This window comes from Pseudarthrobacter sp., assembly GCF_036675385.1.
Lineage (GTDB): Bacteria > Actinomycetota > Actinomycetes > Actinomycetales > Micrococcaceae > Arthrobacter.
The window spans coordinates 57,672-105,019 of record NZ_JAKFFD010000164.1 but is presented as its reverse complement, the minus strand read 5'-3'; the positions used below and the strand labels follow the sequence as shown (position 1 = coordinate 105,019).

42 protein-coding genes, 7 tRNA genes and 1 riboswitch (1 of these 50 only partly in view) are annotated in these 47,348 nt (G+C 66.3%); of the genes, 20 read left to right on the top strand and 29 right to left on the bottom strand.

The annotated features are described in order from the left end of the window. Nucleotides 1-1,409: 1,409 nt before the first annotated feature. Nucleotides 1,410-1,491, bottom strand: a tRNA-Leu gene (locus V6M49_RS14170). A 203-nt stretch (nucleotides 1,492-1,694) separates the two neighbouring features. Here V6M49_RS14170 and V6M49_RS14165 point away from each other — a divergent pair. After that, entirely contained in the window at nucleotides 1,695-2,300 is a 606-nt protein-coding gene (locus V6M49_RS14165; RefSeq protein WP_056345656.1) for an ANTAR domain-containing response regulator, read from the top strand. Between the two features lie 103 nt (nucleotides 2,301-2,403). Here the strand turns inward: V6M49_RS14165 and pyk are convergent, their stop codons facing one another. From pyk to hisI, 11 genes are all read right to left on the bottom strand, one after another. Next, nucleotides 2,404-3,885 carry a pyruvate kinase gene (gene pyk, locus V6M49_RS14160; RefSeq protein ID WP_104062009.1) on the bottom strand — a complete coding sequence of 494 codons (1,482 nt, stop codon included), beginning with the start codon at nucleotides 3,883-3,885 and terminating at the stop codon, nucleotides 2,404-2,406. A gap of 71 nt (nucleotides 3,886-3,956) precedes the next feature. Next, entirely contained in the window at nucleotides 3,957-5,414 is a 1,458-nt protein-coding gene (locus V6M49_RS14155) for a glutamate synthase subunit beta (protein ID WP_332761535.1), read from the bottom strand. Next, nucleotides 5,407-10,020 (bottom strand): glutamate synthase large subunit, encoded by a 4,614-nt coding sequence (gltB, locus tag V6M49_RS14150; protein ID WP_141140188.1) that lies wholly within the window; start codon nucleotides 10,018-10,020, stop codon nucleotides 5,407-5,409. The genes V6M49_RS14155 and gltB overlap by 8 nt, the downstream gene beginning before the upstream one ends. A 263-nt stretch (nucleotides 10,021-10,283) precedes the next feature. Then, complete coding sequence (lgt, locus tag V6M49_RS14145) at nucleotides 10,284-11,438, bottom strand: prolipoprotein diacylglyceryl transferase (RefSeq protein ID WP_332761532.1); 1,155 nt, start codon at nucleotides 11,436-11,438, stop codon at nucleotides 10,284-10,286. Nucleotides 11,439-11,443: 5 nt separating this feature from the next. Continuing rightward, nucleotides 11,444-12,250 carry a tryptophan synthase subunit alpha gene (trpA, locus tag V6M49_RS14140; protein ID WP_056345641.1) on the bottom strand — a complete coding sequence of 269 codons (807 nt, stop codon included), beginning with the start codon at nucleotides 12,248-12,250 and terminating at the stop codon, nucleotides 11,444-11,446. Further along, nucleotides 12,250-13,653: a tryptophan synthase subunit beta gene (gene trpB, locus V6M49_RS14135; RefSeq protein WP_332761529.1), complete on the bottom strand. Its 1,404-nt coding sequence runs from the start codon at nucleotides 13,651-13,653 to the stop codon at nucleotides 12,250-12,252. The genes trpA and trpB overlap by 1 nt, the downstream gene beginning before the upstream one ends. Before the next feature lie 72 nt (nucleotides 13,654-13,725). Further along, nucleotides 13,726-14,547: an indole-3-glycerol phosphate synthase TrpC gene (trpC, locus tag V6M49_RS14130; protein WP_332761527.1), complete on the bottom strand. Its 822-nt coding sequence runs from the start codon at nucleotides 14,545-14,547 to the stop codon at nucleotides 13,726-13,728. Continuing rightward, a complete protein-coding gene (locus V6M49_RS14125) occupies nucleotides 14,547-14,834 on the bottom strand; it encodes an HGxxPAAW family protein (protein WP_104062004.1) in 288 nt (95 codons plus the stop codon). Before V6M49_RS14125 ends, trpC begins: the two co-directional genes overlap by 1 nt. 118 nt (nucleotides 14,835-14,952) lie before the next feature. Further along, nucleotides 14,953-15,555 carry a Trp biosynthesis-associated membrane protein gene (locus V6M49_RS14120; RefSeq protein WP_332761525.1) on the bottom strand — a complete coding sequence of 201 codons (603 nt, stop codon included), beginning with the start codon at nucleotides 15,553-15,555 and terminating at the stop codon, nucleotides 14,953-14,955. After that, nucleotides 15,552-17,153: an anthranilate synthase component I gene (locus tag V6M49_RS14115; protein WP_332761523.1), complete on the bottom strand. Its 1,602-nt coding sequence runs from the start codon at nucleotides 17,151-17,153 to the stop codon at nucleotides 15,552-15,554. The genes V6M49_RS14120 and V6M49_RS14115 overlap by 4 nt, the downstream gene beginning before the upstream one ends. Before the next feature lie 124 nt (nucleotides 17,154-17,277). Then, nucleotides 17,278-17,685, bottom strand: coding sequence for a phosphoribosyl-AMP cyclohydrolase (gene hisI, locus V6M49_RS14110; RefSeq protein ID WP_104062001.1), 408 nt, complete (start codon nucleotides 17,683-17,685; stop codon nucleotides 17,278-17,280). Nucleotides 17,686-17,820: 135 nt separating this feature from the next. Between hisI and V6M49_RS14105 the strand changes: the two genes are divergently transcribed. Continuing rightward, the gene (locus V6M49_RS14105) at nucleotides 17,821-18,465 is read left to right on the top strand and encodes a TIGR03085 family metal-binding protein (RefSeq protein WP_058932697.1); all 645 of its coding nucleotides are present in this window, start codon (nucleotides 17,821-17,823) and stop codon (nucleotides 18,463-18,465) included. Nucleotides 18,466-18,547: 82 nt separating this feature from the next. On the opposite strand, the gene hisF is transcribed toward V6M49_RS14105, so the two are convergent. The 14 genes from hisF to V6M49_RS14035 all read right to left on the bottom strand — a co-directional run bounded on the left by hisF (nucleotide 18,548) and on the right by V6M49_RS14035 (nucleotide 29,773). Continuing rightward, a complete protein-coding gene (hisF, locus tag V6M49_RS14100; protein WP_332761520.1) occupies nucleotides 18,548-19,324 on the bottom strand; it encodes an imidazole glycerol phosphate synthase subunit HisF in 777 nt (258 codons plus the stop codon). Nucleotides 19,325-19,382: 58 nt separating this feature from the next. Then, nucleotides 19,383-20,243 carry an ATP phosphoribosyltransferase gene (gene hisG / locus V6M49_RS14095; protein ID WP_332761519.1) on the bottom strand — a complete coding sequence of 287 codons (861 nt, stop codon included), beginning with the start codon at nucleotides 20,241-20,243 and terminating at the stop codon, nucleotides 19,383-19,385. Nucleotides 20,244-20,336: 93 nt separating this feature from the next. Next, on the bottom strand, nucleotides 20,337-20,600 hold the full coding sequence (locus V6M49_RS14090) for a phosphoribosyl-ATP diphosphatase (protein ID WP_056345618.1): 264 nt from the start codon (nucleotides 20,598-20,600) through the stop codon (nucleotides 20,337-20,339). Between the two features lie 104 nt (nucleotides 20,601-20,704). Beyond that, nucleotides 20,705-21,190 carry a 6,7-dimethyl-8-ribityllumazine synthase gene (gene ribH / locus V6M49_RS14085; protein ID WP_332761516.1) on the bottom strand — a complete coding sequence of 162 codons (486 nt, stop codon included), beginning with the start codon at nucleotides 21,188-21,190 and terminating at the stop codon, nucleotides 20,705-20,707. 17 nt (nucleotides 21,191-21,207) lie between these two features. Next, nucleotides 21,208-21,939 (bottom strand): GTP cyclohydrolase II, encoded by a 732-nt coding sequence (ribA, locus tag V6M49_RS14080; protein ID WP_332761514.1) that lies wholly within the window; start codon nucleotides 21,937-21,939, stop codon nucleotides 21,208-21,210. A 10-nt stretch (nucleotides 21,940-21,949) separates the two neighbouring features. Continuing rightward, complete coding sequence (gene ribB, locus V6M49_RS14075; RefSeq protein WP_332761513.1) at nucleotides 21,950-22,666, bottom strand: 3,4-dihydroxy-2-butanone-4-phosphate synthase; 717 nt, start codon at nucleotides 22,664-22,666, stop codon at nucleotides 21,950-21,952. Next, nucleotides 22,663-23,298 carry a riboflavin synthase gene (locus tag V6M49_RS14070; RefSeq protein WP_141140177.1) on the bottom strand — a complete coding sequence of 212 codons (636 nt, stop codon included), beginning with the start codon at nucleotides 23,296-23,298 and terminating at the stop codon, nucleotides 22,663-22,665. Before V6M49_RS14070 ends, ribB begins: the two co-directional genes overlap by 4 nt. Further along, nucleotides 23,298-24,416, bottom strand: coding sequence for a bifunctional diaminohydroxyphosphoribosylaminopyrimidine deaminase/5-amino-6-(5-phosphoribosylamino)uracil reductase RibD (gene ribD / locus V6M49_RS14065; RefSeq protein ID WP_332761511.1), 1,119 nt, complete (start codon nucleotides 24,414-24,416; stop codon nucleotides 23,298-23,300). The genes V6M49_RS14070 and ribD overlap by 1 nt, the downstream gene beginning before the upstream one ends. A gap of 174 nt (nucleotides 24,417-24,590) precedes the next feature. Further along, a riboswitch (FMN riboswitch) is annotated at nucleotides 24,591-24,743 on the bottom strand. A 40-nt stretch (nucleotides 24,744-24,783) separates the two neighbouring features. After that, nucleotides 24,784-25,464 carry a ribulose-phosphate 3-epimerase gene (gene rpe, locus V6M49_RS14060; RefSeq protein ID WP_141142032.1) on the bottom strand — a complete coding sequence of 227 codons (681 nt, stop codon included), beginning with the start codon at nucleotides 25,462-25,464 and terminating at the stop codon, nucleotides 24,784-24,786. An 18-nt stretch (nucleotides 25,465-25,482) separates the two neighbouring features. Further along, complete coding sequence (locus V6M49_RS14055) at nucleotides 25,483-27,075, bottom strand: RsmB/NOP family class I SAM-dependent RNA methyltransferase (RefSeq protein WP_332761509.1); 1,593 nt, start codon at nucleotides 27,073-27,075, stop codon at nucleotides 25,483-25,485. Beyond that, nucleotides 27,072-27,992 carry a methionyl-tRNA formyltransferase gene (fmt, locus tag V6M49_RS14050; RefSeq protein ID WP_332761508.1) on the bottom strand — a complete coding sequence of 307 codons (921 nt, stop codon included), beginning with the start codon at nucleotides 27,990-27,992 and terminating at the stop codon, nucleotides 27,072-27,074. The genes V6M49_RS14055 and fmt overlap by 4 nt, the downstream gene beginning before the upstream one ends. Further along, nucleotides 27,989-28,612, bottom strand: coding sequence for a peptide deformylase (def, locus tag V6M49_RS14045; protein WP_332761506.1), 624 nt, complete (start codon nucleotides 28,610-28,612; stop codon nucleotides 27,989-27,991). The genes fmt and def overlap by 4 nt, the downstream gene beginning before the upstream one ends. A 136-nt stretch (nucleotides 28,613-28,748) precedes the next feature. After that, on the bottom strand, nucleotides 28,749-29,609 hold the full coding sequence (locus tag V6M49_RS14040) for a cytochrome (protein ID WP_104061990.1): 861 nt from the start codon (nucleotides 29,607-29,609) through the stop codon (nucleotides 28,749-28,751). 92 nt (nucleotides 29,610-29,701) lie between these two features. Then, nucleotides 29,702-29,773, bottom strand: a tRNA-Val gene (locus V6M49_RS14035). 228 nt (nucleotides 29,774-30,001) lie between these two features. Here V6M49_RS14035 and V6M49_RS14030 point away from each other — a divergent pair. The 6 genes from V6M49_RS14030 (at nucleotide 30,002) to V6M49_RS14005 (ending at nucleotide 30,962) form a co-directional block, all read left to right on the top strand. Further along, a tRNA-Gly gene (locus tag V6M49_RS14030) sits at nucleotides 30,002-30,074 on the top strand. 47 nt (nucleotides 30,075-30,121) lie between these two features. After that, nucleotides 30,122-30,192, top strand: a tRNA-Cys gene (locus V6M49_RS14025). A gap of 39 nt (nucleotides 30,193-30,231) precedes the next feature. After that, nucleotides 30,232-30,306: transfer RNA gene (locus V6M49_RS14020), tRNA-Val, on the top strand. 56 nt (nucleotides 30,307-30,362) lie between these two features. Then, nucleotides 30,363-30,435, top strand: a tRNA-Gly gene (locus tag V6M49_RS14015). A 44-nt stretch (nucleotides 30,436-30,479) separates the two neighbouring features. Continuing rightward, nucleotides 30,480-30,551 (top strand) — tRNA-Val (locus V6M49_RS14010). A gap of 153 nt (nucleotides 30,552-30,704) precedes the next feature. After that, nucleotides 30,705-30,962, top strand: a complete 258-nt coding sequence (locus V6M49_RS14005) for an antitoxin (RefSeq protein ID WP_248761516.1) — start codon at nucleotides 30,705-30,707, stop codon at nucleotides 30,960-30,962. A 113-nt stretch (nucleotides 30,963-31,075) separates the two neighbouring features. Here V6M49_RS14005 and zapE read toward each other — a convergent pair whose 3' ends face one another. After that, nucleotides 31,076-32,113, bottom strand: coding sequence for a cell division protein ZapE (gene zapE / locus V6M49_RS14000; RefSeq protein WP_141140171.1), 1,038 nt, complete (start codon nucleotides 32,111-32,113; stop codon nucleotides 31,076-31,078). Nucleotides 32,114-32,327: 214 nt separating this feature from the next. On the opposite strand from zapE, the gene V6M49_RS13995 reads away from it, so the two are divergent. From V6M49_RS13995 to ybaK, 3 genes are read left to right on the top strand one after another with little or no spacing between them, the layout of a single operon-like run. Next, the gene (locus tag V6M49_RS13995) at nucleotides 32,328-33,239 is read left to right on the top strand and encodes a sulfurtransferase (protein ID WP_141140170.1); all 912 of its coding nucleotides are present in this window, start codon (nucleotides 32,328-32,330) and stop codon (nucleotides 33,237-33,239) included. A 10-nt stretch (nucleotides 33,240-33,249) separates the two neighbouring features. Beyond that, a complete protein-coding gene (locus V6M49_RS13990; RefSeq protein WP_141140169.1) occupies nucleotides 33,250-33,711 on the top strand; it encodes a SufE family protein in 462 nt (153 codons plus the stop codon). A 39-nt stretch (nucleotides 33,712-33,750) separates the two neighbouring features. Next, a complete protein-coding gene (ybaK, locus tag V6M49_RS13985; RefSeq protein ID WP_332761501.1) occupies nucleotides 33,751-34,248 on the top strand; it encodes a Cys-tRNA(Pro) deacylase in 498 nt (165 codons plus the stop codon). Here ybaK and V6M49_RS13980 read toward each other — a convergent pair. Further along, nucleotides 34,245-35,447 (bottom strand): alpha/beta hydrolase family protein, encoded by a 1,203-nt coding sequence (locus V6M49_RS13980; RefSeq protein ID WP_141142031.1) that lies wholly within the window; start codon nucleotides 35,445-35,447, stop codon nucleotides 34,245-34,247. The two genes, ybaK and V6M49_RS13980, sit on opposite strands and share 4 nt — an antisense overlap. A gap of 219 nt (nucleotides 35,448-35,666) precedes the next feature. Here V6M49_RS13980 and V6M49_RS13975 point away from each other — a divergent pair, with 219 nt between their 5' ends. The 9 genes from V6M49_RS13975 to V6M49_RS13935 all read left to right on the top strand — a co-directional run bounded on the left by V6M49_RS13975 (nucleotide 35,667) and on the right by V6M49_RS13935 (nucleotide 45,869). Then, a complete protein-coding gene (locus tag V6M49_RS13975) occupies nucleotides 35,667-36,158 on the top strand; it encodes a hypothetical protein (protein WP_104061985.1) in 492 nt (163 codons plus the stop codon). Nucleotides 36,159-36,172: 14 nt separating this feature from the next. Beyond that, nucleotides 36,173-36,682, top strand: coding sequence for a peptide-methionine (R)-S-oxide reductase MsrB (gene msrB / locus V6M49_RS13970; RefSeq protein WP_332761499.1), 510 nt, complete (start codon nucleotides 36,173-36,175; stop codon nucleotides 36,680-36,682). Between the two features lie 154 nt (nucleotides 36,683-36,836). Then, entirely contained in the window at nucleotides 36,837-38,204 is a 1,368-nt protein-coding gene (locus tag V6M49_RS13965) for a DUF6421 family protein (RefSeq protein ID WP_332761497.1), read from the top strand. Next, on the top strand, nucleotides 38,201-38,977 hold the full coding sequence (locus V6M49_RS13960; RefSeq protein WP_332761495.1) for an SDR family oxidoreductase: 777 nt from the start codon (nucleotides 38,201-38,203) through the stop codon (nucleotides 38,975-38,977). Before V6M49_RS13965 ends, V6M49_RS13960 begins: the two co-directional genes overlap by 4 nt. Before the next feature lie 59 nt (nucleotides 38,978-39,036). Continuing rightward, nucleotides 39,037-40,152, top strand: coding sequence for a threonine aldolase family protein (locus tag V6M49_RS13955; protein ID WP_141142029.1), 1,116 nt, complete (start codon nucleotides 39,037-39,039; stop codon nucleotides 40,150-40,152). Between the two features lie 61 nt (nucleotides 40,153-40,213). Further along, complete coding sequence (locus V6M49_RS13950) at nucleotides 40,214-40,864, top strand: DUF3000 domain-containing protein (protein ID WP_058929308.1); 651 nt, start codon at nucleotides 40,214-40,216, stop codon at nucleotides 40,862-40,864. 31 nt (nucleotides 40,865-40,895) lie between these two features. Continuing rightward, entirely contained in the window at nucleotides 40,896-42,224 is a 1,329-nt protein-coding gene (locus V6M49_RS13945) for an HRDC domain-containing protein (RefSeq protein ID WP_332761494.1), read from the top strand. A gap of 118 nt (nucleotides 42,225-42,342) precedes the next feature. After that, nucleotides 42,343-43,641 carry a thiolase family protein gene (locus V6M49_RS13940; RefSeq protein ID WP_332761493.1) on the top strand — a complete coding sequence of 433 codons (1,299 nt, stop codon included), beginning with the start codon at nucleotides 42,343-42,345 and terminating at the stop codon, nucleotides 43,639-43,641. After that, the gene (locus tag V6M49_RS13935) at nucleotides 43,638-45,869 is read left to right on the top strand and encodes a 3-hydroxyacyl-CoA dehydrogenase NAD-binding domain-containing protein (protein WP_332761492.1); all 2,232 of its coding nucleotides are present in this window, start codon (nucleotides 43,638-43,640) and stop codon (nucleotides 45,867-45,869) included. Before V6M49_RS13940 ends, V6M49_RS13935 begins: the two co-directional genes overlap by 4 nt. On the opposite strand, the gene V6M49_RS13930 is transcribed toward V6M49_RS13935, so the two are convergent. Next, nucleotides 45,855-47,348, bottom strand: the 3' portion of a protein-coding gene (locus V6M49_RS13930; RefSeq protein WP_332761491.1) for an ABC transporter ATP-binding protein. Its footprint extends 36 nt past the window's final position; the window shows 1,494 of its 1,530 coding nt (coding positions 37-1,530); the start codon falls outside the window, past its right edge; the stop codon is at nucleotides 45,855-45,857. The genes V6M49_RS13935 and V6M49_RS13930 overlap by 15 nt on opposite strands.

The window sequence follows — 47,348 nt, the reverse complement described above, 5'->3', positions numbered from 1 at the left end:
CGTCGGCGGGGCCACCGGCTTCCAAATCTGAGGAGCCGACCTCTTGTCCGGAGAATCTAGCCCCACGGGCGGGGATTTCGTCAGCTTGGGTACACCCCAAGCTGACGTCAGGCTTTCACTCCGTGCCGTCAGAATAGGGTCAAGAAGGCCTTTCTACACTCCCTTGGCGAAGTGTCTTAGACCCCACCTGACAGACGATCGCCCGCGACCGGCCGTTGCTGGCAGGCCTACCGCATAGTCCAGGCACATCGGGTGCCATCGGGCCGCATAGGGCCGTGTCAAGGTCCGGTGCTTTGCTCGACCCTCTGGACACACGGCTGCGCTGTCCCTCCGGCTTGCACGTCCCCACGCCTCATTAGTGCTTGGCGTTCCAAAACTGTCACGATCCAGTCCGGCCGGCTGCCCGGCTGGTCTTAACGATGGGACTCCCCCGGTCCGGCGAATCCGCCGCTGCACCGGGCTGGTGACCGGATCACACCGTGGCATGACTACCACTGCAGTCCACGCTGGGACGTGCATGGAAGTAGGGCCGAGCGCGTGTCCACAACTCTCTGGAAATTTGTGCACACGCCGTGGCGGAAACGCCCCTGACCTGTGACGACACAGCAACAGTCGGTGGGTCTCAGTCCCACACACCGGCATCCGTTGAGGGTTCCGGGGGATTGTTTCGGCTGCGCTCCAACGCGCCCGTGTGCCCGGGCCGCTGGCTTCAGGAACCACCATCCGGCAGAGCATCCCACGCATCGGAGCGGGCGGTCATGTCGGCACCATGTGTGGTTCCCATGAAGAAGTAGCAGCGCAAACACCACCCGGAAGGCGCATGGCATGCACGACCTTCCAGCTGATGCACACAGGCCTCTTCAGCCGGAGTGAGTGCCCCAGACAGCACGATTGTCCCGACCCCGGCACTCTCCCCCGCACCCGGGATCACTGCAGGTCATGTCCCCAGGGATGGCCGGACGCATGAACTGCTATCAGCCATAAAGTCTGCGGAAAGGGATCACGATGCCACCCGAACAACCGCCCACCACCCGAGAGTCTGCACAGTGTGCACGCATCTTTGGCCGGACAAACACGCGATGATGCCCTCGGCGTGGGGACGAAGGAACCAGCCAAAGGTGGGGAAATCCTGGAAGAGACTTGGCCTTGGTCATGTCGTTAACACAACCCGTAGCCATGAATGAGTGATGGCCAACCACGGCCACCAGAACAACCCTGAAAGGAGTACAGATAGCCCCAGATCCCAAGCAGGCGGAGGGCACACCAGCCAGGAACCTGAGCCCGCCACCCACACAACTTCACAGGTCACCGCGGCGCCAGGCACAGACCGCGGCCAGAGTCAGAGGGACCCGCGGAGGGTCAATGTCAACACATTAAAAGCAAAACCCCCTCTGACGAGGGGGAATGCGTGCCCGAGGTGGGACTCGAACCCACACACCTTTCGATACCGCATTTTGAGTGCGGCGCGTCTGCCAATTCCGCCACTCGGGCGCGGAATACGCTGTGCAAACCGGTACGCCCACAGCTGATTGTGAGCAACGCGATCGCTTCACGTACGCGGAATTACTCTACATGCAGATAGGCTGAATTCCAGAATCGCGCCGCTGACGCCGCAATAGACCATGCAGATCAAACTACGGCCGCGGGCGCACCTAAGATGGTGATGTTCCGCCGTACCTTTCCAAGGAGATCCCGTGACTGAACAAACGGAGTCAAAACCCACGTCCCAGCCGGCGCGCCGCGTCATTGTGGCCGAGGATGAAACCCTCATCCGACTCGACATCATCGAGATCCTGCGCGGCGAAGGCTATGACGTGGTGGGCGAAGCAGACAACGGCGAGAAGGCCGTGCAGCTCGCCGAGGAACTCAAGCCGGACCTCGTCCTGATGGACGTCAAGATGCCGATTATGGATGGCATCACCGCAGCCGAGAAGATCGTCAAGGCCCGCATCGCCCCCGTGGTCCTGTTGACGGCTTTCAGCCAGAAGGAACTTGTGGAGCGCGCCCGCGATGCCGGCGCCATGGCCTACGTGGTCAAGCCCTTCACCCCGGCCGACCTCATCCCGGCCCTGGAAATTGCGCTCTCCCGCCACGAGGAAATCAAGGCCCTCGAAAGCGAAGTGTCGGACCTGCAGGAGCAGTTCGCCACCCGCAAGCTCGTCGAGCGCGCCAAGAGCCTGCTGACCACCAAGATGGGCCTGACGGAGCCGGAGGCTTTCCGCTGGATCCAGAAGACCTCCATGGACCGCCGCCTCAGCATGCGCGAGGTCGCCGAGACCATCATCAACCAGGTCAACTAGCACAACAGGCGACACCGGGATTTCGGCAAGCTCAATCACCGGACGCCCGGAGACAAAAGAAAAGGACCCCTGCCAACCGGCAGGGGTCCTTCTTCTTAAGTTGCTATGTCGTCGGCCAGGGACCGAGCTTTTCCCTGGGTGCACCAGCTTCGCCGCCCAGGCTACCGGCGTCGCCGAGGTCTCCGACCCGGTGAACCTTCAGCATGTTCGTGGAACCGGCCTTTCCGGGAGGCGAACCGGCGGCTATGACCACCAGGTCGCCGTCGTCCACCACTTTCAATTCGAGCAGGCTGCGGTCAACCTGGGCGGTCATCTCGTCGGTATGGCCCACCATGGGAACCAGCACCGGCTGGATGCCCCAGGTCAGCGCCAGCTGGTTCCACACGTGCTCCAACGGAGTGAACGCGAATACCGGCCTGATGGGGCGCAGACGCGACAGGCGGCGCGCGGAGTCGCCGGACTGGGTGAAAGTACAGATGTACTTTGCATCCAGCTGGTCGGCGATTTCGACGGCGGCGCGGGTGATGGCGCCGCCACGGGTCTTGGGCTTGGTGCCCAGCGGCGGAACGCGTTCCAGGCCGTGGACCTCAGTGGATTCAATGATCCTTGCCATGACCTTGACGGTCTCGATCGGGTACTTGCCCACGCTGGTCTCGCCGGAGAGCATAACGGCGTCTGCACCGTCGAGAACGGCGTTGGCGCAGTCGGAGGCCTCCGCACGGGTGGGGCGCGGGTTATCGATCATGGATTCGAGGACCTGCGTGGCCACGATGACCGGCTTCGCCCAGCGGCGTGCCAGTTCGATGGCGCGCTTCTGCACGATCGGCACTTCCTCCAGCGGAAGTTCCACACCGAGGTCGCCACGGGCCACCATGATGGCGTCGAAGGCGTCGATGATTTCGTGCAGCTGGTCCACTGCCTGCGGCTTTTCGATCTTGGCGATGACCGGCACACGGCGGCCTTCTTCGTCCATGATCTCGTGCACGCGGGTGATATCGGAGGCGTCACGCACGAACGAGAGTGCAACCATGTCGACGCCGCGGCGCATGGCCCAGCGGAGATCGTCCTCGTCCTTTTCGCTCAGCGCCGGCACGTTGACCGCAACGCCGGGAAGGTTGATGCCCTTGTTGTTGGACACCATCCCGCCGACCGTAACCTCGGTAACGACCTTGACGTCGTCGACCTCGATCGCCCGCAGGGCCACCTTGCCGTCGTCGATCAGCAGGGCATCGCCCACGTTGACGTCCTCGGTGAGGCTCTTCAGCGTGGTGGAGCAGATGTCCTTGGTGCCCGGAACGTCCGCGGTGGTGATCGTGAAGATGTCACCCTCGGCCAGTGCGTGGGGGCCGTCCACAAAGCGGCCAAGACGGATCTTGGGGCCCTGCAGGTCAGCCATGATCGCCACAGGCTTGCTCAGCTGGGCTGCTGCCTTGCGGACATTCTCGTACGTGTTGTCGTGCACGGAGTAGTCACCGTGACTCATGTTCATCCGGGCAACATCCACACCGGCTTCCAACACCGCGAGGGTGTTCTCAAAGCTGGCAATTGCCGGGCCAAAAGTGGCCACAATCTTAGCGCGTCTCATATACCTACCCTAGTAGTGTCCTGCATTGGTTAAGTTGTTGTGGAGGTGAATCTGCGGCGAACTGACTGTTGTCAGAGAACCGCGATGGCCCGGTCCGTCGGAGCCACCGGCGCAGGCAGGATGGTGCTGCCCATGAGGAACTTGTCCACGGCGGCGGCACACGCCCGGCCTTCAGCGATGGCCCACACAATGAGCGACTGCCCGCGGCCGGCGTCACCGGCCACAAAGATGCCCTCCGTGTTGGTCATGTAGTAGCCGTCGCGGGTCACGTTGCCGCGCCCGTCGAATTCGGCGCTGACCTGCTCGGTGATGCCCGCAGGCTCGGCTCCGGTGAAGCCCAGCGACAGGAAGACCAGGTCCGCCGGGATGATCCGTTCGGTGCCGGCCTTCGGGAGGCGCTTGCCGTCCACGAATTCCGTTTCGGCAACCTTGACGCCGGTGAGCTTGCCGTTCTCGCCGACAAACTCCACGGTGGAGGCAAGGTACGTACGCTCGCCGCCTTCCTCGTGGGCGCTGGCCATTTCGAACAGGGTGGGGAACGTGGGCCACGGCTGGTGCCCGGCACGTTCCGCCGGCGGCTGTTTGCCGATGGCCAGGGTGGTCACGGATGCGGCTCCATGGCGGTGTGCAGTACCGAGGCAGTCAGCACCGGTATCGCCGCCGCCCAGGATCACCACGTGCTTGCCCTTGGCGTGGATCTGGTTCTCCACCGTCTCCCCCGCGACAACGCGGTTGGCCGGCACGAGGTAATCCATGGCAAAGTGCACGCCTTCGAAGTCACGGCCCGGGATGGGCAGGTCACGCGGCACGGTGGCGCCGGTGGCAACCACGACGGCGTCATACCGGCGGCGCAGCTGCTCCCACGTTACGTCGGTGCCCACAGCGACGCCGGTGCGGAAGCGGGTGCCTTCCGCCTTCATCTGCTCGATGCGGCGGTCAACCTGCTCCTTCTCCATCTTGAAGTCGGGGATGCCGTAGCGGAGGAGCCCGCCGATCTTGTCGTCACGCTCGTACACCGCGACGGTGTGGCCCACCCGGGTCAGCTGCTGCGCCACGGCCAGGCCGGCCGGGCCGGAGCCGACGACGGCAACGGTCTTGCCGGTCAGGCGCGTCGGAGGCAGCGGGTTGACCCAGCCGCTGTCCCAAGCTTCGTCGATGATGGAGACTTCAACCTGCTTGATGGTGACCGCGGGCTGGTTGATCCCCAGCACACAGGACGCCTCGCACGGCGCCGGGCAAAGCCGGCCGGTCCACTCGGGGAAGTTATTGGTGGCGTGCAGCCGCTCAATCGCTTCCTCGCCCTTGTCCCGCCAAGTGAGATCGTTCCACTCGGGGATGAGGTTGCCCAGCGGGCAGCCCTGGTGGCAGAACGGCACGCCGCAGTCCATGCAGCGGCCGGCCTGGGCCTTCAGGACACCCTTTTCCTGGGCCTCATAGACTTCCTTCCAGTCCATGATGCGGACGGGAACGGGACGGCGCGGCTGGGTTTCACGCTGGCGTACTTTAAGAAATCCGCGTGGGTCAGCCACCGGTTACCTCCAGGATTCGAGCCCATACTTCTTCGCCATCGGGGTCGAGGCCCTCTTCGATGGCGTCCAGTCGGGTTTGCAGGACTGCCGCGTAATCGCGCGGCAGCACTTTGGTAATGCGGGCAGCGGTGTCGTCGAAGTTCTCCAGCAGCCGGGCTGCATGCAGAGATTCCGTTTCCTCGACATGCTTCACCAGCAGGCCGTGGACAATGTCCCGGTCTTCGGCGTCGAGTTCAACGAGCTGGAGTTCGCCGGACTGCAGGGCGTCCTTGTTGACCTGCGTGGTCTGCAGGTCCAGCACATAGGCGGTGCCGCCGGACATGCCGGCGCCGAAGTTGCGTCCGGTGCGGCCGATGATCAGCGTCTGCCCCCCGGTCATGTACTCGCAGCCGTGGTCTCCGATGCCTTCAACAACTGCGGTGGCCCCGGAGTTGCGGACCATGAAGCGTTCGCCCACCTGGCCGCGCAGGAACATCTCGCCGCTGGTGGCGCCGTAGCCGATCACGTTGCCGGCAATGACGTTGCTTTCGGCCTTGAACACGTTGGTGCGGTCCGGCCGGACGATGATCCGCCCGCCGGAAAGGCCCTTGCCCACGTAGTCGTTCGAGTCACCGAAGAGGCGCAGCGTGATGCCGGCGGGCAGGAAGGCGCCCAGCGACTGTCCCGCGGTACCGGTCAGCGTGATGTCGATGGTGTCCGGCGCCAGCACGTCCGTGCTGAACGTCTTGGTCACCGTGTGGCCCAGCATGGTGCCCACCGAGCGGTCCGTGTTGATCACGTCCACCGCGATCTTCACCGGGCTGCGGTCAGTCAGCGCCTCCGTGGCCATGGTGATCAGCCGCTGGTCGAAGTGCTTGTCCAGCTCGTGGTTCTGCGAGGTCATGTTGCGCAGCGGAGCGTCGTCGTCGAACTCGAGCCCGTGCAGGATCGGGTCCAGGTCCAGGCCGTCGGCCTTCCAGTGGTTGATCGCTTCGCGGGCATCCAGCACCTCGGCGTGGCCGATCGCCTCTTCGATGCTCCGGAAGCCGAGTTCCGCGAGGATCTCGCGGACTTCCTCGGCCAAGAATTCGAAGAAGTTGACCACAAATTCGGGCTTGCCGGTGAAGCGGGCCCGCAGCTCGGGGTTCTGCGTTGCGACGCCCACGGGACAGGTATCCAGGTGGCAGACGCGCATCATGATGCAGCCTTCCACCACCAGCGGGGCGGTGGCGAAACCGAACTCCTCGCCGCCGAGCAGCGCGGCAATAACAACATCGCGGCCGGTCTTGAGCTGGCCGTCCACCTGGACCACCACACGGTCGCGCAGGCCGTTGAGCATCAGCGTCTGCTGCGTCTCAGCGAGCCCGAGCTCCCACGGCACACCCGCGTGCTTGAGCGAGTTAAGCGGGGACGCGCCGGTTCCGCCGTCGTGGCCGGAGACCAGTACGACGTCGGCCTTCGCTTTGGTGACACCCGACGCCACAGTGCCGATCCCCACTTCGGAGACGAGCTTGACGTGTACCCGGGCCGAGGGGTTGGCGCGCTTCGCATCGTAGATGAGCTGCGCGAGGTCCTCGATGGAGTAGATGTCGTGGTGCGGGGGCGGCGAAATCAGGCCGACGCCGGGCGTCGAGTGGCGCGTCCGGGCAACCCAGGGGTACACCTTCTGCGCCATCAGCTGGCCGCCTTCGCCGGGCTTGGCACCCTGCGCCATCTTGATCTGGATGTCATCCGCGTTGGTCAGGTACAGGCTGGTGACGCCGAACCGGCCCGACGCGATCTGCTTGACGGCAGAGCGGCGCTTCGGGTCCAGCAGGCGGTCCACGTCCTCGCCGCCTTCACCGGTGTTGGACTTGCCGCCCAACTGGTTCATGGCGATGGCGAGCGTCTCGTGGGCTTCCTTGGAGATGGAACCGTAGCTCATGGCGCCGGTGGAGAAGCGCTTCACAACGCTGGAGACGGGCTCCACTTCCTCCAACGGAACAGCAGGACGGTCGTTCTTGAACTTGAGCAGCCCGCGCAGGGTCATCAGGTTCTCGGACTGGTCATCCACGCCCTTGGTGTAGGCCTTGAAAATGTCATAGCGGCGCTCACGCGTGGCGTGCTGGAGGCGGAAGACGGTCTCCGGGTTGAACAGGTGCGGCTCGCCGTCGCGGCGCCACTGGTATTCGCCGCCGCCCAGGAGCGGGCGGTGCGGCAGTTCGATGCCGCCTTCGGGGTAGGCCATCTGGTGCCGCGCCGAAACTTCGGCGGCGATAACGTCCAGGCCCACGCCGCCCAGCTGGGAATGCGTGCCGGCGAAGAACTCGTCCACCAGTTCCTGTCCGAGGCCCAGGGCCTCGAACGTCTGCGCACCGGTGTAGGACGCAACAGTGGAGATGCCCATCTTGGACATGATCTTCAGGACGCCCTTACCAAGGCCCTTGATCAGGTTGTAGACGCCGTCCTGCGGGGTGACCCCCACAACGTCACCGGCGGTGATGAGCTGCTCCACGGATTCCATGGCCAGGTACGGGTTCACGGCGGAGGCCCCGTAGCCGATCAGGACAGCCACGTGGTGCGTCTCGCGGACGTCGCCGGCCTCGACCACCAGGGCGGTCTTGGTGCGGTTGGCGCTGCGCAGCAGGTGGTGGTGCACGGCGCTGACCAGGAGCAGCGACGGAATCGGGGCCCACTGCGCGTTCGAGTCACGGTCGGACAGCACAACGTACTGCACGCCGCGGTTGATCGCGCCGGACACCTGCTCGCAGATCTCGGTGAGCCGGGCACGCAGGGCGTTCTCGCCGCCTTCGGGGCGGTAGAGGCCGCGGACCTTCATGGCCACGCGGTCGCCGTCGGGCGTTTCGATGTTGGCGATCTTGGCGAGCTGGTCGTTGTTGATCACGGGGAACGGCAACATGACCTGCGGCTGGCGGACCTGCTTGGTGTCCAGCAGGTTGCCGTTCGGGCCGATGGCGCACGTCAGCGACGTGACCAGCTCTTCACGGATGGCATCCAGCGGCGGGTTGGTGACCTGCGCGAAGGACTGCACAAAGTAGTCGAACAGCAGCCGGGGACGCTTGGACAGCACTGCGATCGGGGTGTCCGAACCCATGGCACCCAGCGGCTCGGCGCCGGTGCGGGCCATCGGGCCGAGCAGGATCTTGAGCTCCTCGGTGGTGTACCCGAAGGTCCGCTGGCGGATGTTCACGGACGCGGCGGTGTGGACCACGTGCTCGCGCTCGGGGAGGTCCTTGAGGTCAATCAGGTTGTCCTTGACCCACTCGGCCCAAGGGTTCGCGGCAGCGACCTCGGCCTTGACCTCTTCGTCGTCGATGATGCGGCCGGCCTCGGTGTCCACCAGGAACATCTTGCCCGGGGAAACCCGGCCCTTCTTGACCACCTTGGAGGGTTCGACGTCGATAACGCCCACCTCGGAGGCGAAGATGATCAGCCCGTCTTCGGTGATCCAGTAGCGTCCGGGGCGCAGGCCGTTGCGGTCCAGGGTGGCGCCGACGAGGTTGCCGTCGGTGAAGGAGACGGCCGCGGGGCCGTCCCACGGTTCCATGAGCAGGGAATGGTATTCGTAGAACGCCCGCCGTGCCGGATCCATGGTGGCGTGGTTTTCCCAGGCCTCGGGGATCATCATCATGATCGAGTGCGTGATGGGGCGGCCGGAGAGCCACAGCAGCTCGGCGACTTCGTCGAAGGACGCGGAGTCTGACGCACCGGGCGTGCAGATGGGGTACAGCTCTTCCGGGGAGTCACCCAGCAGCGGGTTGGCGAGCTGGGACTGGCGGGCGCGCATCCAGTTCCGGTTGCCCTTGACGGTATTGATTTCACCGTTGTGGGCGATGGTGCGGAACGGCTGGGCCAGCGGCCAGGACGGGAACGTGTTGGTGGAGAAGCGCGAGTGGACGATCGCCAGCTTGGTCTTGAAACGCTTGTCCGAGAGATCGGGGTAGAACGGCTCCAGCTGGGCCGTGGTGAGCATGCCCTTGTAGACGATGGTGCGCGAGGACAGCGACGGGAAGTACACGCCGAACTTGTTCTGGGCACGCTTGCGGATCCGCCAGGCGCGTGAGTCGAGCTCGTTGCGGTCCAGTTCCTCGCCGGTTGCCGAGGCAAGGAAGGGCTGTGAGAAGTAGGGCATGCAGGCGCGGGCCATGGCGCCCACAAGGTCTGCGACGATGGGCACTTCGCGCCAGCCGAGCACGGTCAGGCCTTCATCGGCGGCAAGGCCTTCAATGCCGGCCTTGGCGGCGTCCGCTTCGCGCTGCTCGGCAGGGAGGAAGGCGGTACCGGCTATGAACTGGCCCGGTGCGGGGAGTTCGAATTCTGTGACGGCGCGGAAGAACTCGTCCGGGATCTGCATGAGCAGGCCGGCACCGTCACCTGTTCCCTCGTCGGCACCCACCGCTCCACGGTGCTCCAGGTTGCGGAGCGCGGTCAGCGCGGCGTCGACAATGTCGTAGCCGGGCTCGCCGCGGAGCGTTGCGATGATCGCCAGCCCGCAGGCGTCTTTTTCGTTCTCTGGGTTGTATAGACCCCGGGCCTCGGGCAGCGCGGCAAAGCGCTTGAACGGCGACATGGCAGCCTCAGGCTGGTCCGGTTCGGACCAGCTGGGAGTGTGAAGAGTTTGGCTCATGGGAGACGTCCTTCCTCCTGATCGTGCGTATGGGAGGGACACCGTTGGCCCCACTCGTCAGCGCCTCTGTGATGGGCACAACAAAGTGTTATTTACAGGAAATTGTAGGCCAGACCGGCCTGCTGAATGAACAGTTACGCAGACCCCCGACCCGGGCTTGACCGGCCAGCTGCTGTCTGCTGATCGGATGGGCCCTGTTGCCACGACGCTGTGGTGTGTGGGCGCTCCGAGTGTTGACTCTGCTACCCTGCCGTGCTGGCGTCCTACTTGTTCGTGCCAGCCTCCGGCGCGGATTCCGTTGCCTTGTGGCGGGAACTTCCGGCTACCGGCGACTCCGGTACAGGCTTGTCGCTGTCCCGGACTGCCGGTTCCTCTTCCGTTGGGGTGGAAGGGATCCGGGCACCATTTTGGTTATGTGGGAGATTATCACGCGATTCACTATCCGAGACAGAAGTGTCCGCATCTCGGACCGGCGCCTCTTCCTCCCCCGCAGCGTCCACGTCCTCGACTGCTGCCGGCTCGCGGCCCGCCAGGAAGGGAGTGTCCGGTTCCGGGCGGCCCTTCAATCCCAGGAGGACGAACACGATGAGTGCTGCCACAAAGACAAAGATGCTGGTCCAGACGTTGAGCCTGGTGGTGATCCCGAACAGGTTGATCTGTTCGGCGTCGTCGATCCGCATTGCTTCGATCCAGACCCGGCCCAGCGTGTAATACATGGCGTAGAGCCAGAAGAGCCGGGCGCGGCGGAAGTGGAATCGGCGGTCCAGGGCCAGCAGGATGAGCACGCCGGCGATGTTCCAGAGCGACTCATACAGGAACGTGGGGTGGAAGAGCGTATCCACCGGCATGCCGGCCGGGAAGTTGGGGTTGTCCGCATCAATCTGCAGGCCCCACGGCAGGGTGGTGGGCCCGCCGAAGAGCTCCTGGTTGAAGTAGTTGCCCCAGCGGCCAACGGCCTGCGCCAGCAGCAGTCCGGGCGCCGCGGCGTCCAGGAAGGCGGTGAGTTTCACACCGGATCGGCGGCAGCCGATCCAGGCGCCCAGGACGCCCAGAACCACGGCACCCCAGATGCCCAGTCCGCCACGCTGGATCTGCGGGATGAGCCACAGGTCCCCGGTCCCGTCGAAGCCGGGCCCGAAGTAGGCGTCCGGGGACGAAACCACGTGGTAGAGCCGGCCGCCGATGATGCCGAAGGGAATCGCCCAGATGACGATGTCCCAGACGCTGCCTTCGGGCGCGCCGCGGCGGGCCCACCTGACGGACGTGAGCCAAAGGCCCACGACGATCCCGGCGAGGATGCACAGGGCATAGGCATGGATCCGCAGAGTCCCCCACGGCAGCGGGATGTCGAAGCCGGACCAGTCCGGGCTGGGGATGCTGGCCGGCACCAGGGCGGCGGCCTGAAGGAGGATCTGCATGGTGGTTAGGCTTCTTCCCTGACGAGTCCGGCGCTCAGGTCCCGGGTGAGGTCGGCGACGGCGGGGACTCCCCCGTCACGGATGGCGGCAACAAGCGCGGTGCCAACGATGACACCGTCTGCGTATGCTGCGATCTCACGGACGTGGCTGGCGTTGGAGACACCGAGTCCCACGCACACGCGTTCGGCGCCGGCGGCGTGCGTGTCGGCCACGAGCTTCTCCGCGCTGCTGCTGACGGCCTGGCGGGTCCCCGTCACGCCCATGATGGAGACGGCATACACAAAGCCGCGGCTTGCCTTGACCGTCATGGCCAGGCGCTCCGGGGTGGAGGACGGCGCCACGAGGAACACGCGGTCCAGTCCGTACTTGTCCGAGGCGGCGAACCATTCCGATGCTTCGTCCGGGATGAGGTCAGGCGTGATGAGCCCTGCTCCCCCGGCCTCGGCCAGCCGGCGCGAGAACTCGTCCACACCCATCCGGACCACGGGGTTCCAGTAGGTCATCACCAGCACGGCCACATCGGTGGCTGCCGTGATGCCGGCGACAACGTCAAAGACGCTCTCGACCCGGAATCCGTTGGCGATCGCCTCGGTGGTGGCTGCCTGGATGACCGGGCCGTCCATAACCGGATCCGAGTAGGGAATGCCGATTTCGATCAGGTCGGCACCGTTCTTCGCCATGGCAATGCCGGCGTCGATGGTGGCCTGGACGTCCGGGTACCCGGCAGGCAGGTAGCACACGAGCGCTGAGCGCCCGGCGTCCCGCGCACGGTCGATGGCGGCGGCGGACTTGCTGGCCGTCTGTTCAGTCATCAGTTCTGGTCCTCGTTGTTGTCCGCGGCCTTGGTGGCAGGGGCAGCTGTGGCGGGAACGGCTTCAGTTTCTGCTCTGTCGGCAGGGCCCTTGGGCTTGCGCGTGGACAGGTTGGTGCCCTTGACCTTGCCCTCCTCGTCAAGCATGTCAAACCATTCCGCGGCGGTCTCAACGTCCTTGTCGCCACGGCCGGAAAGGTTCACGATGATCACCGTTTCGGACGGGTCAGCGGTGCCTTCGGTGAGGCGCTTCCCAACCTTGATGGCACCCGCGAGGGCGTGTGAGGACTCGATGGCGGGGATGATGCCTTCTGTCCGGCACAGCAGCTTGAACGCGTCCATTGCTTCGCTGTCGGTGATGGGTTCGTAGCTGACGCGTCCGATGTCGGCCAGGTAGGCGTGCTCCGGGCCCACGCCCGGGTAGTCCAGGCCTGCGGAAATCGAGTGCGACTCGATGGTCTGCCCGTCATCGTCCTGCATGAGGTAGGAACGTGCGCCGTGCAGGACGCCCGGCTTGCCGAGGGTGATGGTGGCTGCGTGCCGGCCGGTTTCCACGCCCTCGCCGCCGGCTTCAAAGCCGTAGATCTTCACGGACGGATCATCCAGGAATCCGTGGAAGATGCCGATCGCGTTCGAACCGCCGCCGATGCAGGCGCAGACGGCGTCGGGCAGTTTGCCGGTCTGCTCCAGGATCTGGGCGCGGGCTTCCTCGCCGATGACCTCGTGGAAGAAGCGGACCATGGCCGGGAACGGGTGCGCCCCGGCAGCGGTGCCCAACAGGTAGTGCGTGTTGTCGACGTTGCTGACCCAGTCCCGGAGGGCGTCGTTGATGGCGTCCTTGAGGGTCTGGGAACCATTCACCACGGGCACCACGGTGGCGCCGAGCAGCTGCATCCGGGCGACATTCAGTGCCTGCCGGCGGCAGTCTTCGGCGCCCATGTAGACAACGCATTCCAGGCCGAGGAGCGCGGCGGCGGTGGCGCTGGCAACGCCGTGCTGCCCGGCGCCCGTCTCGGCGATCACGCGGGTTTTGCCCATGCGCTTGGCCAGCAGGGCCTGGCCCAGGACGTTGTTGATCTTGTGGGATCCAGTGTGGTTGAGGTCCTCGCGCTTGAGGAAAATCCGGGCGCCGCCGGCGTGCTCGGAGAACCGCTTGGCTTCGGTCAGCAGCGACGGACGGCCGGAGTAGTTCTTGTTCAGATCGGAGAGCTGGGCCAGGAATTCGGGATCTGCCTTGGCCTTTTCAAAGGTGTCTTCGAGCTCGTCAAGGGCGGCGATCAGCGATTCCGGCATCCAACGCCCGCCGTAGCCGCCGAAGTATGGCCCCGGGGCGTGCTTCAGCGAGCCGCCCTGCAGGAAAGCGTCCGCAGCGTTGTTGTCAGCGTTGTCTGAGGATTCAGCCATCAGTCCCGTCCTGTTCAAGTTGGTCGTTCGGAAGTGTTGTGCCGCCGGCGCCAGGCCCGGCGGGTGCCCGGACTAGGCCCGGGCGGCGATGGCGGCAGCGCCGGCCGCCGTGAATTCGGCGATCCGGTCACGCGGCGTTGCGTCGCTGACCAGGGCCTCGCCCACCAGGATGGCGTTGGCGCCGTTGGCGGCGTAATGCGTCACGTCGTCCACGCCGCGCACACCGGATTCGGCGATGACCAGGGCTCGGGCCGGAATCAGTCCGGCGAGGGAGGCGAAAACTGAACGGTCGACGTCGAGCGTCTTCAGGTTGCGCACGTTAACGCCGATGATGCGCGCCTCAGCCGCCACTGCACGTTCGATTTCCTCTTCCGTGTGCGTCTCCACAAGCACGTTCATGCCGAGTTCGCGGCTGAGCGCGCTGAACTCCCGGAGTTGGCTGTCGGAGAGCGACGCCACGATGAGCAGGATCAGGTCCGCGCCGTGGGCGCGGGCCTCCCATATCTGGTACTCGTCGAGCGTGAAATCCTTGCGGAGCAGCGGAACGTCCACGCGGGCACGGACGGCGTCCAGGTCCGCGAGGGAGCCGTTGAAGCGCCGCTGTTCGGTGAGGACGCTGATCACGGCTGCGCCGCCGTCGGCATACTGCTCTGCCAGCGCTGCCGGATCCACGATGCTGGCGAGGTCGCCCTTGGACGGGCTGCGCCGCTTGATTTCCGCGATGACCTTCAGCTGGTCCCGCTGCACCGCGGTGCCGCCGAGGGCCGACCAGGCGTCCCGCGCGGGTGCCGCGGCCGCCGCCAGGTCCTTCAGTTCCGCCAGCGAAACGAGACGCTTCCTGGCCTCCATATCCTCCCAGACACCGGCATTGATGTCGTCGAGAACAGTCGCCATCAGTGGCCGGAGCTCTTCAGCTTGCTGCCTTCGACGCCGTAGCCCGCCTTGCGCATGACGTAGCCAAGGATCAGGCCGAGGACCATCACGGCTGCGCCGGCGATGAAGATGGGGGTGTTGGCGATGACAAAGGCGATGGACGCGATGAGGGCGCCGACCAGCATAACGATCACGCAGGTCCAGGCCGCGGGGCTGTTGCCGTGGCCAAGTTCCTGGCTGTGGTCAACGACGCCGGGGGCAACGGTCCGGGTGCCTGATTTCGATACGGAAGCGGGTGCTTTGCTCATGTGAATCTCCTCGGGATGAATACTGCTTACATTCTGCCATTTTTTGGCCGTGACCTGCCCATCGGCAGACCGGGCCCAGGTTTTAGCGGGCTGCTCGGGTTTGGCTTCGAGTGGGGGTTCAGGTGGGATCGTCGCCGCGCGAGAGCCGGTCCCAGCTGTCGATCTCGTCCACAGGACCGGTGGCGGCCGCCGTACTGCCGGCGGGCCCCGCGTACGTGGCTGCGTCATATTTGGTCCGCGACTTCCAGAACCGGCCAGCGGGGATGATGAGCAACGCGGCCAGCGCCAGCAAGGCACCGGCGACGACGGCGAGGACCGGGAAGACGGTAACAGCCACTTCCGCGTTCCCGCCGGTGACCCCGGTGGCAGCGGCGATGGAGCCCTGCGCGGCCCCCAGCGGGTCAGCCAGCACCGTGGCGGCCGCGGCAATGATGCCGACGGAGGCCAACATGATGAGGACTGTGATGACCCACCGCGCGAACTTTCCTGCGATGGACGCTGCCAGTCCGCCCGCCAGGGCCACGACGGCCAGGGCCGTCACCGCGGTGGCGGCCTTGCTGCCCTGGACCGGAAGGGTGTTCTGGTCCCCCGCCGCCTGGCCCACCTGGTTGGCGTCCAGGGTGACGGTGATCCAGGTCTGGGTGGTGGTCCCGAAGACCGCCAGCGCAAGGACAGCGATCAGCAGTACGAGCGTGGACTTCCTGGCCCAGGCCGCCGTCATTCGGCGGCCTGGCTTTCCCCGGCGGTGCCCGCGTCGCTGATGTGAGAAGTGCCGGGGAGCGATTCCGCCGCGATGTTGTGCAGCGATCCGGCCGTGTGAACGGCCCGGAGCGGAGCGGCCGCCTTGTTCACGGTCTCCAAGGCTTCTGTGGGGTTCACCGAGTCCGCCACGATGCCTCCCCCGGCCTGGACGTAGGCGCGGCCTTCACGGAGAAGGGCCGAGCGGATGGCAATGGCCATGTCCATGTCGCCGGCAAAGTCGAGGTAACCCACCACGCCGCCGTAGATGCCGCGACGGTGGGGTTCAAGCTCGTCCAGCAGGCGCAGGGCCCGGGGCTTCGGGGCACCGGACAGGGTGCCCGCGGGGAAGGTCGCCTTCAGGACGTCGTAGGCGCTGGCGTCCGGGGACAGCTTGCCCACTACGGTGGAGACCAGGTGCATGATGTGGCTGAACCGCTCCACCTCCATGAACTGCGTGACGTCCACGGTTCCCGCCACGCAGACCTTGGACAGATCGTTGCGGGAGAGGTCCACGAGCATCAGGTGTTCGGCGCGTTCCTTCTGGTCGGCCAGCAGCTCCTCGGCGAGGGCTTTGTCTCCCTCCACCGTTTTGCCGCGGGGCCGTGAACCGGCGATGGGGTGGGTGATGACTTCCTCACCGGTCACCGTCACCAGGGCCTCGGGTGAGGACCCGACGATCGAGTACTCCCGGCCGTCGGCGTCCTCGAGGCTGAAGATGTACATGTACGGGCTGGGGTTGGTGTTGCGCAGGACGCGGTACACGTCAAGGGGCGAGGCGCCGCACTCCATCTCGAAGCGGCGTGAAATCACCACCTGGAAAACTTCGCCATCCACAATGGCTTCCTTGCCGCGATCCAGCGCGGCCAGGTAGGAGGGTTCGTCCCACCGTTCCTCGACGCTGGAGGCGAAGTCCAGGGCGGCGGGTTCCAGCACGGAAACCGGCTGGGCCACGGGTGTGCTGATCGTGGTCAGGAGGGCCTTGACCCGGGCCACGGCATCTTCCCAGGCCTCGTCCACGCGGTCGGAGCTGCCATCGAAGTTGATGGCGTTGGCGATCAGCAGCACGGTGCCGTCATGGTTGTCGTGCACGGCCATGTCCGTCACCAGGTTCAGCGCCATCTCAGGCAGGTGGAGGTCATCCTCCGGCGGGCTGGTCAGCCGTTCCCAGTGGCGGACCGTCTCCCAGCCCAGGAAGCCGACGAGGCCGGAGGTGAACGGCGGCAGTCCGTCAAACCTGCGGGTCCGCAGTGCTTCGATGGTGTCGCGGATGGCATCCACGGGATTGCCGTCCAGGGGCACTCCGGCAGGGGGCTGGCCCAGCCAGTGCGCCTGGCCGTCCTTCGTGGTCAGGGTTGCCCGGGACTTCGCGCCGATGAAGGAATACCGCGACCACGTGCCGCCCACCGCCGCAGACTCCATCAGGAACGTGCCGGGCTGGCCCTGGGCCAGCTTCCGGTAGAGGCCGATAGGGGTCTCCGCGTCCGCCAGCACTTTGAGCGTGACGGGGATGACCCGGCTGCTGCCGGCGAGTTCGCGGAACTCCTCGAGGCCCGGGCTGATGATTCCAAGGTCCTGCATGGCTATGCTTCGCCGCCTGTTCTTGTGTGTCGCCTCGTGAATGTCGCCGGGTGTGGAACGGCGCCAGTCTTATGCTGCCAAAAGTGTGTGTCTGCGGGCAGGTCTTCCGCCCAAGGGCCGTGGGTCAGAGTGCCTCGCCGGTCTGGACATCCAGGTCCCTGCCGTCGAAGCAGGTCCGGGTGCCGGTGTGGCACGCCGCGCCGACCTGGTCCACGCGGATCAGGAGTGCATCGCCGTCGCAGTCCAAGGCAACCGACTTGACCCACTGGACGTGGCCGGAGGTGTCCCCCTTGCGCCAGTATTCCTGGCGGGAACGGGAGTAGAAGGTGACCCGGCCGCTGGTCATGGTGCGGTGCAGGGCTTCGTCGTCCATCCAGCCCAGCATCAGCACTTCGTGGGTGTCGAACTGCTGGACCACCGCGGCAACCAGCCCGGCGCCGTCGCGCTTCAACGCGGCCGCAACAGCGTGCGGAAGCGGGCTTGCGGTGGGGGCCGGGACTATTACGGGGGCGGAGGCGGGCTGCTCAGACATCAGACCAAGTCTAGTGCCTCATCAGCGGCCCCGAATATGCACCAACGGGCATACAAGCAGTGTGTGAACAAGGGCACCTATCGGCTGGCGGTTCTGCTGCCCAACTTCCCTGCTCTCGTGCTAGTTTCACAAGTGATGCATTTCGTCGAACCGTCCCGAGAAGTCCTGGCCGAAACCCTGCTGGCGGCCGGCCCTGATGCCCCCACCCTCTGCAGAGGCTGGCGCACCAGGGACCTTGCCGCGCACCTTTACCTTCGCGAACGCAAGGCTGCCGTAGGGCTTGGCCTCATCATCAAGCGCCTGTCCAAGGCTTCGGACAAGGCCACCGCCAAACTCGCGGCGAAGCTGAAAACCGCTGACGACTACACCGGCCTCGTGAACACCTTCCGTGGTGGCCCGCCGGCTCTCTCCCCCATGAACATCAAGGCCTTGGACGAGAGCTCCAACCTGATCGAATATTTCGTCCACACCGAGGACATCCGCCGGGCTGTGGACCGCTGGGCGCCGCGCGCCCTCGACGAGGCCTACTCGGACGCCCTCTGGGACGAACTGATCAAGCGGGCAGCCATCCTTTACCGTGGCGTCGACCTTGGCATTGTGCTGGTGCGCCCGTCCGGGCCGCGGCACGTCGCCAAGCGGGCACCGGTTTCGGTGGCGATCGTGGGTGAGCCGGGTGAACTGCTGATGCACGCCCACGGCCGGACCCGCCACGCCCTGGTCACCTTCGAAGGCCAGCCGGACGCCGTCGCCCTGCTCCAGTCGGCTGAAGTCGGCCTCTAAAACCAACGCGGGGTCACTCCTTGCCCAATAACCATCGGTTATTGGGCAAGGAGTGACCCCGCGTTGCTGAGTCGGGTTGGGGTTAGCGGACTTCGAAGCCTGCGTCGCGGATGGCCTGCTTGACCTGGGACATCATGTTGTCCGGGCCCCAGTGGAAGATCGACGCCGCCAGCACGGCGTCCGCTCCGGCGGCCACGGCCGGCGGGAAGTGGGCCGGTTCCCCGGCACCCCCTGAGGCGATGATCGGCACTTTCACGGCTGCCCGGACCAGGCGGATCAGTTCCAGGTCGAAGCCGTCCTTGGTGCCGTCGGCGTCGATGGAGTTGAGCAGGATTTCGCCGATGCCGCGGTCGGCAGCTTCCCTGGCCCACTCGATGGCGTCGATCCCGGTACCGGTGCGGCCACCGTGGGTGGTCACTTCAAAGCCCGACGGCGTGGGCCGGGACCCGGGGCGGGTCCGGCGGGCGTCCACGGACAGGACCAGCACCTGCGAACCGAAATGCCGGCTGATTTCGTTGATGACGTCCGGGCGGGCAACGGCGGCCGTGTTGATGGAAGCCTTGTCCGCGCCGAAACGCAGGAGCTTGTCCACCTCGGCAACACCGCGGACACCGCCGCCCACGGTCAACGGGATGAAGACTTCCTCGGCCGTACGGCGGACCACGTCGAAGGTGGTTTCGCGGTTGCCCGAGGACGCCGTGACATCGAGGAACGTCAGCTCATCGGCGCCCGCATTGTCGTACCGGTGCGCCAGCTCCACCGGGTCGCCCGCGTCGCGGAGCCCCTCGAAGTTGATGCCCTTCACAACGCGCCCGGCGTCGACGTCGAGGCAGGGGATGACTCGTACAGCTACAGCCATGGGGACTCCTGGAATTCTCGGGTGGGTTCTGCGGCGCGGCGTGAACCGGGCGGGACGCTCAGATACGGCAGGCGTGGATGCTGCTGACCAGGATGGCGCGGGCGCCGAGGTCGTAGAGCTCATCCATGATCCGGTTGGTTTCCTTCTTCGGAACCATGGACCGGACGGCCACCCAGTCGGAGTCGCGCAGCGGTGAGACGGTGGGTGATTCCAGGCCGGGGGTCAGTGCGGCGGCCTGTTCCACGAGTTCCTTGCGGATGTCGTAGTCCATGAGCACGTACTGGCGTGCCACGAGGACGCCCTGCAGCCGGCGGATCAGGACTTCAATCTCCTTGGCGGTGCCGTTCGCCGCTCCACCTTCGCCGGTGCGGCGGATCAGGACCGCTTCCGATTTGAGGATCGGCTCGCCGAAGATTTCCATCCCGGCGGCTTTGAGGGTGTTGCCGGTTTCCACGACGTCGGCGATGGCGTCAGCTACGCCGAGGCGTACTGACGACTCCACGGCGCCGTCGAGCCGGACCACCTTGGCGTTGATGCCCCGCTCGGCGAGGTAACCGCGGAGCAGCCCGTCATAGCTCGTGGCGAGGCGCTTTCCTTCAAGCTCATCTGCTGTGGCGAAGTCGCCCACCGGTCCGGCGAAGCGGAACGTGGACGCAGCGAAGCCCAGGGGCAGCAGTTCCTCAGCCTCCACCTCGGCGTCCAGCAGCAGGTCGCGGCCGGTGATGCCGACGTCGAGGGTTCCGCGTCCGACGTAGACAGCGATGTCGCGCGGGCGGAGGAAGAAGAACTCGATGTCGTTGTCAGGGTCCATCATGACCAGCTCGCGGGTGTCGCGGCGCTGGCGGTAGCCCGCTTCGGTCAGCATGGCGGAGGCGGCTTCGGACAGGGAGCCTTTGTTGGGGACGGCTACTCGCAGCATGGGGGTCTTTCTTGGTTGGGAGGTCTGTGGATCAGGCAAACGGGCCACGCAGGGCACGGGCAGGCAGTTGTTGACCGCCGCGTGCCACGGTGGCTACAGATGCTTGTAGACGTCTTCCAGGGTCAGGCCTTTAGCGAGCATCAGAACCTGCAGGTGGTAGAGCAGCTGGGAGATTTCCTCGGCCGTGGCCTCATCGGATTCGTACTCAGCGGCCATCCACACTTCGGCTGCTTCCTCCACGACTTTCTTGCCAATGCCGTGGACTCCGGACTCCAATTCAGCGACGGTGCGGGAGCCTGCCGGGCGGGTGGCTGCCTTCTCACTCAGTTCAGCGAACAGCGTCTCGAAATTCTTCACGCCCTACAGCCTACTTGCTGCCGGCCAGTGGGCCCCTTTCGGGCCGCTGCATGACGGACGCGATGTGAGCGAACACACACCGCGCCCCGGCAGCCCGCCCGCTGCTACGTGTACTGCTTGAGGAGCAATGCGGTGGCCAGGGCGGCTGTCACGGCTTCGTGGCCCTTGTCCTCGCTGGAGCCCGGCAGGCCCGCGCGGTCCAGTCCCTGCTGCTCCGTATCGCAGGTCAGCACCCCGAAGCCCACCGGCACGCCGGTGGAGACACTGACATCGGTCAGTCCCGACGTCGCGGCCTGGCAGACGTATTCAAAGTGCGGCGTGCCGCCACGGATCACGACGCCGAGGGCCACCACTGCGTCAAAGTGCGGTGCCAGCCGCGCGGCGGCGACGGGAAGCTCGAAGGCGCCCGGAACGCGCAGTACGGTGGGTTCGCTGATGCCCGCGTCCTTGGCGGCGCGCAGGGCACCGTCCAGGAGTCCGTCCATGATCTGGGTGTGCCAGCCGGCTGCCACGATGGCCAGCCGCAGCTGCGACGTTTCCGCCGGGTTGAGGGTGGTGAGGTCAATGTCTGGTGCGCCGTGTCCGCTCATGCGTGAATCTGGTCCGTTCAGTTTTGGTCGTGGTCGAAATCGTCGGCAGCGCCGCTTGGCACCGTGACAACGTGGGTGTCCAGCATCAGCCGGTGCTCCATGCGGTCCTTTTTGGTCTGCAGGTAGCGGATGTTCTGGTCGCGGGACGGCACCTCGGTGGGCACCATTTCCACCACCTTCACACCGGCCTTGGCGAGCCTGTTCTTTTTGTCCGGGTTGTTGCTCAGGAGCCGGATCTCGTGGAGGCCCATCTCGGCCAGGATCTGGGCGGCCGCCTTGTAGCAGCGGGCGTCCACCGGCAGTCCCAGCTGCTCGTTGGCCTCCACGGTGTCAAAGCCCGCTTCCTGGAGCGCATAGGCCTTGATCTTGTTGGCCAGCCCGATCCCCCGGCCTTCCTGCCCGCGCAGGTACAGCAACGTGCCGCCGAACTCGTTGATCAGCTCCAGGGCATAGGCCAGCTGTTCGCCGCAGTCACAACGGTAGGAGCCGAAGACGTCGCCGGTCAGGCACTCCGAATGCAGCCTGACCAGCGGGGCAACGCCCTCCCGGGGCGGGTTGGGTGAGCTGACCGCCAGGTGTTCGGCGCCAGTGACCAGGTCTGTCCACGCCTGGGTAATGAAATCGCCAAATGCCGTGGGCAGCTGCACAACGGGACCGCCGCTCACGGGGTGGTGGACCCGGCCATTGCCGACCGCCCCCCGGTGGTGGCCGTTCTGGTGGCTGTTGTCCGATACTCCGGAAGCCGTCATCATTACTCCTCTACTCCGCCCGGGCGTCCGGCCCGGTGTCACTGTCGGCGGGTGTCCCGGCTCCTGCTTCAAGGTAGGCCACCAGATCCTCAATCGAGATCAGGGGGCACCCGTGTTCAGCAGCGAATCCCCGCAGCCCGTCGAGCCGCATCATTTCACCGTCGTCGTACACAACCTCGGCGATCACGCCCACTGGCTCCAGTCCGGCGAGCCGGCAGAGGTCCACGGCCGCTTCGGTGTGGCCGGGGCGTTCACGCACTCCTCCGTTAACCGCCCGGAGCGGAAAAATATGCCCGGGCCGGGTCACGGCCGCCGGTCCGGCGCCGGGGTCTGCAAGGACGCGGGCCGTGAGGGCCCGGTCCGTGGCGGAGATTCCAGTGCTGACACCCACGGCCGCATCGCAGGAAACGGTGTACGCCGTACCCTTCGCGTCCTCGTTCACTGCCACCATGGGCGGCAGTGCCAGGGCATCGGCGCGCTCCCCGCTCAAGGGGACGCAGATGACGCCGGAGCTGTAGCGGATGGTCCATCCCATGAGGGCAGGCGTGGCATGCTGTGCGGCAAAGATGATGTCGCCTTCGTTTTCGCGGTCCTCGTTGTCCACCACCAGCACGGGCCGGCCGGCGGCCATGGCGCGGATGGCATCTTCCACGGGGTCAAGTCCGAAGGCTGCATTGGGCACCGGTCCGGCGGACGCGGCCGGCTCCAGCCGGACGGCGGCGTTCATCGTTCGCCCCCGGTGGTTGCGCCGGTGCTGAATGCCAGCAGGCGTTCGGTGTATTTCGCGAGCACGTCGACTTCGAGGTTGACCCTTCTGCCGGTTGCCTTGGCCCCCAGGCCGGTCTCGGCCAGGGTGGTGGGGATCAGCCCCACTTCGAACCAGGGCTCCAGCTCCGCGGCGGGGCTGACCGCCGTGACGGTGAGCGAGACGCCGTCGATCGCTATGGAGCCCTTCTCCGCGATGTAGCGGGCAAGGTTGGCCGGCACACCGAACCGGAGGCGTTCCCAGTTGCCGAGTGCCTCGCGCTCCAGCAGCTGCCCGACGCCGTCGACGTGGCCCTGGACGACGTGGCCGTCGAGCCGGCCGCCGGCAGGGACGCAGCGCTCGAGGTTCACCGAGTCACCGGCGGCCAGTTCGCCGATGGTGCTGCGGACGAGGGTTTCGCCCATCACATCAACGCTGAACTCTTTGCCCTCGATGGCGGTGGCCGTCAGGCAGACCCCGTTGACGGCAATGGACCCGCCCAGTCCGAGCCCTTCGGTGGTGCCGGGCGCCCGGAGGCGGAGCGTTGCGCTGGCATCGCCGTCCCGCTCCACGGACAGAACCTGTCCCTGTTCGGCAATAATTCCGGTAAACATCAGTAGCCTCCCATGGCTGGTTCCGCGGCAGTGCGGGATAGGTGTGGTTCAAAAGCATCGGTTGGTACTGGACGGAGGTGCAGCCTCAGGTCCCGGCCCAGGGTCAGGACGGCACCGCCGTCGGAAGGGTCCCAGTCCCAGTGCCGGGCATCCGCAAGGGTGGTGATTCCGAGCCCTCTGAGGGCGGGAGTTCCGGAACCCAGCAGGGTGGGGGCGAGGTAGACAATGAGTTCGTCCACAAGACCGGCGGCCAGGAATGAACTGAGGATGCGTGAGCCGCCTTCCACCATCACGTGGCGGATTCCTTCCGCGTAGAGGAGCGAGAGCGCCTCCCGCGGATCCCGCGTGGGCAGGTGGAGCACGTTCCCGTCGTCACCGCGGACGGCGGCGTCGGCCGGGATGTCCCGCAGGCCCATCACGGCGCGCAGCGGCTGTTTGCCGGCTGTGGCTCCGGACGCGTCGCGGGCTGTCAGCCGGGGGTTGTCCACGAGCACGGTCTGCGTGCCCACGAGGATGGCGTCGATCCGGCGCCTCAGTCCGTGGTTGTCAGCCAGCGACTCCGGGGAGGAGATCCACTGGCTCGTTCCGTCCTCAGCGGCGATCCGGCTGTCCAGGGTCTGCGCGATGTGCAGCGTCACGAACGGGCGCTGTGCGGCCACTCCCAGGAACCACTGACGGTTCAACTCGAACGATTCGCTGGCCGCGAGCCCGCTGCGGACCTGGACGCCCGCGTTCCGGAGAGTGGCTGCGCCGCCCGCCGCAGCGTCGTGCGGATCGTCGACGGCGTAGACCACGTCCGTGATTCCGGCACGAATGATCGCCTGGGTGCAGGGCCCCGTGCGGCCGCTGTGGTCACAGGGTTCCAGCGTGATCACCATCGTGCAGCCGCTCAGGTCCAGCCCGGCGGCCTCAGCCTGGGCGATGGCGTCCGCTTCCGCGTGGGGTGTGCCGGCGCCGCGGTGGTACCCGGTCACCAGCCGGCGGCCGGCAGCATCGATGACGACGGCGCCCACGAGCGGATTCGCTCCGCGCGGGCCCTGCAGGGCTGCTTCGAGCGCTGCGTCCATGGCGGCGGTTTCGGCGTCGCTGAACGCCGTGACGGTTTCGATCCGGGTCATGGGGCAGCCACCGGTCCGGCGGCTTCGGTTCCCGGAGCATGGGAAATCCTGGCTTCAAAGAGCCATCGCAAGGGGTTCATGTGTGTTGTCGTTCCTTCCCTCTAGAACCGCGATGGCTCCGGGGGTATACGACAGCAGAAGGCTGCAGCGCCGAAGGGCGCCGCAGATACAGCTGTACGTGCTTCTCTCATCCAGACTTTAACTGTCGGTACCGGAATTTCACCAGTTCAACCGTCCGCCGGTTCCTTCCCTGAGGGGAAAGCGCCGGCTCGCGGGTCGCGGACTATCACCGCCGGTTCGGACTTACACCGACCCCGGAGCACGTATTGTGTGTTGCTATTGTGCCATAACCACAAGGTCGCCCAGACTATTCCGCGGACGCAGCACGTAACTTCATGCTGCCGGCTTCGCGGAGCCGTCCAATGGCTGCAGCCGGGTCCTCCGCGCCGTAAACAGCGGAACCCGCCACAAAGACGTTCGCGCCTGCTTCGGCCGCCCGCAGAATGGTTTCCTCGGTAATGCCGCCGTCCACTTGGATGGCGACATTGATTCCGGAGCCGTCAATGGCTGCCCGGGCCTTGCGGATCTTGGGCAAGGTGAAGTCCAGGAACGCCTGGCCGCCGAAGCCCGGCTCCACGGTCATGATCAGGAGCATGTCCAGTTCCTCGAGCATGTCCAGGTAGGGCTCCACGGCAGTGGCAGGGCGCAGCGCCATGCCGGCCTTGGAGCCCCGGGCCCGCAGTTCGCGGGCCAGTTTGACCGGTGCAATGGAGGCCTCGGCATGGAAGGTCACGGATGCCAGGCCCGCGTCGGCGAACCCCGGCGCCCAGCGGTCGGCGTCGGAGATCATCAGGTGGGCGTCCAGCGGGACGGGGCTGACCGCCTGGATCCGCTGGACCACGGGCAGCCCGATGGTGAGGTTGGGGACAAAGTGGTTGTCCATAACGTCCACGTGCACGGCGTCAGCGTTGCTGATGCGCTGCAGTTCGGCTTCGAGGTTGACGAAGTCGGCGGACAGGATGCTGGGGTTGATGCAGCACTGCGGCATGGGGGAACCTTTCACGGGTCAGGCTTTCTTCCGGATGAGGGCCAGGAACATGGCATCGGTGCTGTGGATGTGCGGCCAGAGTTGCGCCGTGGAATCGTGGCCTGCGCCCAGGTTCCCGGTCAGGCTCACGCTGTCCAGCACGGCACCGGCGTCCAGCAGTTCCAGGTCATCCCGCTTCCGGAGGGCATCGCTGACCACTGCCGTGGTTTCGGCCGGGTGGGGTGAGCAGGTGACATAGGCAACCACTCCGCCGGGGCGGACGGCCTCCAGCGCCGATTTCAACAGGGCGCGCTGCAGCGGTCCCAGGTCCGCGAGGTCCTTGGGCGTGCGGCGCCAGCGGGACTCCGGCCTGCGGCGCAGGGCACCCAGCCCGCTGCAGGGGACGTCCACCAGGACACGGTCAAAGGACTCCGGTTGCTCAGTGCCCACGTCGCGGCCATCGCCGGTCCGGACGCGCCAGACGTCCCGGGGCACGGCGGACAGGGCCTGGCTGACGAGTTTGGCACGGTGCGGGGCCGGTTCATTCGCGAGCAGCGTGGCACCCTGGGCGTTGGCCAGAGCGCCCAGCAGGGCCGCCTTACCGCCGGGGCCGGCGCACAGGTCCAGCCAGGTTTCGTTCCGGCGTTCTGCTCCAGGGCTTCCGGTGGGATCGAGGTCCACTGCCGCCATGGCGCGGGCCACCAGCTGGGAGCCGACATCCTGGACGCGCGTGCTGCCTTCCCGTATGGAGGCGAGGCGGCCCAGGTCTCCGCCGCTGGAGAGCGCCGAGCCTTCAACGAGTTCACCGGGGGTCGCCCCGCCCTCCAGGGCTTCATCCAGGCTGCCCAGGCCGGGCAGGGCCACCAGGTTGACCACCGGAGCTTCGTTATCGGCTTCCAGCAGGTCGTTGATTTCGGCGGCTGACCGGCCGTGGGCCACCAGGGACTGGCGCATGGCCCGGACAATCCATTCGGGGTGGGCGTACCGGAGGGAGGCGATGGTGGTTTCATCGCTTTCACCGGCAACGAGGATCTCAAGCCACTCCTCCAGGGTGTGCGCCGTGACTTTACGCAATACTGCGTTGATCAGGGCGGAGGGGCCGGCGCCGATGACGGCGCGGGCCAGGCCCACGGTCTGATCCAGGGCGGCGTGGGCCGGGACGCGCATGGCCAGCAGCTGATGTGTGCCGATCCGCAGGGCGTCGAGAATGGCAGGGTCAAGCTGGTCCAGCGGGCGGTCAACGCAGCGCGCCAGGATGGCATCGTACGTGCCCTGGCCACGCAGGGCCCCGTAGCTGAGCTCGGTGGCGAAGCCGGCGTCGCGCTTGTCCAGGCCGTGATGGCGGATGCGGGACGGGAGCACCAGGTTGGCGTAGGCGTCCTCGGCGGCTACCGCGCGCAGGACTTCAAAAGCCACAAGCCGCGCGGGGTCCGCTCGGCGGGTCCGCTGCGCAGGAGCGTTTTCGGTGAAGCTCCGCTGGGAGGGGCGGTTGCGTTCGCGGCCCTGGGCGTTGCGCTGGCTGGAATCCCGCGGCCCGCCCTTGCCCCGTCCGCTGTTGCCGCGTCCGCCGCCGCCCCGGGCGCCGCTTCCGCTGCCGCCCGTGCCGCCTGCATTACCGCCGGATTCGCTCATTCGAAGACCACGCTTTCCAGTGTTGCCATGCCACGCGCCCAATCGGCGGCGGCCATCATCTTTTTGCCCGAAGGCTGGATCCTCGTCAGCTCCACGGCGTGGGATCCGGTGCCCACCAGGACGCTCTTACCGTCGAGGAATACCGCGCCGGGCTGCAGGTCAGTGTCACCTGGCCGGAGCCGGACAGGTTCGAGTTTGACGCGCTGTCCGTCCAGGGTGGTCCAGGCGCCGGGCTCGGGAGTTACGCCGCGGGCGCGCCTGCCGATCGCCAGGGCGGGCTGCTTCCAGTCGAGCCGGCCGTCATCGATAGTCAGCTTGGGGGCCAGTGAAACGTCGCCGGCCTGCGGCTGTGCAGCTGCCCTCCCGGCTTCAACGGCGGACAGCGTCTGGGCGAGGAGCACGGCCCCGCTGTGGGACAGCCGCTCCAGCAGCGCTCCGGCGGTGTCCTCCGGGCCAACGCCCTCGGTCAGCGTTCCGAAGACCGGGCCGGTGTCCAGCCCTTCTTCCAACAGGAAGGTGACTGCACCGGTGACGTCGTCGCCGGCCATCACGGCCCGCTGCACGGGGGCAGCGCCACGCCATGCGGGAAGCAGGGAAAAGTGCAGGTTGATCCAACCACGCGGGGGAACATCCAGGGCGGCGCGCGGAATCAGGCCGCCGTAGGCCACGATGGCAGCCACGTCCGGCTTGGCCGCGGCGATTTTCGCCGTCACGGCCTCGTCCACGCGGGTGGCGTGGATGAGGTCGATTCCCAGCTCCGTGGCGCGGGCTGCAACGGGCGACGGCGTCAGCACCCGTTTGCGGCCAATCGGCGCGTCGGGACGGGTCAGGACGGCAACGATTTCAAAGCCGGCCGCAACCAAGGCATCGAGGGAGGGGACGGCCACGGCGGGCGTGCCGGCAAAAAGTACCCTCATGTGGTGGCGCCGCCGCCGAAGCTGGCCTGGCCAGGGCTGGCGCTCCCAGAGTTCGCGCCTCCAAAGCTGGCGCCCCCGAAACTGGACCCGACCGTCTTGGCGCGCTTCGTCGTCGTGCGTTCCGTGATGGCGTCATAGTTGGCATTGCGGATGGAGCGCAGGGCAATCTTCCGGTCCTCACCTTCCAGCCTGTCGGTGAAGAGGATGCCGTCCAGGTGGTCCGTCTCATGCTGGAAGCAACGGGCCAGCATGCCTTCCCCCTCCACAGCGACAGGATTCCCGTTCAGGTCAACGCCGGTGGCGCGGGTGGCGCGGAAGCGGCGGACCGGGAACGCCAGGCCAGGAATGGACAGGCAACCCTCAACCTGGTCCGCCTGGAAGTCCTCGCTGTTTTCCAGGACCGGATTGATGATGTGGCCCTCCACGCCGTCGATCCGGTAGGTGAAGACCCGCTGGCTGACGCCAATCTGGGGAGCCGCGAGGCCGGCGCCATCCACGTCCTCCATGGTTTCCGTCATGTCCGCAACCAGCTTGGCGAGCTCAGGACCGAATTCCGTCACGGGATCGGCCACTGTGCGAAGCACAGGATCACCGATGATGCGGATATTCAGAATGGCCATGTGCTGTCTTTCCTCACGGTGGGCGTTATTGGCGAACCTATCCAGTTTAGGCGCAGGCGCACCGGGCCCGGGACTGGGCAACCGTGCTCCGGACAGGCGGAGTTCCGGCAGCTGCAGTCCGGGCACTCGTGTTCCGCTAGGCGCTGCGGGCCTGTGCGGAGACGGGCGGTGCCACCGGAAGAAGCGCAGACCCGGCGGCGAGCGTATCGGCGGACAGTTCCCAGACCCGGCGCAGGGCGCAGAACTTCCACCAGTGGTGCTTGAGGACGTCGGGGTTCGCGCGGACCGGCCGGACTTCGGTCTCGCCGATGGCCACAGCCAGCAGTAAGGGGTTCTCGCCGTACTTCCAGGGCTCCCATTCCCCAGCCACGGCATCCACCAGGCTTTCTTCGGCCTTCATGCCGGCCACCAGTTGCATGACCACCTTGTCGTCCAGCGGCTTGACGGTCCCGTCCCGCGTGGTGCCCTTGGTCTTGTAATCAATAACGCAGATCCGGCCGTTGATTTTGGCCACGAGGTCCAGCGTCCCGGCGTAGCCCACTGACTTGTTCCAGACGGTGATTTCCGGTGCGATGGGCTCCACGCCGTAGAGGTCCCACCACTCATCGAAGCGCAGCGCAAAGCCTTCCTCACCGTTGGCCGCCAACGCCTCGCGGGTTTCCTTCATGGCGTGCGGCCGGCCCAGGGCGCGGAGCGCAACCTGCTCGCAGTAGTTATGGACGCGGTCCCCGCGTTTGGCGGCGTCGTCCCGGTACAGTTCTGCTGCCTTTGAGGCCCGGTTGACGGCCTGCCGGATTTTCGCCGGGCTGCCCAGGGAATCGGCCAGCAGCGGATCCTTCGCCAGGCTGCTGGCGCCCATGTAACCGAACCAGCCGTCCAGGCCGTGCGGCTGCTGGCCGATGACGGTGGTGATGGACGGAACGGAAAACTGCTCGGAGGTGGACCGCGCATACATGCGGCCGTATTCCGTGGCGTGGGCAAGGAGTGGATCAGTCATACAAAGACTCTTTCACAAGGGGCTGACAGAATGGCGGACACAAAAAAGGTCCGTTTCCGCTCGGCTGAGCGGAAACGGACCAGATTCCTCGGTGGGCGATACTGGGTTCGAACCAGTGACCTCTTCGGTGTGAACGAAGCGCGCTACCACTGCGCCAATCGCCCCGATGCCTTTGAATGCTAGCCGACCGGGCGGGGTTTATGGAAATCGAGACGGGACGCCGCTCGAATTACACGCCTGTAATTAGAAAAATCCCCTAGATTGCAGGGATCCAGGGGCATTGCAGCCGTTGAAGCACGTTCGATTTGGAGATTCCCTGAACCTCCTATAGAGTTCTTACTCGTTGGAACGCGAGGAAATGCCCGAAACGGCACGGATTCAGCGGCCCAAATGCGGACGTAGCTCAGCTGGTAGAGCACCACCTTGCCAAGGTGGATGTCGCGAGTTCGAATCTCGTCGTCCGCTCGCAGGACACTGTCACGGCTAAGGTTTTTCGGAATCGGAGCTTACACGGTGGGTTGGCCGAGAGGCGAGGCAGCGGCCTGCAAAGCCGTTCACACGGGTTCGAATCCCGTACCCACCTCGGTGAAAACCATGGATTCCGGTTCACGCCGGACGAAATGGGCGATTGGCGCAGCGGTAGCGCGCTTCCCTGACACGGAAGAGGTCACTGGTTCGATCCCAGTATCGCCCACCAAGCAAGGAAACTTGCTTCATGCAGTACGCACGGCCCGGCCGGAACGTACTTCATACGCGGACGTAGCTCAGCTGGTAGAGCACCACCTTGCCAAGGTGGATGTCGCGAGTTCGAATCTCGTCGTCCGCTCTCTACCCCAGTAATAAATCCGAAATGGCCGGCCTTCCGGTTCCGGGCGATTGGCGCAGCGGTAGCGCGCTTCCCTGACACGGAAGAGGTCACTGGTTCGATCCCAGTATCGCCCACACACAGCAGCTCCCCGTGAGCTGCTTTTTTATTGCCCGGATACGCCGCGCAGACTTTACAAAATTTGTCACAGCACCTTGGCACGCCCGGCAGACAGGGCTAGGATCGGTTGCGGAGGAGCGAACTGGCTCCGCGATTGAAGGGAGGTGCTCGTGGGACTGATTGACGATCTTAAGGGCAAGGCTCAGGGTCTCATCCGCGGCAACGAGCAGGCCATCAAGGACGGCATCACGAAAGCCGGCGATTTCGTCGACTCAAAGACTGGCGGCAAGTACGCCGGTCACGTGGACAAAGTCCAGGAGGGCGCTTCCAAGCTCGTTGACAAGAACGACGGAACACCCGGCGTAGCGCCTGCCACCGAGCAGACTCCGCCAGTCAACCCGGTTCCGCCGGTTGACAAGGCTCCGTAACAAGGATTTGGCCAGGGCATTGCCCTAGCACGTCAAGGGGGCGCGGGTCCCGCCGGGAGGCGGCACCCGCGCCTTTGGCGTTTAACTGACGGTCCGGCTTCCCCGGCCGATGCCTAGGACGGCTCGTGGTTCTGGCCCTCGCGGGCGAGTGCAGTCAGGCGGGACACAGCACGGAAGTACTTCTTGGTGTACCCGCCGTGCATCATCTCGTCCGTGAAGAGCTTGTCGAAGGGGACGCCGCTGGCCAGGATGGGCACATCCTTGTCGTACAGGCGGTCCGCCAACACCACGAAGCGAAGCGCCACGGCCTGTTCGGTGATGGTCTCCACGTTGCGCCACACAACGCCGTCGATGCCGTCGATGAGCTGCCGGTAGCGGCTCGGGTGGACACCGGCCAGGTGGCCGATCAGTGAACTGAATTCGTCCTCTGCCACGGTCTTGCCGTTGAACTCGGCCTTCATCTGTGCGGCGAGCTGGCTGTTCTTCAGCGGTGCCGGGGCGGCGGGCAGCCCACGGTGGCGGAAGTCCTCGCCGTCGATCCTGATGACGTCGAACTGGTCCGCCAGGACCTGGATTTCACGGGCAAAGTCGACTGCGGCAAAGCGGCCGTCGCCCAGCGAACCCGGCAGCGTGTTGGACGTGGCAGCCAGCTTGACGCCGGCGTCGGCCAGTTCACGCATCAAGCGAGACATCAGCACGGTGTCACCCGGATCATCCAGCTCAAATTCGTCGATGCATACGAGCTTGTAGTGGCTCAGTGCCTCAACAGTCTTGCGGAAGGAAAGGGCGCCCACGAGGTTGGTGTATTCCACAAACGTGCCGAAGGCCTTGGGGCCCGGGGCGGCATGCCACAGCGAGGCCAGCAGGTGGGTTTTGCCGACGCCGAATCCTCCGTCGAGGTAGATCCCCGCCCTGGTAGCGACCTTCTTGGTGAAGAACTTCTTGAACAGGCCGTCGCCGTCGCCGGCTCCGACTCCCCCGGCGAATGCTTCCAGCGCCTTGACCGCCGCCGCCTGGGACGACTGGTTCGGGTCCGGCCGGTAGCTGGCAAAGGAGACCTGGCCGAACCGTGGGGACGGATAGAAACCCTTGAGGAGCTCATTCACCGAAACCGCCGGAGTGCGGGCGGCAAGCTGTTCGATCTGTACCAAGGTGGTCCGTTCTGCTGGTGGGTTGTCCCCAGAAAGAATACCGGCAAGGGCCCTGGCCTCCCCCGCGATGGCGCCGGCCAGGGCCCCTGCGTGACGAAGGCCATATTTCCCACTGTTAACAAGGAGGCGGACAGGGCGGCCGGCCATGGCTAGTGTGGGAGGCAGGTTTTCCTTCTACAGCATCCGCCGTGTGTCTCAGTGAAAGGCCATCACCATGTCCTACGCAGTTGAACAGAACGAGAAGTTCGCCGCCTACGCCAACCCGGAGCGTCTGGTGTCCACCGAATGGCTCGCAGCCGCCCTCCAAAGCGGCGCCTTGGCGGACGGAAAGCTGGTGGTGGTCGAGTCCGACGAGGACGTCCTCCTTTACGAGACCGGCCATATCCCCGGATCAGTCAAAATCGACTGGCACACGGACCTTAACGATGACGTGACCCGCGATTACGTGAACGGTGAGGCGTTTTCCGCCTTGGCCGCTGCCAAGGGCATCTCCCGCGACACCACTGTGGTCATCTACGGGGACAAGTCCAACTGGTGGGCCGCCTATGCGCTCTGGGTCTTTACCCTGTTCGGCCACGAGGATGTCCGGCTGCTCGACGGCGGCCGGGACAAGTGGATCGCCGAAGGCCGTGACCTGACCACGGAGCGGACCTCCCCGGCGCCCGGCGACTACCCGGTGGTGGAGCGCAACGACGCCCCCATCCGCGCGTTCAAGGAAGATGTGCTGGCACACTTCGGCAAGCCGCTCATTGACGTCCGCTCCCCCGAGGAATACACCGGCCAGCGGACCCACATGCCGGCCTACCCGGAGGAAGGCGCGCTCCGCGGCGGCCACATTCCCACGGCAGCATCCATTCCCTGGGCACGCGCCGCTGCGCCGGACGGAACGTACCGCAGCCGGGAAGAGCTCGAGGCACTCTACCTGGGCGAGGCCGGGCTGACCGCCGGAGATGACGTGGTGGCCTACTGCCGCATCGGCGAGCGTTCCAGCCACACCTGGTTCGCTCTCAAGTACCTGCTGGGCTTTGACACTGTCCGGAACTACGACGGCTCCTGGACCGAGTGGGGCAACGCCGTCCGGGTTCCCATCGCCAAGGGCACGGAACGCGGCACGGTCCCGGCGTAAACTGGAACAGATGAGTACACATGACCTGCCCGCCGCCTTGGCGGAAATCGTGAATGACTTCCAGGCCCTGACCGAACCCGATCGGCTTCAGCTGCTGCTTGAGTTCTCGCGCGAACTGCCGGAACTGCCGGACCGGCTGAAGGACCACCCCGAGCTCCTGGAGCAGGTGGTGGAATGCCAGTCGCCGCTGTTCCTGACGATTGAAACGGAAAAGAACGACGCCGGCCCGGCCGACGCCGTTCGGCTCTACTTCAAGGCGCCACCGGAAGCCCCCACCACGCGGGGTTTCGCCGGTGTGCTCCACGAGGGTCTCGACGGACTCAGCGCCGCTGAAATCCTGGCGGTGCCGGACGATATGCCGGAGCTGCTGGGCCTGACGCGGGCCATCACGCCACTGCGGATGCGTGGCATGACCGCCATGCTGGGACGGATCAAACGCAAGGTCGCCGCGACGTCCCGGCTTGCGTCCTGATCAGCTGACCTCCTGGCTGCGGATCGGAAACTGAACGCTTTGGGACGCAAGAGTTCTTCAAACGGAACGCCGGCCACAGCCGCACTGGCTGCAGCCGGCGTTCCCTTTGTGCTGCATCCGTATGCCCACGATCCCTCCGCAGCCAGCTACGGCACGGAAGCCGCCGAAGCCCTGGGCATCGCTCCCGAAAAGGTCTTCAAAACCCTCATGGTCGAAGTGGAAGGCCGGCTTGCTGTGGGTGTTGTCCCGGTCAACGGAAACCTTGACCTCAAGGCATTCGCCGCCGCCATGGGCGCCAAGAAGGCTTCGATGGCGGACCCCGCGGCTGCGGAACGCCGCACCGGCTACGTCCTCGGCGGGATCTCGCCGCTGGGCCAGCGCCAGACATCGCCCACGGTGGTGGACAGCAGCGCCCTCAATCTGGGGACGATGCTGGTTTCCGGTGGCAAACGCGGCCTGGACGTTGAGCTTGCACCGGCTGACCTCATCCGGCTGACGTCCGCGGTGACGGCCGCCATCGGCACGCGCACACTTTAGCGGTTCTGCCCTGGGTTGAGCCGCGGAGCCAACTGGGGCCGGAGCCACGCCTTGATCAGGTTCTCCCAGCGTTCGGGATCGACATTCCATTCCTTCGTGTGCCTGGCGTGATTGAACGTTTCGAACGTGACCATGTCCGGATTCCGTTCGGCCAAAAGCGCGGATGGTTCGTAGGGAACGTACTCGTCATCAACGCTGTGGATGATCAGGGTGGGCGTCCGGACCTCCACGGCGCGCGCCACCCAGTCCATGGCCTTGAGGTCCACGGGTGCGGCCAGTCCGGTGAGCCTGCGGCCCACGGGGTGGCCCAGCATCAGTTGCCCGTAGCGGCCAACGAGGGACGGAATGCGGTTGATCTGCGCATGGTGGGCCAGCACATTGACCCAGTTGATGACGGGCGCGTCCAGGACCATGGCCCGGATCAGGTGACGGTGGGGCGAGAGATCGGCCGTCTGCAGGCAGATGGCACCACCCATGGACCAGCCGAAGAGAACAATTTCCTCGGCGCCATTGGCCAGGGCAAACTCGATGGCGGCCTCTATGTCACGCCATTCCGTGGATCCCAGGCCGTACCGGCCGTCCTCGGCCGATGGCGCCAACCCGTCGTTCCGGTACGAGACAAGCAGGCTGGTGAGCCCCAGTTCGAGGGCGGGACCTACCGCCCGGAGGGCCTCCTGGCGGGTTGCCCCGCGGCCGTGAACCATGATTGCCCAGGTCCGGGACGTCCCGCCGGCCCGGACCAGCCATGCCGGTGCCGTGCCGCCGTCGACCTCAATCAGTACGTCCTCGGCCGCAAAGCCGGCCGTGGCGGGATCCGGGTAAAGCGCACCGCTCCACCATCCGCGGCGGGCCGTATCAAGATCGCCGGCATAGACGGCTTCCACTTCGCGCAGGACCGTGCCGTCCGCCGGCGAATAGGACACGATCCGCCCGATCCGGGCGTGCCCCTTCCCGCCGTCGAAAAACAACCCATAGACGCCCTCCACAGTGGTCTCCGGAGTGGCTGTCAGGATGACCTGGCGGCCGCCCCCTTCCCGGATCACGGCGAGGACTTCCTGGTCCGCCGTCCGCTGCCGGACGGGAGTAATCACACGCCGGGCAAAATAGAGCGCCAGCGCGGAGGAGCCTGTGGCCAGCAGGCCGGCAAGGGCCCCGCCGCCAATGACGCCGCCGAGCGCCCATTTGGCGCGCAGCGACATGCGGCCGTCGGCCTGGGTCGGAACTGCCGCCGTCAACGTGGAGGTGCGCGTGGAAGGTGCCATGGAACCATTCTTACTGCCGCAGACGGGTTGACCATATTCCGTCCGGCACGTGGCACCGAAATTCTGCCGGCCCCGGGGACGCCGCGCTCATGACACAGCGCGCACCGTGCGGCCCAAATGGATGCAGGCGCCGGTGCGCACGACTAGGCTGATGCCATGAGCGATCCAATCGTCATCCTGACCGAAGAACCCCTGGGCGCGGACGACCGCGTCAACATAGAACGCCTGGTGGACGGGCAGGACACTCCCCTTGTCCTACTGGTTCCAGGGAACACTGAACGGCATCTGCTGGTGGATTTCCTTGAGAATCTCTCCCTCCTGGACGTTGCTAAGGCGTTCCGCGAACTGACCGCCCACGCCCCGGACCCCACCGTTGAACGGGCCGAGGCTGCAGAGACGCTGGCCGTCTCGCTTGCCGCCTTGGAGGGGCTGGGCGCAGGGGTAACGGGCGAGGTAGTGGACGGCGGGGCCGTCAAAGGCCTCGTGGCCAAGGTCAAGGAACTCGGCGCAGCCCAGGCAGTGGTGATCACCCGTCCGCACGCAGTGGCGGATACGTTCCACACGGACTGGGCCAACAAAGCCCAGGACCAGTTGGGGCTCCCCGTACTCCACCTGTATGCCGGTTCGGGATTTATCGGCGACTCCTGAGCGTTGAGCTGACTATGAGCATCTTTGGTAAGAGCATCTTCGAGAACAAGGCCACGGATTCCGTCCCCGGTCCGGCCGCTGACGCCGTCGCTGCGGAACCCGCCTACCGGAAATCCGACGCCGAGTGGCGGCAGGAACTCACACCGGAGGAATACCACGTGCTGCGGCAGGCGGGTACGGAGCGCCCCTTCACCGGTGAGTACGTGGACACCCATACGGAGGGTGTCTACCAATGCCGTGCCTGTGGCACCGAGCTCTTCCGGAGCAACGAAAAATTCGACTCGCATTGTGGCTGGCCGTCCTTCTGGGCACCGCTCGCCGAAGGCACCGTCCGTTACATCCACGACCGGACGCTCGGCATGAAGCGGGTGGAGGTACGGTGCGCGAACTGTGATTCACACCTGGGCCACGTATTTGAGGGTGAGGGCTACGGCACGCCCACGGACCAGCGCTTCTGCATCAATTCGGTGTCCCTGAAGCTGGTGCCGCGCGGCGCTGCCGGGGAAGAATCCACGGAGGCCTGAGTCCGCCAGCCGTGGCTCCGCCTATATCTGGCGGCGCCACGAGGTGCTTCGAGCCCGAGAGTCTCTTATGCTCAGGCTCTATTTGAGTTAGGGACTCTGGTTGCTTGCTACGCTCGCCGTAGATGCCCCAAGCAATGAGAAAGGCAGTCGCACCATGACCGTCACCGTGACCGTGGCCCCTACGAGGATCACCGCCGAAAATCCCGCCTGGCTCCGCCTCAGGAGCGCCGCCGAATCCCTGCAGGCACTGCAGGTCCAGGACGGCTCCGTGCCTGATGCCGGCCATCACGCCGAGGCAGCCCTGCAGGTTGCCGCCATCACGGAGTCGCTTGCCGAACTGGCACCGCTGTTCCCGCACGACGCGGCCTACCTTGACGCCGTCGTCGCTGATTTCCAGGCGTGGGCCACGGCTGGATTCGCCGTCCCGGACTTCCTCGCATCGCTGCTGGCGTTCCAGCCCCAGCTGCAGCGCCAGGACGGCCTGCAGCATGTTGTCATCTTCCCCATGTACACCCAGAACGGAAGCAGCAGCCGGCTCGTGGAGGCCGTACTGATCGAGGTCATCTGGCCCGATTTTGTGGCCGGCCTTGAGGCCGGGGACTATTCCAACAAGCTCTTTGTGCCCATCCGGTTCCTGGACTTCACCCACGGCTACAACACCAACTCGGCGGTACTGTTCCCCGAAACCGTGGCCGTCCGGGCGACACCCACCTTCACCTGGGGCGCTATTTTCGCGGACCGTGAAGCTGCCCGGTTCCGCCGGGTCCTGCGCGCGGCCGCAGACATCACCTCCCTGGACCTGCCCGCAGGCGCCGCGGAACTCCTGGCCGACCAGGAGCTGACCGAGGCCACGTTTGTGATGTGGGACCTGATCCATGACCGGACTCACATGCGCGGCGACCTGCCCTTTGACCCGTTCATGATCAAGCAGCGGATGCCCTACTTCCTGTATTCGCTGGAAGAACTGCGCTGCGACCTCACAGCCTTCCGCGAATCCGTCCGGATCGAACAGGACGAAGACGCCGGGCCGGAAGCACGCCGGCACGCGAAACTGGTGCAGTACGCCATCATCTTCGACCGGATCTTCCGCTTCGCGATCACCGGCAACCGGGTGCGCAACTACGACGGGCTCGGCGGACAGCTGCTCTTCGCCTGGCTGCACCAGCACCACGTCCTGCACTGGACCGACAGCCGGCTCAGCATCGACTGGGACCACGTGGCGGACGCGGTGATCGCCCTCGGCGCCTCGATCGACGAGCTCTACTGGCGCTCCATTGACCGGCCGAAAATGGCCCATTGGCTTGCCGCGTACCAGCTGATCTCCGCCACACTCACGCCCAACCCCGCATCGGCCTGGGCCAAGGGCCCCGACGCGCTTCCCGTCGCCGGTCCGCCCCGCGGCCTCACCGACCAGGTGCTGGACGACGAATTTCCGCTGTCCATGTTCTACGAAGCCTTGGAGAAGAAAATGCGTCCAGTCATCGAATCCACCGCCGGCATCACCGGAGCGTCCGCGCTGTGAGCGAACCCGGCGCCCCGCGCGTTGCACCTGTTCCGGATAATGCCCTGGGGCTGAACGTCCTGGTCACCGGCGGCAGCAGTCCGTCCGGGATCGCGGTGGCCCGGGCGTTGTACCAGGCGGGGTTCCGGGTGTTCACGGTCGGCTCAGACAGGACGCGCATCCACGCTGCTGCGAGGCAGGCGGGCGACGGCGTCACTCCCCTGGTGTGCGACCTTGCGGATCTCGCCGACGTCCAGGCCCTCCGGAAGACCCTGACGGACACCGCCGGGACCATGGACGGCGTCATGCACCTCGTGGGCGGCTGGCGCGGCGCCAAAGGCATCACGGACCAGAGCGACGCCGACTGGGACTTCCTGGAGCGCGGCGCCATCACCACGCTCCGGAATGTCTCCCGGGTCTTTTACGCCGACCTGGCCGCCGCCCGAACCGGAAGGTTTGCCATGGTGTCCTCCACCGCGGTGGACAAGCCCACGGCGGCGACGGCCAGCTATGTGGCGGCGAAGGCCGCCGCCGAGACCTGGACACTGGCGATGGCGGAGGGCCTGGCCCGCGAGGCTGCGGATGAAGGCACCGCCTTGCGCGGCGCCGCCGTCGTCCTGGTGGTGAAAGCGCTCGTGGACGCGGAACTCCGGAAGGCGCACCCGGAACGGACCTTTGCCGGCGCCACCGACGTCGAGGACCTGGCCGCCGCCGTCGTCCGACTGTTCAGCCGCCCGGCAGCCGAACTGAACGGCCGGCGCCTGCCCCTGACCCCTGACCCCAAAATCCCCTGACTTCCTGGACCCTGACCGGCCGGACCCGACCTCCCTAGACTGAGAACGTGAGCAAAGCAATGACAACTACGGCAGATGCTGCCCCCCGGCTTGAAAACCCCGCCGCCCGGCTGCATGACGCGTCCATCCGCGGTTTCGCCTCGGACAACTACTCCGGTGTGCACCCCGAGGTCCTGGCCGCCCTCGCGGCGGCCAACGAAGGGCACCAGGTGTCCTACGGCGAGGATGACTACACGGCACGGCTGCAGGGGCTGATGGAGGATCACTTCGGCGCGGGCATCGAATGTTTCCCGGTGTTCAACGGCACGGGGGCCAACGTGCTGTCCCTGCAGTCGCTGCTCCCGCGCTGGGGTGCTGTGGTGTGCGCATCGACGGCGCACATCAACATGGACGAAAACGGTGCTCCGGAACGGATCGGCGGGATAAAACTCCTGCATGTCCCCACCCCGGACGGCAAGCTGACGCCGGAGCTGATTGACCGCGAGGCGTGGGGTTGGGGCGATGAGCACCGGGCGCAGCCGCTGGCAGTGTCCATCACGCAGACCACCGAGCTTGGCACCTGCTACACCCCGGATGAGGTCCGGGCTATTGCCGATCATGCCCACGCCAAGGGCATGAAACTCCACATGGACGGCGCGCGGCTGGCCAACGCCGCCGCGCACCTGGACGTACCGCTGCGGGCTTTCACGCGCGACGCCGGCGTGGACATCCTCTCCTTCGGTGGCACCAAAAACGGGCTGCTGTACGGCGAAGTGGTGGTGGCCCTGAACCCCGAAGCGGCCCACGGCCTGAAGTTCCTGCGCAAGATGAACATGCAGCTGGCCTCGAAAATGCGCTTCCTGTCCGCCCAGTTCATCGCCCTGCTGGAAGGCGACCTGTGGCTCCGTTCTGCGTCGCACGCCAACGCCATGGCCGCCCGCCTCCGCGCCGCGGTGGACACGATCGAGGGCGTCGAGCCCACACAGAAGACGGAGTCCAACGGCGTGTTTGCCGTCCTGCCGGCCGGCATAGCTGACCGCCTGCGCGAGTCCTTCCGGTTCTACGACTGGGATGAAACCGCCCGCGAGGTCCGCTGGATGTGCTCCTTCGACACCAGCGAGGAGGACGTCGACGCCTTTGTGGCCGCGATCCGACGGGAACTTGCGGCCCACCACGCGGGCAAGGAAGCCGGATAGCATGGACCGGCCGACGGCGAGCCTGCACTGCCCGCCCCCTGCTGTTGCGTAATCTGCGAAGGTGAACGCACTAGCCCAGGTTCCCCCGGATTTTCTCCACGCCTTGGGAACCCTCCGGAAGGCCCAATGCCGCAGTGAACTGCGCCTGGCGGAAATTCCCGCCCCGGCGCGCCTGGCACCGTTCGCCGTGGCCCTCGGGGCCGAGGTCATGGCGCCCGGACCGGGCAGCGGCACAACACCGGTCCACGGGCCCGCCGCCATGGCCCTGGCGGCGGCCTCCGGCACCGAGGACGACGACGACACCGAGCTGGCCACGGGCCGCTTCATCCTGCTGCACGACCCCGAAGGCTCAGCAGTCTGGGACGGCGAATTCCGGATCGTCACCTACATCCGGGCCCAGCTTGAGCCCGAAATGGGCAACGACGAAATGCTGGGCACCGTCGCCTGGACCTGGCTGGTCGAGGCGCTGGAGAACCACAAGGCCCCCTACCGGGCGGCCGGCGGGACCGCCACGCGCGTCCTGTCGGAGAGCTTTGGAACACTTTCCGACCGGCCCGGATCGATCGATATCGAGCTGCGCGCCTCCTGGACACCGGAGTCCTCGGACGTTACTGCCCATCTGGAGGCGTGGTCAGACATGGTCTGCACGTTCGCCGGCCTCCCTCCTCTGCCTGACGGTGTCACGGCCCTTCCACGCCGTCGCCGGAACTAGGACTGCCCCTTGTCGGTAAACTGAAGGCATCATGACCCCTCATATTCCGGAAAACACCACGGCCGGCGCTCCGGCTGCTGATACCACTCCCCACATCACGGTGGAAGGCTTCGACAGCCAGGTCCCCGTAGTCATTGACCTCGATGCACCGCGCGACGGCGTGCCACTGGTTATCGAAACGCAGTCCGGGCTGGAGCGGTGCGCGGCAGCCATCGCCGCCGGAACAGGGCCCGCAGGGGTTGATGCAGAACGGGCCTCAGGATTCCGGTACGGCCAGCGCGCGTTCCTCGTGCAGATCCGGCGCGAAGGCTCCGGTACCTGGCTGATCGACCCTGAACCGTTCGAGAACCTGTCCATCATCAACGATGCGCTCCAGGGCGTGGAATGGATCCTGCATGCAGCCAGCCAGGACCTGCCCTGCCTGCTGGAGCTGGGCATGTGGCCGGACAAGCTCTTTGATACGGAGCTCGCCGCACGGCTGGCCGGCCTGCCACGCGTTGGCCTGGCTGCCGTCATCGAACAGCTGCTCGGGTTTGGCCTGGCGAAGGAACATTCGGCTGCCGACTGGTCGACGCGGCCGCTGCCCGAGCCGTGGCTGCGCTACGCCGCCCTGGACGTGGAAGTCCTGACCGAACTGCGCGAAGAACTCATCGAACTGCTGCAGGCCGACGGCAAGCTGGAATATGCCGAGCAGGAATTTGCCGCGATCCTTGCCGCCGGCGTCGCCCCTCCCCGGGTTGACCCCTGGCGCAAGACGTCGGGCCTGCACCAGATCCGTGACCGGCGCCAGCTGGCCGCTGTCCGCGAAATGTGGCTGGAGCGCGATTCCCTGGCGCAGAAACGCGATGTGGCGCCGGGACGGCTGATCCCAGATTCCGCCCTGGTGTCCGCCGCCAAGGCCATGCCGTCCACCGTTCCCCAGCTGCTCGGCACCAAGGGCTTCCATGGCCGTGCGGCTCAGCGCGAGGCACCCCGCTGGCTCCGGTGCATCGCCGCTGCCCGCGATCTTGAGGACCTTCCGCCGCTGCACCTGCCCACCAATGCACCGCCCCCGCCGCGGGTGTGGTCCGATCGGGACCCCGAGGCCGCCGCACGCCTGTCCACCGCCCGTCCGCTCCTGCAGGAGAAGGCGGAGGAACTGAACCTTCCCGTGGAGAACCTGCTGACGCCGGACTATCTGCGCCGCGTGGCGTGGCGTCCGCCGTCGGACATTACCGAAGTAGCGGTAGCCGCCGAGCTGCGCGTCCTCGGTGCCCGCGAATGGCAGATCGGCGTGGTGGCACCGCTCCTCACGGACGCGTTCCTCAACCCGCAGCCGCTGCCGGCCAGGGAAACCAAGGCAACCGCAGCCACCGAATAAACGCCCCTCACCGAGCCTTGCACACTATGTTACTGACGAGTAACATAGTGAGCACTGCCGTCCCAGAGCGCTGCCCTTTGGCCTCCGGACGGCGCCAACGTCTCGATGAGGAGTAAACGTGAGCCACCACGGAAGCAGCGGATCCCCGCGAACTGTCCGCGACGTCGTTTTTGTTGACGGCGTCCGCACACCCTTCGGCCGGGCCGGCGAGAAAGGCATCTACGCCGGAACCCGCGCCGATGACCTGATGGTGAAGTGCATCCGCGAACTTCTGCGCCGCAATCCCACGCTGCCCGCGGCCCGGATCGACGAAGTCGCAGTCGCAGCCACCACCCAGACCGGCGATCAGGGCCTGACGCTCGGCCGCACAGCCGCCCTCCTGGCAGGGCTCCCCCGAACCGTCCCCGGCTTCGCCATCGACCGCATGTGCGCCGGCGCCATGACCGCAGTCACCACAACGGCCAGCGGCATCGGTTTCGGCGCCTACGACGTCGTCATCGCCGGCGGCGTGGAGCACATGGGCAACCACCCGATGGGTTCCGGCGCCGACCCGAACCCGCGCTTTATGTCCGAGCGCCTGGTGGATCCCGCCGCCCTGAACATGGGCAACACTGCCGAAAACCTGCACGACCGTTTCCCCGCCATCACCAAGGCACGCACAGACGCCTACGCGGTTGCCTCGCAGGACAAACTCGAGGCCGCCTACGCCAAGGGCCAGATCCAGCCGGACCTCGTTCCGGTCGCTACCCTCAAGCCGGGTCAGGGCTGGACGGTGAACAGTGTTGATGAGCCGCCCCGCCCGGGAACCACGCTCGAGGACCTGGCGGCCCTCCGGACTCCCTTCCGCGCCCACGGCCGCGTGACGGCAGGCAACGCCGCCGGCCTGAACGACGGCGCCACCGCCGCCGTCCTGGCTTCCTCGGAAGCCGCCGCGGAACTGGGCCTGCCGGTCAAGATGCGGCTGGTCAGCTACGCCTACGCCGGCGTCGAACCGGAGGTCATGGGCATCGGCCCCGTGCCCGCCACCGAAAAGGCCCTGAAGAACGCCGGACTCAGCATTGAGGACATCGGACTTTTCGAGGTCAACGAAGCATTTGCCGTGCAGGTCCTGAGTTTCCTGGACCACTTTGGAATTTCCGACGACGACCCCCGGGTGAACCGGTACGGCGGCGCCATCGCGGTGGGCCACCCCCTCGCGTCCTCCGGGGTAAGGCTGATGAACCAGCTCGCGCGGCAGTTCGAAGAAGATCCCTCGGTCCGGTACGGGATCACCACCATGTGCATAGGCTTGGGCATGGGCGCCACCGTCATCTGGGAAAACCCGCGTCACTCGAAATACACAGAGTATGGCGGCGCCGTAGCAGCAGTCGTCCACGAAGAAAACCCAGTAGCCACCACCGAAGGAGCCGCCGCATGAGCGCCGCCGATTTCACCAAGCTTGCCGAGCTCTTCCCCGACGAAACCGTGACCCACTCGTACGTCCAGGACATCAAGCTGCCTGCCGGACCCGGCCAGCAGAGCCCCGGAGTTTTTGCGCTGATCACCCTGGACAACGGCCTGGACCATTCCAAACCCACCACGCTGGGCCCCAATACCCTGGTGGAACTTGGCACGGTCCTGGAGGGCCTGAAGGAGCGTGCGGCCCGCGGCGAGATCGTGGGTGTGGGCGTGACCGGCAAACCGTACTTCCTCGTGGCCGGCGCCGACCTGTCCGCAGTGAAGTCACTGGAGAACAGGGATCACGGCCTGTGGATGGCGCAGCTTGGGCATGACGTTTATGCCACGCTGGCCAACCTCGGCGTTCCCAGCTTCGCGTTCATCAACGGCGTTGCCTTGGGCGGCGGCCTGGAGATCGCCCTGCAGTCCACCTACCGCACGGTGTCCACCGGCGCCGGCGCGCTGGCGCTTCCCGAGGCCTTCATCGGCCTGGTCCCCGGCTGGGGCGGCGTCTACATCCTGCCGCGCCTGATTGGACCCGAGAACGCGGTCAAGGTGATGATCGAGAACCCGCTCAGCAACAACCGGACGCTCAATGGGCCGCAGGCCTTCCAGCTCGGTATCGCCGACGCCCTGTTCGAACCGGCAGACTTCCTGGAACAGTCCCTCGCCTGGGCGGCCACCGTCATCACTGGCGAGGTGGTCCCGGCACGGGCCAACGCCGTGGATCCCGCTGATCCCGCCGTTGCCGGGCGCTGGTCTGCAGCCGTTGCCGCCGGCCGGTTGTTCGTGGAGTCCAAGACGTCCAATGCCTCGCCTGCGCCCGCTATGGTCCTGGACATCCTCGACGCCAACCGGACCATGTCCCAGGCCGAATCGGCTGCCCTCGAGTGTGAAACCCTCGCCGGTCTGATGCAGACAGACGAGTTCCGCGCCACGGTCTACGCGTTCCTGGATTTGGTCCAGAAACGTTCCAAGCGGCCTGCCGGCGCACCGGACCGTAAGCTCGCCCGTCCGGTCACCAAGATCGGCGTCGTGGGGGCAGGCCTCATGGCCAGCCAGCTGGCCCTTTTGTTCGCGCGCCAGCTCAAGGTCCCCGTGGTGATGACGGACATCGACCAGGCCCGTGTGGACAAGGGCGTGGGCTACGTCCATGCCGAGGTGGACAAGCTCCTCGGCAAGAAACGGATCAGCCAGGACGCAGCCAACCGCACCAAGGCACTGGTCACGGGATCGGTCTCCAAGGAGGCGTTCGCGGACGCGGACTTTGTCATCGAGGCTGTCTTCGAAGAGCTGAACATCAAGAAGCAGGTCTTCGCCGAGGTGGAGGCAATCGTCTCGCCGGACTGCATCCTCGCCACCAACACGTCCTCGCTGTCCGTCACGGCCATGGCCGAAGACCTCGCGCACCCGGAACGGCTGGTTGGCTTCCACTTCTTCAACCCGGTGGCCGTGATGCCGCTGCTCGAAATCGTGCGGGCACCCAAGACCGACGACGCCGTGCTGGCCACCGCTTTTGAGCTGGCCAAGGGCCTGAAGAAGACCGCGGTGCTGGTCAAGGATGCGCCGGCCTTTGTGGTCAACAGGATCCTGCTGCGGCTGATGGGCGAAGTGACGGCCGCGTTCGACGAAGGCACCCCTGCCGACGTCGCCGACACGTCGCTGCGTCCCATGGGCCTGCCGATGACGCCGTTCACGCTGGGTGCCATGGTGGGCCTGCCGGTTGCCCAGCATGTCCAGGAGTCCCTCCACGCCGCCTTCGGAGACCGTTTCGCCGTGTCCACGAACCTGCAGAAACTGATCGAGAACGGCGTGAAATCGCTCTGGGCCCCGGCGGCCGACGGCTCCCAGGAGATCCCGGCGTCCACCCTGTCGCTGATGTCCTTCGGCACGTCACCGTCCACCGGGGACGACGTGCTGCGCCGTGTGCAGGACGCCCTCGCCGAGGAGATCGGGCTGATGCTGGATGAGGGCGTAGTGGCCGGCCCTGAAGACATCGACCTCTGCATGATCCTCGGCGCTGGCTGGCCGATGTTCCTGGGCGGCATCACGCCGTACCTGGACCGTGTTGGCGCCTCCGAACGGGTCAACGGCAGGCGCTTCCTGGCACCCGGCGTCGCATCGGGCCGGACGGGTCAGTCCTCCGAATCAGTCAGCCCGGAATCGGTCAGCCCGGATGCAGCCACCCCGGAATCAGTCCGCGGGTAGCAGGCGGCCGGCCTCGATGCGCACCAGCCGGTGCGCGATGGACCGGGCGTAGTCCAGGTCGTGGGTGACCAGCACGACGGCGGTGCCCTCCGCCGTCGTGCTGCGCACCACCCGGTCCAGCGCGGCCAGCCCATGGCCGTCCAGGGAAACGGTCGGTTCGTCCAGCGCAAGGACTGAGGGACGCCGGGCAAGCACTGTGGCCAGTGCCAGAAGCCGCTGCTGGGACGCGGGCAGTTCGGCCGGGTGCTGCCCGGCAAGGTGCTCCAGGCCAACGGCGGCGAGGGCCTGCTGCACCGCCTCGTCAGCCGCCGGCTGCCCACGCTCGAGTCCGAAGCGGACTTCCCGTTCCACGGTCCGCTCAAACAGCTGGTCCCTGGGCTGCTGGAAGAGGAGCCCGACGTCGGCGGCCACGCGCCCCGCGGGCTGTCCACCGATGTGCCGTCCCCTGACCAGTACGCTGCCTGCCGTGGGCTGGAGCAAGCCGTTGAGGTGCCTCAGGAGCGTGGACTTTCCGGCGCCGTTGGGACCTGCCACGGCCAGGATCTCGCCCGCGCTGACGGCCAGGCTCAGTCCGTGCAGGACCGGGTCAGCAGGCGGGCCCGGTTGTGCCCTGAACCAGCCTCGGCGCTGCGTCCCTCGGTATGTGAACGAGACGTCACGCAGCTCCAAAGCCGGCGGACCGTCGAGGACGGATAGATACTCGGCTTCTGCCGGCCGGCGGAGCCCTGTGTGCGGGCGGGGGCTAACCACGCCCGCGAGTTCCAGCGCGCCGGCAGCCAGGATTTCTGCCGGCGAGCCAGCCGCGGCCACGGTACCGCCGGCAAGGACCAGCCACGTATCGGCGTTGTGCAGGAAGGCGTCGGCCCGCTGGCTCAGGATCACGACGGCGGTGCCGTCCTGGACGAGGTTCCGCACCAGGGCAGCGAGGTCTTCGGCTCCGTCCGTGTCGAGGGAGGCGAAGGGTTCGTCCATGATGAGAACCGCGGGGCGGGAAATGACCGCGCAGCCGATGGCCAGGCGGCGCAGCTGGCCGCCGGAAAGCGTGGCAGGATCCCGGTCCAGCAGCCGGGTCAGGCCGGTCAGTGCTGCCGTGTGCCGGACGGCGCCGGCCATCGTCTCACGGTCAGTCCCCGCGTTTTCCAGCCCGAAGGCCAGCTCCTCGGCCACCGTGGCACGGATAGTGGACAAGGCGGCCGCTGGATCCTGCGGCACAAAGCCCACCTGGCGGCCCCAGCTCCCTGGATCGATCCGCGGATCGGCGGCTGTTCCGGTGAACCGGAGGCACGTGCCGGCAAGCTCGAGAAAACCCGTGAGTGTCCCGCCGTCGCCGGGCAGCAACCAGCCGGCGAGCAGGCGTCCCAGGGTTGACTTGCCGCTGCCGGATCCGCCGAGCACGGCTGTCAGCGATCCCGCGGCAAAGGCCACGTCGAGCCCGGCCAGGACCGGTTCCTGCTCGCCGGAGAAGACAAATTCTTCGAT

Bases quoted from the DNA above. Each gene is read 5' to 3' on its own strand.
- pyk (WP_104062009.1), bottom strand. From the start codon at position 3,885: ATGAGACGCGCTAAGATTGTGGCCACTTTTGGCCCGGCAATTGCCAGC.
- gltB (WP_141140188.1), bottom strand. From the start codon at position 10,020: ATGAGCCAAACTCTTCACACTCCCAGCTGGTCCGAACCGGACCAGCCT.
- lgt (WP_332761532.1), bottom strand. From the start codon at position 11,438: ATGCAGATCCTCCTTCAGGCCGCCGCCCTGGTGCCGGCCAGCATCCCC.
- trpA (WP_056345641.1), bottom strand. From the start codon at position 12,250: ATGACTGAACAGACGGCCAGCAAGTCCGCCGCCGCCATCGACCGTGCG.
- trpB (WP_332761529.1), bottom strand. From the start codon at position 13,653: ATGGCTGAATCCTCAGACAACGCTGACAACAACGCTGCGGACGCTTTC.
- trpC (WP_332761527.1), bottom strand. From the start codon at position 14,547: ATGGCGACTGTTCTCGACGACATCAATGCCGGTGTCTGGGAGGATATG.
- V6M49_RS14125 (WP_104062004.1), bottom strand. From the start codon at position 14,834: ATGAGCAAAGCACCCGCTTCCGTATCGAAATCAGGCACCCGGACCGTT.
- V6M49_RS14120 (WP_332761525.1), bottom strand. From the start codon at position 15,555: ATGACGGCGGCCTGGGCCAGGAAGTCCACGCTCGTACTGCTGATCGCT.
- V6M49_RS14115 (WP_332761523.1), bottom strand. From the start codon at position 17,153: ATGCAGGACCTTGGAATCATCAGCCCGGGCCTCGAGGAGTTCCGCGAA.
- hisI (WP_104062001.1), bottom strand. From the start codon at position 17,685: ATGTCTGAGCAGCCCGCCTCCGCCCCCGTAATAGTCCCGGCCCCCACC.
- V6M49_RS14105 (WP_058932697.1), top strand. From the start codon at position 17,821: ATGCATTTCGTCGAACCGTCCCGAGAAGTCCTGGCCGAAACCCTGCTG.
- hisF (WP_332761520.1), bottom strand. From the start codon at position 19,324: ATGGCTGTAGCTGTACGAGTCATCCCCTGCCTCGACGTCGACGCCGGG.
- hisG (WP_332761519.1), bottom strand. From the start codon at position 20,243: ATGCTGCGAGTAGCCGTCCCCAACAAAGGCTCCCTGTCCGAAGCCGCC.
- ribH (WP_332761516.1), bottom strand. From the start codon at position 21,190: ATGAGCGGACACGGCGCACCAGACATTGACCTCACCACCCTCAACCCG.
- ribA (WP_332761514.1), bottom strand. From the start codon at position 21,939: ATGACGGCTTCCGGAGTATCGGACAACAGCCACCAGAACGGCCACCAC.
- ribB (WP_332761513.1), bottom strand. From the start codon at position 22,666: ATGAACGCCGCCGTCCGGCTGGAGCCGGCCGCGTCCGCCGGACCGGTG.
- V6M49_RS14070 (WP_141140177.1), bottom strand. From the start codon at position 23,298: ATGTTTACCGGAATTATTGCCGAACAGGGACAGGTTCTGTCCGTGGAG.
- ribD (WP_332761511.1), bottom strand. From the start codon at position 24,416: ATGACCCGGATCGAAACCGTCACGGCGTTCAGCGACGCCGAAACCGCC.
- rpe (WP_141142032.1), bottom strand. From the start codon at position 25,464: ATGCCGCAGTGCTGCATCAACCCCAGCATCCTGTCCGCCGACTTCGTC.
- V6M49_RS14055 (WP_332761509.1), bottom strand. From the start codon at position 27,075: ATGAGCGAATCCGGCGGTAATGCAGGCGGCACGGGCGGCAGCGGAAGC.
- fmt (WP_332761508.1), bottom strand. From the start codon at position 27,992: ATGAGGGTACTTTTTGCCGGCACGCCCGCCGTGGCCGTCCCCTCCCTC.
- def (WP_332761506.1), bottom strand. From the start codon at position 28,612: ATGGCCATTCTGAATATCCGCATCATCGGTGATCCTGTGCTTCGCACA.
- V6M49_RS14040 (WP_104061990.1), bottom strand. From the start codon at position 29,609: ATGACTGATCCACTCCTTGCCCACGCCACGGAATACGGCCGCATGTAT.
- V6M49_RS13995 (WP_141140170.1), top strand. From the start codon at position 32,328: ATGTCCTACGCAGTTGAACAGAACGAGAAGTTCGCCGCCTACGCCAAC.
- V6M49_RS13990 (WP_141140169.1), top strand. From the start codon at position 33,250: ATGAGTACACATGACCTGCCCGCCGCCTTGGCGGAAATCGTGAATGAC.
- V6M49_RS13980 (WP_141142031.1), bottom strand. From the start codon at position 35,447: ATGTCGCTGCGCGCCAAATGGGCGCTCGGCGGCGTCATTGGCGGCGGG.
- V6M49_RS13975 (WP_104061985.1), top strand. From the start codon at position 35,667: ATGAGCGATCCAATCGTCATCCTGACCGAAGAACCCCTGGGCGCGGAC.
- msrB (WP_332761499.1), top strand. From the start codon at position 36,173: ATGAGCATCTTTGGTAAGAGCATCTTCGAGAACAAGGCCACGGATTCC.
- V6M49_RS13965 (WP_332761497.1), top strand. From the start codon at position 36,837: ATGACCGTCACCGTGACCGTGGCCCCTACGAGGATCACCGCCGAAAAT.
- V6M49_RS13955 (WP_141142029.1), top strand. From the start codon at position 39,037: ATGACAACTACGGCAGATGCTGCCCCCCGGCTTGAAAACCCCGCCGCC.
- V6M49_RS13945 (WP_332761494.1), top strand. From the start codon at position 40,896: ATGACCCCTCATATTCCGGAAAACACCACGGCCGGCGCTCCGGCTGCT.
- V6M49_RS13935 (WP_332761492.1), top strand. From the start codon at position 43,638: ATGAGCGCCGCCGATTTCACCAAGCTTGCCGAGCTCTTCCCCGACGAA.